The 57,671-nt window shown below is 65.1% G+C and carries 40 protein-coding genes (2 of these 40 cut by a window edge); 26 read left to right on the forward strand and 14 right to left on the reverse strand.

Translation table 11 applies throughout. From position 1 onward, the window contains the following. On the forward strand, positions 1-1,032 hold the end of the coding sequence (locus ACXJ16_RS20515; protein WP_463923200.1) for a beta-glucosidase family protein. It extends 1,182 nt beyond the left edge of the window; 1,032 of the gene's 2,214 nt are visible here — the last part of the coding sequence; its start codon lies off the left edge, out of view; it ends in the stop codon at positions 1,030-1,032. A 48-nt stretch (positions 1,033-1,080) separates the two neighbouring features. Here ACXJ16_RS20515 and ACXJ16_RS20520 read toward each other — a convergent pair whose 3' ends face one another. The 3 genes from ACXJ16_RS20520 to ACXJ16_RS20530 all read right to left on the reverse strand — a co-directional run bounded on the left by ACXJ16_RS20520 (position 1,081) and on the right by ACXJ16_RS20530 (position 4,199). Further along, positions 1,081-2,301: an alpha/beta hydrolase-fold protein gene (locus tag ACXJ16_RS20520; protein ID WP_454798245.1), complete on the reverse strand. Its 1,221-nt coding sequence runs from the start codon at positions 2,299-2,301 to the stop codon at positions 1,081-1,083. A 143-nt stretch (positions 2,302-2,444) separates the two neighbouring features. Continuing rightward, entirely contained in the window at positions 2,445-2,996 is a 552-nt protein-coding gene (locus ACXJ16_RS20525; RefSeq protein ID WP_054439036.1) for a cupin domain-containing protein, read from the reverse strand. A gap of 15 nt (positions 2,997-3,011) precedes the next feature. Further along, a complete protein-coding gene (locus tag ACXJ16_RS20530; protein WP_463923201.1) occupies positions 3,012-4,199 on the reverse strand; it encodes an LLM class flavin-dependent oxidoreductase in 1,188 nt (395 codons plus the stop codon). Between the two features lie 163 nt (positions 4,200-4,362). On the opposite strand from ACXJ16_RS20530, the gene ACXJ16_RS20535 reads away from it, so the two are divergent. From ACXJ16_RS20535 to ACXJ16_RS20555, 5 genes are all read left to right on the forward strand, one after another. Further along, entirely contained in the window at positions 4,363-5,328 is a 966-nt protein-coding gene (locus tag ACXJ16_RS20535) for a LysR family transcriptional regulator (protein ID WP_443478193.1), read from the forward strand. Between the two features lie 154 nt (positions 5,329-5,482). After that, entirely contained in the window at positions 5,483-6,349 is an 867-nt protein-coding gene (locus ACXJ16_RS20540; protein ID WP_054439039.1) for a phytanoyl-CoA dioxygenase family protein, read from the forward strand. Next, positions 6,346-6,927 (forward strand): cupin domain-containing protein, encoded by a 582-nt coding sequence (locus tag ACXJ16_RS20545; RefSeq protein WP_185999787.1) that lies wholly within the window; start codon positions 6,346-6,348, stop codon positions 6,925-6,927. The genes ACXJ16_RS20540 and ACXJ16_RS20545 overlap by 4 nt, the downstream gene beginning before the upstream one ends. 32 nt (positions 6,928-6,959) lie before the next feature. After that, positions 6,960-8,336: an MFS transporter gene (locus tag ACXJ16_RS20550; RefSeq protein ID WP_463923202.1), complete on the forward strand. Its 1,377-nt coding sequence runs from the start codon at positions 6,960-6,962 to the stop codon at positions 8,334-8,336. A gap of 177 nt (positions 8,337-8,513) precedes the next feature. Continuing rightward, positions 8,514-10,868, forward strand: a complete 2,355-nt coding sequence (locus ACXJ16_RS20555) for a TonB-dependent receptor (protein ID WP_463923203.1) — start codon at positions 8,514-8,516, stop codon at positions 10,866-10,868. Between the two features lie 72 nt (positions 10,869-10,940). On the opposite strand, the gene ACXJ16_RS20560 is transcribed toward ACXJ16_RS20555, so the two are convergent. After that, entirely contained in the window at positions 10,941-12,425 is a 1,485-nt protein-coding gene (locus ACXJ16_RS20560) for a flavin monoamine oxidase family protein (RefSeq protein ID WP_324699684.1), read from the reverse strand. Positions 12,426-12,506: 81 nt separating this feature from the next. Then, positions 12,507-14,933 carry a TonB-dependent receptor gene (locus tag ACXJ16_RS20565; RefSeq protein ID WP_463923204.1) on the reverse strand — a complete coding sequence of 809 codons (2,427 nt, stop codon included), beginning with the start codon at positions 14,931-14,933 and terminating at the stop codon, positions 12,507-12,509. Between the two features lie 635 nt (positions 14,934-15,568). Here ACXJ16_RS20565 and ACXJ16_RS20570 point away from each other — a divergent pair. From ACXJ16_RS20570 to ACXJ16_RS20580, 3 genes are all read left to right on the forward strand, one after another. Next, positions 15,569-17,707 (forward strand): TonB-dependent receptor, encoded by a 2,139-nt coding sequence (locus ACXJ16_RS20570; protein ID WP_463923205.1) that lies wholly within the window; start codon positions 15,569-15,571, stop codon positions 17,705-17,707. A gap of 80 nt (positions 17,708-17,787) precedes the next feature. Beyond that, a complete protein-coding gene (locus tag ACXJ16_RS20575) occupies positions 17,788-18,549 on the forward strand; it encodes an SDR family NAD(P)-dependent oxidoreductase (RefSeq protein WP_054439047.1) in 762 nt (253 codons plus the stop codon). 142 nt (positions 18,550-18,691) lie between these two features. Further along, positions 18,692-20,500 carry a diguanylate cyclase gene (locus ACXJ16_RS20580; protein ID WP_292636154.1) on the forward strand — a complete coding sequence of 603 codons (1,809 nt, stop codon included), beginning with the start codon at positions 18,692-18,694 and terminating at the stop codon, positions 20,498-20,500. Positions 20,501-20,527: 27 nt separating this feature from the next. Here the strand turns inward: ACXJ16_RS20580 and pncB are convergent, their stop codons facing one another. After that, a complete protein-coding gene (pncB, locus tag ACXJ16_RS20585) occupies positions 20,528-21,832 on the reverse strand; it encodes a nicotinate phosphoribosyltransferase (protein ID WP_463923206.1) in 1,305 nt (434 codons plus the stop codon). Between the two features lie 27 nt (positions 21,833-21,859). On the opposite strand from pncB, the gene ACXJ16_RS20590 reads away from it, so the two are divergent. Beyond that, positions 21,860-22,510: a cysteine hydrolase family protein gene (locus tag ACXJ16_RS20590; protein ID WP_463923207.1), complete on the forward strand. Its 651-nt coding sequence runs from the start codon at positions 21,860-21,862 to the stop codon at positions 22,508-22,510. Positions 22,511-22,531: 21 nt separating this feature from the next. On the opposite strand, the gene ACXJ16_RS20595 is transcribed toward ACXJ16_RS20590, so the two are convergent. Continuing rightward, positions 22,532-23,299, reverse strand: coding sequence for an energy transducer TonB (locus tag ACXJ16_RS20595; RefSeq protein WP_054439048.1), 768 nt, complete (start codon positions 23,297-23,299; stop codon positions 22,532-22,534). A gap of 359 nt (positions 23,300-23,658) precedes the next feature. On the opposite strand from ACXJ16_RS20595, the gene ACXJ16_RS20600 reads away from it, so the two are divergent. The 4 genes from ACXJ16_RS20600 to ACXJ16_RS20615 all read left to right on the forward strand — a co-directional run bounded on the left by ACXJ16_RS20600 (position 23,659) and on the right by ACXJ16_RS20615 (position 29,125). Continuing rightward, positions 23,659-24,582 (forward strand): LysR family transcriptional regulator, encoded by a 924-nt coding sequence (locus ACXJ16_RS20600; RefSeq protein WP_463923208.1) that lies wholly within the window; start codon positions 23,659-23,661, stop codon positions 24,580-24,582. A gap of 89 nt (positions 24,583-24,671) precedes the next feature. Then, positions 24,672-26,663 carry a TonB-dependent receptor domain-containing protein gene (locus ACXJ16_RS20605; RefSeq protein ID WP_463923209.1) on the forward strand — a complete coding sequence of 664 codons (1,992 nt, stop codon included), beginning with the start codon at positions 24,672-24,674 and terminating at the stop codon, positions 26,661-26,663. A 69-nt stretch (positions 26,664-26,732) separates the two neighbouring features. Next, positions 26,733-27,584 carry a DUF4198 domain-containing protein gene (locus ACXJ16_RS20610; protein WP_443478206.1) on the forward strand — a complete coding sequence of 284 codons (852 nt, stop codon included), beginning with the start codon at positions 26,733-26,735 and terminating at the stop codon, positions 27,582-27,584. A gap of 257 nt (positions 27,585-27,841) precedes the next feature. Next, positions 27,842-29,125 (forward strand): cystathionine gamma-synthase family protein, encoded by a 1,284-nt coding sequence (locus ACXJ16_RS20615; protein ID WP_443478207.1) that lies wholly within the window; start codon positions 27,842-27,844, stop codon positions 29,123-29,125. Between the two features lie 169 nt (positions 29,126-29,294). Here ACXJ16_RS20615 and ACXJ16_RS20620 read toward each other — a convergent pair whose 3' ends face one another. After that, positions 29,295-31,466: a TonB-dependent receptor gene (locus ACXJ16_RS20620; RefSeq protein WP_463923210.1), complete on the reverse strand. Its 2,172-nt coding sequence runs from the start codon at positions 31,464-31,466 to the stop codon at positions 29,295-29,297. A gap of 598 nt (positions 31,467-32,064) precedes the next feature. On the opposite strand from ACXJ16_RS20620, the gene ACXJ16_RS20625 reads away from it, so the two are divergent. Together ACXJ16_RS20625 and ACXJ16_RS20630 are read left to right on the forward strand one after the other, a co-directional pair. Further along, on the forward strand, positions 32,065-36,288 hold the full coding sequence (locus ACXJ16_RS20625) for a bifunctional nitrate reductase/sulfite reductase flavoprotein subunit alpha (protein ID WP_463923211.1): 4,224 nt from the start codon (positions 32,065-32,067) through the stop codon (positions 36,286-36,288). 219 nt (positions 36,289-36,507) lie between these two features. Continuing rightward, positions 36,508-38,952 carry a TonB-dependent receptor gene (locus ACXJ16_RS20630; RefSeq protein WP_463923212.1) on the forward strand — a complete coding sequence of 815 codons (2,445 nt, stop codon included), beginning with the start codon at positions 36,508-36,510 and terminating at the stop codon, positions 38,950-38,952. A 20-nt stretch (positions 38,953-38,972) separates the two neighbouring features. On the opposite strand, the gene ACXJ16_RS20635 is transcribed toward ACXJ16_RS20630, so the two are convergent. Then, on the reverse strand, positions 38,973-40,016 hold the full coding sequence (locus ACXJ16_RS20635) for a FecR family protein (RefSeq protein WP_185999804.1): 1,044 nt from the start codon (positions 40,014-40,016) through the stop codon (positions 38,973-38,975). Beyond that, positions 40,013-40,495, reverse strand: coding sequence for an RNA polymerase sigma factor (locus ACXJ16_RS20640; protein ID WP_054439062.1), 483 nt, complete (start codon positions 40,493-40,495; stop codon positions 40,013-40,015). Before ACXJ16_RS20640 ends, ACXJ16_RS20635 begins: the two co-directional genes overlap by 4 nt. A 202-nt stretch (positions 40,496-40,697) precedes the next feature. Between ACXJ16_RS20640 and ACXJ16_RS20645 the strand changes: the two genes are divergently transcribed. The 4 genes from ACXJ16_RS20645 to ACXJ16_RS20660 all read left to right on the forward strand — a co-directional run bounded on the left by ACXJ16_RS20645 (position 40,698) and on the right by ACXJ16_RS20660 (position 46,708). Continuing rightward, positions 40,698-43,031 carry a TonB-dependent receptor gene (locus tag ACXJ16_RS20645; protein ID WP_463923213.1) on the forward strand — a complete coding sequence of 778 codons (2,334 nt, stop codon included), beginning with the start codon at positions 40,698-40,700 and terminating at the stop codon, positions 43,029-43,031. 74 nt (positions 43,032-43,105) lie between these two features. Next, a complete protein-coding gene (locus ACXJ16_RS20650; RefSeq protein WP_463923214.1) occupies positions 43,106-44,566 on the forward strand; it encodes an amidohydrolase in 1,461 nt (486 codons plus the stop codon). An 87-nt stretch (positions 44,567-44,653) separates the two neighbouring features. Next, positions 44,654-45,949, forward strand: coding sequence for a dicarboxylate/amino acid:cation symporter (locus ACXJ16_RS20655; protein WP_463923215.1), 1,296 nt, complete (start codon positions 44,654-44,656; stop codon positions 45,947-45,949). Between the two features lie 72 nt (positions 45,950-46,021). After that, entirely contained in the window at positions 46,022-46,708 is a 687-nt protein-coding gene (locus tag ACXJ16_RS20660; RefSeq protein ID WP_185999809.1) for a GntR family transcriptional regulator, read from the forward strand. A gap of 58 nt (positions 46,709-46,766) precedes the next feature. Here ACXJ16_RS20660 and ACXJ16_RS20665 read toward each other — a convergent pair whose 3' ends face one another. Then, on the reverse strand, positions 46,767-47,690 hold the full coding sequence (locus ACXJ16_RS20665; protein WP_454798263.1) for an SMP-30/gluconolactonase/LRE family protein: 924 nt from the start codon (positions 47,688-47,690) through the stop codon (positions 46,767-46,769). Positions 47,691-47,850: 160 nt separating this feature from the next. Between ACXJ16_RS20665 and ACXJ16_RS20670 the strand changes: the two genes are divergently transcribed. The 4 genes from ACXJ16_RS20670 (at position 47,851) to ACXJ16_RS20685 (ending at position 52,171) form a co-directional block, all read left to right on the forward strand. Beyond that, complete coding sequence (locus tag ACXJ16_RS20670) at positions 47,851-48,807, forward strand: hydroxyacid dehydrogenase (protein WP_185999811.1); 957 nt, start codon at positions 47,851-47,853, stop codon at positions 48,805-48,807. Further along, positions 48,804-49,526, forward strand: a complete 723-nt coding sequence (locus tag ACXJ16_RS20675; RefSeq protein ID WP_054439070.1) for a 4-carboxy-4-hydroxy-2-oxoadipate aldolase/oxaloacetate decarboxylase — start codon at positions 48,804-48,806, stop codon at positions 49,524-49,526. Before ACXJ16_RS20670 ends, ACXJ16_RS20675 begins: the two co-directional genes overlap by 4 nt. Positions 49,527-49,688: 162 nt before the next feature. Then, positions 49,689-50,999, forward strand: a complete 1,311-nt coding sequence (locus ACXJ16_RS20680; protein ID WP_463923216.1) for an NtaA/DmoA family FMN-dependent monooxygenase — start codon at positions 49,689-49,691, stop codon at positions 50,997-50,999. Further along, on the forward strand, positions 50,999-52,171 hold the full coding sequence (locus ACXJ16_RS20685) for an alpha-hydroxy acid oxidase (protein WP_463923217.1): 1,173 nt from the start codon (positions 50,999-51,001) through the stop codon (positions 52,169-52,171). The genes ACXJ16_RS20680 and ACXJ16_RS20685 overlap by 1 nt, the downstream gene beginning before the upstream one ends. Positions 52,172-52,266: 95 nt before the next feature. On the opposite strand, the gene ACXJ16_RS20690 is transcribed toward ACXJ16_RS20685, so the two are convergent. Continuing rightward, positions 52,267-52,983 carry a hypothetical protein gene (locus ACXJ16_RS20690; RefSeq protein ID WP_463923218.1) on the reverse strand — a complete coding sequence of 239 codons (717 nt, stop codon included), beginning with the start codon at positions 52,981-52,983 and terminating at the stop codon, positions 52,267-52,269. A 136-nt stretch (positions 52,984-53,119) separates the two neighbouring features. Further along, positions 53,120-54,367 (reverse strand): S8 family serine peptidase, encoded by a 1,248-nt coding sequence (locus ACXJ16_RS20695; RefSeq protein ID WP_463923219.1) that lies wholly within the window; start codon positions 54,365-54,367, stop codon positions 53,120-53,122. An 83-nt stretch (positions 54,368-54,450) separates the two neighbouring features. Between ACXJ16_RS20695 and ACXJ16_RS20700 the strand changes: the two genes are divergently transcribed. Then, a complete protein-coding gene (locus ACXJ16_RS20700) occupies positions 54,451-54,948 on the forward strand; it encodes an RNA polymerase sigma factor (RefSeq protein WP_054439074.1) in 498 nt (165 codons plus the stop codon). Continuing rightward, complete coding sequence (locus tag ACXJ16_RS20705; protein WP_185999814.1) at positions 54,945-55,742, forward strand: anti-sigma factor family protein; 798 nt, start codon at positions 54,945-54,947, stop codon at positions 55,740-55,742. The genes ACXJ16_RS20700 and ACXJ16_RS20705 overlap by 4 nt, the downstream gene beginning before the upstream one ends. Positions 55,743-55,799: 57 nt before the next feature. Here the strand turns inward: ACXJ16_RS20705 and ACXJ16_RS20710 are convergent, their stop codons facing one another. Next, positions 55,800-57,671 carry the 3' portion of a TonB-dependent receptor domain-containing protein gene (locus tag ACXJ16_RS20710; protein WP_463923220.1) on the reverse strand. It continues 1,086 nt past the right edge of the window, so only the last 1,872 of its 2,958 coding nucleotides appear in the window; its start codon lies off the right edge, out of view — the gene reads right to left on this strand; it ends in the stop codon at positions 55,800-55,802.

Below are 57,671 nucleotides of genomic sequence, written 5' to 3' on the forward strand. Positions count from 1 at the left end.
GTACTTTCGGGCGCCGGGTCGAGCCAGGTCATGGGCGAAGGCGGGCCTGCGGTGAAGCTGCCTGTGGCAGGGTCGGGCGTATGGGCAGGGTTCATCTCGGAATCCTACCACCGTTCCAGCCCGATGGCGGCGATCAAGGCGCAGGCGCCGGGCGCCGCCGTGCTCTACCGCCAGGGTCAGTACATCAAGGACGCGGCCGAACTGGCCGCGCGTTCGGAAGTGGCCATCGTCTTCGCCACCCAGTGGATGACCGAAGGGCTGGACGTGCCGGACCTGTCGCTGCCGCGCGGACAGGATGCGCTGATCGAGGCAGTTGCCGCCGCCAATCCGAATACCATCGTCGTGCTCGAAACCGGAGGCCCGGTGAAGATGCCCTGGCTGGGCAAGGTCAGGGGCGTGATCGAGGCGTGGTATCCCGGCGCGCGCGGCGGCGAGGCAATCGCTTCGGTGCTGTTCGGCGAAACCAACCCCTCGGGCCGCCTGCCGATCACTTTCCCGGCCGACGAGAGCCAGCTTCCCCGCCCCCGCCTGGACGGGAGCGACTGGGTGGAGCCGGACTTCGGCGGCAATCCGAAGGGAGGCAAGGACAAGCTGCCCGCAGACTACGACATCGAAGGTTCGGACCTCGGCTATCGCTGGTTCGCCCGCACAGCGGTCCGGCCGCTGTTCCCCTTCGGCCACGGGCTCAGCTACACCGCGTTCGCGCAAGGCAAGCCGGTGATCAAGGGTTCCGCCGCGCGCGTCACCGTGACCAACACCGGCGCGCGGGCAGGTGCGGACGTGGTACAGCTCTACCTGACCGACCGGGCAGGAGAGACGAAACGCCGTCTCGTCGGCTTCGGCCGCGTGGAACTGGCGCCGGGCGCCTCGGGCGAAGTGGCGATGACGATCGACCCGCGCCTGCTGGCGGACTGGAAGGATGGAAGCTGGACGATCCCGGCGGGCCGTTACGCTTTCGCGGTGGGCACCGATGCCGAGCATCTGGGCGCGCCGGTGACCGTGACGATGAAAGCGCGCCGCTGGAAGGACTGAAGCCAGAAGGCAGGCCCGGGCGCGCAAAAGGCGCGCCCGGGCCTGCCTTCAGCGGAACAGGCGCGGCGCGAAATCGGCGAGATAGCGCCGCCAGTTCACCCATTCGTGGCCGCCGCCGGTTTCGTGATAGACGTGCGCGATGTGGTAGCGATCGAACAGCGCGCGCGTGGGCGCGACCGTCTCGTGAAGGAAATCCTCCCTGCCCATCGCGAAGTAGACGAGCTTCAGTTCCTTCGCGCTGCGCTTCAGTTCGGCATCGTATTTCGCGGCATACGTCTCCACGCCGTTGAAGGCGTTGCCCTTGCTCAGCCCCATCGAGAATATGCCGATCCAGCGGAACTGGTCCGGGTGCGTTAGCCCGTTTCGCAGGGTATGCGATCCGCCCATAGACAGCCCCGCCATGGCCCGTGCCTCTGGCCGGGCGTCGCTGCGGTAAGCGGCATCGACATAGGGGATCAGGTCGCCGATCAGGTCGGCGCCGAAATCGGGGTTGTCGAGCGTCATCACCCCTTCGCGCAGCGGGGTGTGGCCGTCCGGCATGACGACGATCATCGGCACGACTTTTCCGGCGGCGATCAGGTTGTCCAGGATGGCATTGGCCCGGCCCACGCTGGTCCAGCTGTCGTCACTGTCTCCCGCGCCGTGCACGAGATAGAGCACCGGATACTTGCGGCCGTCCTTCATATAGCCGGGCGGCGTATAGACATGGGCGCGGCGGGCGATGCCGAGCGATTTCGACCAGTATTCGATCGTCGATACCGCGCCATGCGCGACTTGCGGGTTCCACGTCTGGAAATCGCCTTCGGGGCCGCGCACCTCGAATGTCGAATTGATGCCCTTGAGCTCCTCGGAGAAGGTCTTGCCCAGCGGATCCACGGTCTTCACCCCGTCCACGCGGAAGGCGAAGCGGTAAGTGTCCGCTGGCACCGGCCGGGTGGTGGTGACGGTCCAGAGACCGGTCGCGTCCTTCGCCATGGCAAGGCCCTGCGGCGTACCGGCGGGGAAGCCCATGGGAATGACCGTGGCGATATCCGTGCTGGTCAGCAGCACTTCCGATGCATTCGGCGCGCAGAGGCGGAAGGTCACGCGCCGGTCGGGAAGCTGCTCCACCGACTTGTAGGGCGCGGGGCCGGAATAGAACGGGGGCATCACGCAAGTGGAGGGATCGAGCTTGGGCGACTGCATCTGCGCCGTCGCCGGCAGCGCCGCCGCGATGGCGGATACGGCCGCCAGCAGCGCGGCGGAGGAGACTATCTTGCGGCGAACCATGCAAAAAACCTTTCGCGAACGCAGCGAGCGCTGCTGCCGCGAAAGGTCGCTTCTGCCGGTGCCGGAACGAACGGCGCCATCGCGTCTATCCGACTGGCGGACCCGCCCGCTCCGCACACCCCGCCATCACCGTGGGTGGCGGTTCACTTGCGCGCTTCGCCCTGCTTTCCCAGCCGCGCCGCCACGCACTGGTCGGCGGGCATGCCATCGGGGCAACTCTCGGCCTTGGGCACGAGCGCGCTGTCCTTCGGCAGACGGACGGTGAGGATGCGCACGGGCTCGGTGCCGATCATGCGCGAGGTATGGCCGCGTCCGGTCACGTCGTCCGCCAGGACGATGTCGCCCTTGGAAAGGATGTGCTTCGAACCGTCACCCAGCCCCACTTCGAGCTGGCCTGACAGGACGATCAGGAAACGCGGGGTGGAAACGCCGTGAAAATCGATGAAACCGCCGGGCAGCGTATCGCCGATCTCGACATCGGTGGCGCGCAGGCGCGACTGCACCGAACGCCCGTCGCCCCCGCCGGTCAGCGGCAGGTCGATGATCTCGAGATGGGATTCGCCGTCCTCCCCGCCGTACATGTGCATCATGCGCATGGCCTTGCCGGTGGGAGAAAGCGGGGTGACGGGCGCCGGATCGGCCAGCGCGGGCGCCGCAAGGGCCAGCACGGCGGCGAACGGAACGAGCAGTTTCATGCGCCTTGTTCTCCTTCAGGCACTGACGCGGGAACCGGCGGCGGCGAGGTCGGCGCCGGACTTCTCGTCATGGCGGGCGGCCAGTTCGCGCAGGCGCGGGATCAGTTCGCGCCCGTGGACCGCGATATCGCCCAGCAGGTCGAATCCGCGCAGCAGGAAGCCGCCGATGCCCATGGCATAATAGTCCATCAAGGCATCCGCCACCTGCTCGGCCGTGCCCACCAGCGCGGGCGGCAGCATCGGCGTCGAGAAATCGATCGAGGCGCGGGTGATCCCGGTCCAGAGGCGCTTGTCGATCAGTTCGCTGCCACCGGCGAGCGCCTCCAGTTCCTCACGCCCGGATCCGCCGCGCGTCGTGGCCAGCCTGGGGTCGAGCCGCATGGCGGTGCCGGTCGCCTCGCCCTTTCCGGCATCGGCTTCGGAGATTTTCGCCTGCTGCATCGCGGCAGTGTCGCGAAGCTGCTCGATCACCGCGCGCGCGGCCTGCCATGCCTGTTCCTCGGTCTCGCCAAGGATGACCCGCGCCGATGTCTGGAGCCGCAGGGGACGGCCGGTTGCCGCCCAGGCCGCCTTGACCTGCGCCGCCGCCTCTTCCATCTGCGCCAGCGGCTTGAGACCGCCGATCGCGTAGACATCCGCCACTTGCGCGCCCACTTCCAGCGCCAGCGGAGAAGCTCCGCCCCAGTAGACCGGGATGGCGCCGCCCTCCGGCCGGATTTCCGCCAGCGCCCGGTCGAACCGGTACCAGTCGCCCGCATGGCTCACCGGCTCGCGCGCGCCCCAGACCCGGCGCATGATCTCAACATATTCGCCGCTGCGCCGGTAGCGTTCGTCCTTGGTGTGGTAATCCCCGTCGCAGGCCAGTTCCAGGTCGTTGGCGCCGGTGATGACATGGACCCCGGCACGCCCGCCGCTCAGCCGGTCAAGCGTGGCGAACATGCGCGCGGCCATGGTCGGCGCGATGAAGCCGGGCCGATGCGCCACCATGAAGGATAGCCGCCGGGTGATCGCGGCCGCGTAACTGGCGATGGCGAAAGGGTCCGGCGCGTAGGAGTTCTGGAGGATCAGCACGCGGTCGAAGCCGTTTTCGTCAAACGCGCGGGCCAGCGTGCCGATCGTCTCCACATCGAAGCTCGGCCCGCCCGGTGGCGACACTTCCGAGGCATTGCGGTGGAGCAGGACTCCCAGGATTTCAAGCGACATGACGGCCCTCCCCAAGGCCGGGCCACGATGCGTGCCGGCTTCAATTCTGACCCCGAAAAACTGGCAGGTGACCGAGAGGCGAATAATCCAAGAAATCTATTACCCTGCGAGAGAAGCTTGATCGAACCTCCCCGGGCAACGGCAACCAGGAGGCCCCCCGCCGATGAACATCGTCAAGCTCGAACGCATGATCGCCGTCTACGAGGCAGGCAGTTTCCGCAAGGCAGCGCGCCGTTTCGGCATGTCGCAGCCCGCGCTCACCTGGAGCATCCGGCAATTGGAGGAAAGCCTCGGCCTCTCGCTGTTCGTGCGCGGTCCCTCCGGCATCCGCCCGACGGAAGCCTGCGAGACGCTGATCGTGCGCGCGCGCCTGATCGTCAGCGAACATGCCCGCCTGCTCGCCGAAGTGGAGCGCAAGAACCGCCAGCAGGTGATCGTGATCGGCGTCCACCCGGTGCTGCTCAACAGCCAGTTCGCCCACACCATCGCCGCTTTTCGCGAACGCGAGCCCGCCGTTACCCTGCGCGTGGTGGAAGCCTATAGCGCCGACCTCATCGCCCGCCTGCAACGCGGCGAACTGGACCTGGCCTTCTCCGCCGCCCCGCCCGAGGACGAGGACGCCGACGAAATCGCTTTCGAGCCGCTGCTGCGCCAGTATTACTCGATCTTCGCCCGCCCCGATCACGCGATCTTCGAACAGATCGAAAGCGGCGGCCCGATCACCGAACATGCCTGGGCGCAGGCAGACGCCCCCAATGTCGGCGCGCGGCAGGTGACCGCCAGCAGTGGCGATCGCAACAATACCAACATGGTGCTGGAACTGCTCGCACGCTTCGGGATGACCGAGAACATGGTGGCGATCCGCTCCGCCTCGATGCACCTGATCCGCCGGATGGTCATGGACGGCGGCCTGCTGGGCATGGTGCCGGAAAGCCAGTTCGCCACCGAACTGCAGGGCGGCACCGTGCGCCAGGTGCCCGGCTCCAACATCGAGGGGCCGCCGCTCGGCCTGTTGTGGATCGACGGCTGCTACGAGACGCTGGCGGTGCGGCGGCTGAAGTCGCTGCTGCGCACGATGCAGGTTCCCGACCATCCCAAGGCGCTGCCCGCCCCGAAGATCGCGGCATGATGGCCGCCGCTGCCCGGGTGATAGAGGCGCTCTATCACAGGTCAAAATTAGTTCTCTGTTCCGCCTCGCCAAGCCCAAGCAACATGCCGCCACTGGCTGCGCTGGGTTCCAGTCGCTCACCGTGGCCCCTTTTTTCCTCACAGCGAGTCCGGCGATGAACAAGCATCCCCTCAACCCCGTCACGCCCGAGCACATCGAGACCTATCGCCGCGACGGCGTGGTCTGCCTGCGCCAGATGTTCGACGCGGAATGGATCGAGCGTCTCCAGCAGGCCGCGCTCGAAGTATCCGCCGATCCCGCCGCACACGGCCTTACCGGCCCCTCGCACGGCGCCATGGTCTCGGTTTCGCACCTCTGGCACAAGCCGGGCATATTCCGCGACTTCGCCTTCAACTCACCCGCGGGCGAGATCGTCGGCCGCGTGATCGAGGCGGACAACGTGCAGATGTTCCACGATCACCTGTTCCGCAAGCCGCCGCAATCGCCCGCGATCATGCAGTGGCATGCCGATCACCTCTGGCCCTTCACCGGCACCATGATCCCCAACCTGTGGGTCGCGCTGTCGCCGGTGAACGAGGAGAACGGCCGGATCGAATTCGTCGCGGGCTATCACCGCTTCTGCATCGACACCGGCTCGCGCTTCGGCCCCGCCGGAGACGGCACCTTCCGCTTCCCCGACTTCGAAGCAGAGCGCGACAATCCGGATTTCCCGTTCCGCTTCGTCACCTGGGATCTCCAGCCGGGTGACGCCGTGCTGTTCCATGTCGATATCCCGCACTATTCCAAGGGCAACGATTCCGACACGCTCGCCCGCACCGGCCTTGCCATGCGGATGATCGGCGACGACTGCTACTGGTGCCCGCGCGAAGGGCTGATGCCGGTCCACGGCATGGACCTGATGAGCCAGCCCGACGGCGTTCACCCCGAACCCGGCGAACTGCTACCGCTGATCTGGCACCGCCCCGACGACGAACCGCGCGCCTTCGCCCCGCGCCCCGCGCAAGCGGCGCGGGCAGCATGACCTTCGATCCCGGCAAGCGGGAATTCCTTGGCGGCGCGGCGCTTCTCGCGATGCTGGGAATTTCCGGCCCGGCGGTGGCGGGCAGCGCTCCCGGCATCCGGGTAGAGCCGATCCAGGGCCCGAACCTGCCGATGGAATTTCCCGGCAGCGGCGGCACGGTTCCCTGGCTGAAGCGGGTCTTTCACCTCTATTCCGGACCAGACGGGCTGACCCGGGCCGAACAACTCGAAGTGGTCGAGCCGCGCGGCCAGGCCATCGCCACTCTGCTGCGCCGCACCGCCGCGCGCGTCACCCTGGGCGGATCGCAACCCGGCGCCGGTTTCGGCTTCCACGTCGCCAGCCAGCCGACCCTGCTGATCCCGATCTTCGGGTCGATGATGATTGGCCTTCATGACGGCACCGAATACGAACTGCGCCACGGCGACCTCGCCTATGCGGAGGACTGCACCGGCAAGGGCCACATCTCGAAAGCCGGGCCGGAAGGCTCGTTCATGGTCGCGGTGCAGCTTCCCGGCGAAGGCTGCCCCCTGTCCGGCAGTTCCGACATGACGAAGGTCTGGTCCGACCAAGCCCGCTGAGCCCATAGCCCCCCTCGCTGCAAGGAACACGCGTGAAGAAGACTGCATATCTCGGCTGGGCGATCGGCTCCTTCACGTCCTCGGCGCTGGTCAGCGCCGTGGGCCTGCTGCACTTGCGGTTCATGACGGATTCGCTCGGCCTTGCCATCGGGCTGGCCGGAATGCTGACCGTCCTTGCCAAGATATACGATGCCGCCTGCGACCCGCTGATGGGCCACATCGGCGACCGCACGCACACCCGTTTCGGCAAGTACCGCCCCTATCTGCTGGGCGGCGGGCTGATGGCCGGGCTTTCCATGGTCATGCTGTTCAACGTGCCTGGGGCGCTTTCGGGCACCGGCCTATGGGTCTGGGTGGGGATGACGCTGCTGTTCTTCTCCACCGCCTATACCTTGTTCCGCATTCCCTATCTGGCGCTGGGGCGGGCGATCACGTCGAACTTTCAGGAACGCTCGAAGCTGATGACCTTCAGCGTCTACGGCTCCTCACTCGGCAACATGGCCGCGACCGCCGCCGCTCCGTTCCTGCTTTCGCGCATCGGCAGCGACCGTGCCGGGCACGGCATGGTGGCGATCGTGCTGGGCGTGCTCATCGCCCTTGGCGGGGCGGCTTCCTTCGCACTGCTGCGCGAAGGCGAAGCGGCGGAAAGCGGGCCATCCGGCGATGGCTCCCTGCGCGAGGCGGTGGGTGCCCTGCGCCGCAACCGGCCGTTCCTCTGCCTGATCGGCTTCAAGCTCGTGCTGTTCTCGGGCCTTACCGTCCACATGGCGGCGATCCCCTTCTACACGCGCCACGTGCTGGGCGTGGCCGACAGCACGCTGGGCTCGATCTTCCTCGTGCAGACGCTGGCGATGATGGGCTCGCAGTACCTCTGGGTAAGGCTTGCCGCGCGCCACGGCCGCCGCAACGCGCTGCTGGGCGCCAGTGCGCTCTGCGCGCTCGCCTATTTCAGCTGGCTCTTCGTTCCCGCCGCCCGGCCCGAACCCTTCGTCCATCTCTGCGCGCTGGTTTCCGGCATCGCCACCGGCGGCATCTTCCTCGGTCTCTACACCGTGCTGACCGACACGATGGACTATTCGCGCCAGGTACAGGGAGACAGCCGCGCCGGGATGCTCGCAGGCGTCTTCGTCATGGTGGAGAAGGGCACGGCCGCCTTCGGAACCTTCGTGTTCAGCATGACCATGGCCTGGGTCGGGTTCGTGTCCTCCACCGGCAACGGCGCGGAAGCGCAGCCTCCCAGCGTGCGGCTCGGGATCATCGTGGCGCTCTCCGTCGTGCCCTCGCTCGCCGCGGTGGCCGCGGGCCTCATCATGCTGCGCTACCGGCTTCCGGGCCAGGCCGCGCCAGAACACGCTGTGCAGGCTTCTGAAACAGCCGAAGGAAATGCCCTGAACGCCACTGCCGCCTGACCGGAAAAAGCCAGTTCCAACCCCTGCAGGGCGGGCGCTTCCAGCGTCTCGCCCTGCAGCCATCTTCGCGATATTTTCTTTATCCGTCCATCGGATAGGGGAAATACTTCAGAAAAATACTCACCCGACTGCGACAGCATGTCCCCTCAAGAACAAATAACATGAGGGAAAGCGTCCATGACCGGTAAGTTGAAAAGAACAGCATTGACGACCAGCCTGATCGCCACCGCCGCCATGCTGGCGACGGCCCCGGCGCAGGCCCAGCAGGCCGGCGACGCGGAAGGCGGCAATACCATCGTCGTCACCGCCAAGAACCGCAAGGAAAGCCTTCAGGACGTGCCGCTGGCGATCACCGCGCTGAGTGACCAGGATCTCGCCGGTGCCCAGATCCGCGACGCGCGAGACCTCCAGAAGATCACGCCGAACCTCAGCCTTTTCGCCGGCTCGGGCCGCAACGATCCCTCGGCCTACTCGCTGCGCGGCCTGGCCCCCAATACTTCGGACGAACGCTACCAGGGCATCTCGATCTTCATCGACGGCGTGGCCCTGTCAGGGCAACTCGCCTCGCTCGATCTGGAGAACCTCCAGCGCGTGGAGATCATCAAGGGCCCGCAAAGCGCCACCTTCGGCCGCGCCACCTACAGCGGCGCGATCAACTACGTCACCGCCGATCCCTCGGGCGATGCCGTGACCGGCTTCGTCAAGGCGCGCGGCAGCCTCACCAACAAGGCGCCGGACGCCAGCTACTACTTCGGCGGCACCGTTACCGCGCCGATAGTGAAGGATGCGCTGTGGTTCTCTGTTTCCGGCTCGCTGATGCAGAACGGCGCCTTCGCGAAGTCGGTTGACGACGGCACCGCGATCGGGCGCGAACGCACGCAGGTCGTCTCGGGCACGCTGTTCTTCAAGCCGGACGAAAGCTTCTCGATCAAGCTGCGCGGCATGTACCAGCACGACCGCGATTCCCCGCCCGCACAAGTGGTGCAGCACCCGCGCGAATGGCTGGCAGCCGGCGTCGCGGTGGCGCCTTTCGCGCGCGGCAACGGCGCGTTCTTCCCCGCCTACCTGCCGGACGGCGACCTCGACACCATCGGCACGCAGGGCGCCACCGGCTACGGACGCGACCGCTACTTCGCCAGCGCCGTCGTCACCAAGACCTTCGGCGATTATGAACTGAGCTACCGCGGCGGCTATTTCCGGGAATCGCGCTGGGCCAATGTCGCCACCGTTCCCCGCGCGGTGCAGCCCGGACAGGACCCGGTGTTCGGCGACCTGATAACCGATGGCACGGTAACCGTGCGCAGTTCGGTGCTGGGCACCTTCCCCTCGACCGAGACTTTCGAGAACACCAGCCACCAGCTCATGCTGCTCTCCCCCGGAAGCAAACCGTTCCGCTGGCGGGCGGGGCTCTATTATTTCTGGGAGAACGATCTCTCCGCCTTCTCCGGCTACGGCACCACCGCCAATCCCAAGGGCGTGACGCGCAACGACCACCTCACCAACATGGCGGTGCTGGGCGGGTTCGACTGGGACGTCACCGACGCGCTGACGCTGAGCGGCGAAGGGCGCTACGCCCGCGAGAAGGTGTCCTCCCCCGCCTGCCCCACTTGCGTGTTCTACCCGACCTCTGTCGATTACAACAACGTCTCTGAGGACTTCAGCCCGCGTATCACCCTGAGCTACAAGGTGACGGGTGAGAGCATGATCTATGCACTGTTTTCCAAGGGTGTGAAAAGCGCACGGTACAGCTTCGTCAATGTCGCCGGAAACTATGTCGGGCTCGCCGCGGACCCGGAGAAGCTGTTCAACTACGAAATCGGCAGCAAGAACACCTTCTTCGGCGGCCGCCTGACCCTCAACCTCGCCGCGTTCTATGACGAAGTGAAGGACCAGCAGCTCGTCTCCACGCAGGAGCGCACGGTCAACGGCAACATCGTCAACATCGCCACGGTGGGCAACGTCGGCGCCTCGAAAATCCTTGGTTTCGAAGGCGAGGCGAACCTCCGGATAACCCCGTGCCTGACGCTGCGCGGCTCGGTCGGCTATGCCCACCAGGAGTTCACGACCAAGACCCCGCTCATCATCAGCACCAGCTCGACTTACGGGTTCCCCGCCAGCGCGGACAATTCGATCGTGCTCGACGGGCTCACCCAGGCCAATGTGCCGGACTGGAACGGCTTCATCGGCGGCGAATACAAGTTGCCGGAAATGGGCGGTTTTTCGCCCAGCTTCCGTCTGGACGGCGCCTATCGCGGCAGCTGGTACGCCAATCTCGCCAACACCGTGAAGGGCCGCTCGGCCTGGACCGTGGACGCGCGGATCAACTTCGCCAGCGATGCCATCGACTTCTCGCTCTTCGGCCGCAACATCCTCAACAACCAGCGCCCGACCGGCTCAGGCCTCGCCGGCGCCACCGCGACCTGCATCTTCGTGGAACGCGACACCGCCACTTATGGCTCCAACCAGCAGTGCCTCTACGCCTCGGTCCCCCGTCCGGCCGAATGGGGTATGGAAGCCACCCTGCGCTTCTGATCCCTCTGGCAAGCAAAAGGCCCGGCAGGCACAACGCCTGCCGGGCCTTTTCCCGTTCGTCACGCGCGAAAATCAGGCCCGCGCGCCGATCTCCACGGCAACGCGTTCACCGCTTTCCATCGCCGATTCCATGCCGAAATCGAGCCGCCGCGTATGCTCGCCCGCAAAGTGCATGACCTGCCAGGGATCGGTCATCGTCCGGGCAAAGCCGTTGACCTGGCCCGGTGCCAGGCTGAACCCGCAGCCGAGCTGGTTGGGATCGCGCATCCAGTCCTTGTAGGTGGCCAGCCGCAGAAGTCCTTTCGCAGCGGGGCGGAGGCGGACGATCTCGTTCTGGATGAAGGCTTCCGCCTCGGCATGTTCCATTTTCGCGATGGCCTGCGCGACAAGGCCGACCATGACCACCATCGCCCGGTGCCGGCCCTCGCCGGTATGATTGTCGATCGCCCAGAACATCCCGATCGGACCATCGGTGGAGAACGAGGGCGGCAGTCCGTCTTCCTTCCAGAACGGCTTCTCGGCCGTCAGGTACATGCGGGCGGTGTTGGCATAGGGCATCGCCGAAATCGCCTGCCTTTGCAGGGGATTGTCCCTGCCCGCGACGATTTCGACACGGCGCAGCACCGAGAAGGGAACGGCGGAAATCACGAACCTTGCCGAAACCGCGCTGCCGTCCGCACAAGTCACGGTGGCGCCGCTGTCCGTCATCTCGATCCGCGCCACCTTGCGTCCGAGGCGGATGGCGTCACCCAGCTTCGCCGCCATGGCCAGCGGCAGCTGCTGGCAGCCGCCGACGATGTTGTTGGTGGAGGCGAGGCCGTCGATCATGTTGTGGTCGTTGGCCTCGCCGAAAGGATGGTCCCGCGCGTGCTGGACCGGCGACTGGCCCGTCCGGCGATCGACGCCTCCGCGCGTCTCCTCCTGCCACATGCGCAGCATCGAGGTTTCGTCGATGCCGATACCGGGCGCCGAGAACGCCGCGAGTTCGATCGCCGCCTCGCTGTAGCCGTTGCGCTTCATCAGTTCGCGCAGGGAGATGTCGTACCCGGAAAAGCGCGGGTCCAGCCAGTCGTCCACTTCCTTGAGCGGGTTGAATTTCGCGGTGACGGCCTGCCCCATCAGGATCGGGTTGATCTTGCGCTCATCGCCGACGGTGCGGTTGAGCGGGTTCGATTCCCACGTCTTCGGGTCGATCCAGGTGTCCTTGATATGACCGCCGAACGAAAGCAGGTCGCGGTCTTCCGAAACGAGCTTGAGCCCGTAGCGCTGGCAGGCGTCCAGCACGCGGGCATAGCTGCGGCCGATCTGGCTGGCGCCGACGTCGATGGGGCCGTCCACGGTCTGAACGGTCTGCACGCGCCCGCCAACCCGGTCGGACGCTTCGAGGATGAGCACGCGCATCCCGAGATCGCGCAGGAGCTCGGCCGAATGCAGGCCGGAAAGGCCCGCGCCGATGATGACGACATCGGCCTTCTCCGCGGCGAAAGCCATGCGCGGCAGCGCGAAGGTGGCGGCGCCAAGCGCGCCCGCGCCCAGAATCTTGCGGCGAGTGAACATGAGAACTGTCTCCAGTCTGAAAAGGAAGCTTGGAACGGCCGTTCCCGGACGGGCCAGCCATCCGGGAACGGCCGCCTGTCATCAGAAGCCCAGCTTGAGCTGCACGCCTGCGGTGCGCAGGTCGGGCAGGCCGACGAGCACGGCGTTGTAGCGCGCCAGCGAATAGCCGGGCGCAATCGCCCAGTTATCGTCGATGCTGGTATAGGCCTTGTTGTTGAAGACGTTGTTCACGAACAGCTCTATCGAGGCCTTCCCGCGCGAAAGGCCGGTGCGCAGGTTCACCAGGTGGCGGTCCTGCGTCTTGATGAGGTTCGCCTGGTCGGACCAGACGCCCGACTTGAAGCTGTAATCCGCCCGCGCGAACCAGCCGGCATCGTCGATCCCGCGCAAGTCCCCGCCGAGTTGCACGCCCAGGTTCGCAGACCACTTGGAAGTACGCGCCATTTCCTTGCCGCTGAAGTCGGTGATCCCGGAATAGGCGGTTACGGAAGGATTGACGAAGCTGTTGATGTCCGTGCCCGTATAGGCGCCCGCCGCATCGATGGTGACGAGATCGCCCAGCCGCAGGTGCGTTTCCGCCTCAAGCCCGTAGAGATCGGTGGAGCCGGAGTTGGCAACGCCGGTGAACAGGGTGCCGTCATCCAGCAGGAACGAATAGGACGTGATCTGCTTGCGCCACTTCGCGTAATATCCGGCCGCCGTATACGTCAGCCGGCCGTTCAGCGCCTTGCCCTTTACCCCCAGTTCGTAGTTGGTCAGCTTCTCCGGCTGCACCGTAAGCGGTACGCCCTGTTGTGCCGCCAGTTCCCGATCTCCCGAATCCGTCGTCGAGGCCAGCAGGAAGGCGTTGAACTGCGACGGGTTCACCCCGCGCGAATAGGAGGCGTAGACCATAAGGTCCGGGTCGATCTGGAAGTTGGCGATCACGCGCGGCGTGAAGTTGCGGAACTTGTCCGAAGCCAGCTTGCTACCCGCCGCATAAGTGCCCGCCGGGACATAGATGGAATCGGCGATGGTCAGGTTGCTGTTGGCGTAGGTTGCGATCCGGTCGATCTGGTAGCGGCCTTCCGCGCTTACCGAGAAGCGATCGGTGATGTCGTAAGTGAGGCCCGCGAAGATGCCCAGGGTCTTGCTCTCGTTGCGCCCGGTGGTGCCGGGGCGGCCGCCGTAGATCGGCGTGCCGCTGCCCACCCGGTTCCACGCTTCGAGATAGCTGGCCCCGGCCACGCCGTGGACGGCGCCGAAATCGTAGTTCACCCGGCCCTCCGCCGAGTAATCGTGCATCTCCCGCTCGATCAGGTAGGGGAAGTCGTAATAGGCGGTGTTCCAGTAACTCGTGCCGGTGAAGGCCGAACTGTCGAACCCGTCTAGGTCGACCAGGGTGCTCCATTTCTCCTCGTTGTGCCCGGCCAGCAGCGAGAGCGAGAAATTGTCGTCGATCTCGTAGTCGGCGGTAAGGTGCGCGTGGATGGAATTGCGCAGCAGACCATAGTGATCGACCGTCTCGTCGCTTGAAAGCAGGCGCCCGGCAGGATTGTCGAGCCAGTTCTTGAGCTGGCTGGTGAAGCTGGTGTTGGCGCTCACCCGATTGACGAGGCCCGGCGCGGTGCCGCAGATGAAGGCATAGCCGCCCGGCGTCGTGCAATTGCTCTGGCTGCTCTGGATCACGGTGCCGCCCGGCGTCTTGATATCCGTGGCCACGAGCCGCGTCTGCGCCGAGGGTCCGTCCTCGTCACGCGTCCACATGCCGAACGCCTTGACGGTGAGCCGGTCGCTCGGCTTGGCGACGAGCAGGAGGCTGGCGCTGCGCGTCGATTCATCGCCCAGCGTGCCGCCGTCATAGCTGTTCTTCCACGATCCGCCCTTGTCGAACGCATCGCCGGTTATCCGGAACGTCAGCATGTCGCCGATGATCGGGCCTTCGACCGAGCCGCGCAGGCGCCAGTTGTCACGCGTGCCGATCATGCCGGTCAGTTGGCCGTGCCACTCGCCGCCCGGTTCCTTGTTCACGAAGTTGATCGCCCCGGCAAAAGTATTGCGGCCGAAATAGGCGCTCTGCGGCCCCTTGAGGATCTCGATCCGCTCGGGATCGCTGATCGAGGTGAACGGCGAAGGCGAGGCGACCGGAACGCCGTCGATGAACATCGAGGTCGTCGTCGCATTGGTCGTCACCGGCGTGAAGCCGCGCAGCGAGATCTGCTGGAAGGAACGGTCGGCATGGCCGGAAGAGCTGTTGTTGATGTTGATGCCCGGCGTCGAACTCGCCAGCGACTGCATCGAGACGATGCCCTTGGCCTCCAGCGTTTCCGAAGTCATCGCGGTCACCGTGACCGGCGTCTTCAGCAGGCTCTCCTCCCGTTTGCGGGCGGTGACGACGATATCGCCCGGCGCCATTTCAGTCGCCTGCGCCGGTGCGGACTGTCCCTGTGCGAAAGCCGGAGCGGCCCAGCATGCGAGCGCCGTTGAAAGCGCGGTGGTGAAACGTAGAATGTGACTGTTTCTGATCATGGTAGCCCCTCGATGTTGTCCGGACCGCGCGCTTTCACGGCGCGTACCCGGAGAAGTTCCCTGTCGAACATCGACATGCGGGAAGGGCTGACCCGAACAGGTCAGAAGTTTCGTTCCAGACGAGCTTCCATCGAAAAATGAACAGAACCGCTGGGAGGCAACCCTCCTTGGCATGTCCCAGTCTTTAAAGGTCGGAATACTTGCGCATCCGGTTGCGGGGTGAACCGCGTCGCAAGCTGCTTCGTCATGACGATCGAGCGCTTGTCCATGCCCATGAGATTTACTTTCCCGCCGCCGGATCGGCGCTGAATCTGGGCCCTGTTCGCCTGTCGGATGAGGGAGCGGAAAAAATCTGTCCCGCCATGAACCCGTGCGCGGATCGTCATGGACCTTGGCGATCAATCGCGACATTCAGGTTCCGCACCGCTTCATGTCCGACCATCGGTGATCCGCGTGGATCACGATCGCCGCAGGGCGTGCCTGCTGCATCTCCTCCCCGTCGGGACGTGCAGGAAGACATGGCAGGCAGGGGAAACCCCCGCCCGCAGCCCGGGAAGACAGGTGCCGCACCAAGCCGACGCAGAGCGGTCCGGTGACGAAAAAGCAAGGTTCAGGTTCAAATCGGAGTTTTTCAAATGAAGAAGTCTGTCATGCGGGTGCTGCTGGTCGCAACGGCACTCACCGCGCTTCCTGCCGTCGCCATGGCCCAGGAAACACCGCAAGCAGGGTCGGAACAGGACGCCCCGCAACAGGGCTTCGGAGACATCGTGGTCAGCGCCCAGCGCATCGACCAGCGGCTCCAGGACGTTCCGGTCTCGGTAACCGCCATCACCGCCGAGGAGATCGAGACCCGCCAGGTGCTCTCCCCCACCGATATCGGTCGCCTCGCTCCCAACGTGAACCTGAGTTCGGTGACCGGCGGCAGCGCCGGCCTCACCGCCTATATCCGCGGCGGCGGCGTGACGGACGGCGGCTACATCATGTCGGAGCCGGAAGTCGCGCTTTACGTGAACGACGTCTACAACGCCCGCATGCAGGCCGCCCTGCTGGACTTTGCCGAGATCGAGCGGATCGAGGTGCTGCGCGGCCCGCAAGGCGTGCTCTACGGCCGTAACGCGGCGGCGGGCGCGATCAACATCATCACCAAGCAGCCTGCCGACACGCTGACCGGCAACGTGCAGGTCGGCTACGGCACGTGGAACGAACGCCGCGTGAAGGGCTACCTTTCGGTTCCGCTCAGCAAGGACGGCAAGTGGGCCTTCTCGCTCAACGGCATCGTCCGCGCGCGAGACGGCGGCCGCCAGTACAATGCCACGCTGGACCGGAAGGTCGGCAAGGAAGACTTCCAGGGCGGCCAGTTCGATCTCGCCTACAAGGGCGACGCCGTTAAGGGGCGGCTCAACCTGTTCTATGTCCATCTCAACAGCGACGGCCAGTGGGCCAGCAACACCGTCACTGGCGACGACGGCAAGATCGTGCCGCTCTCCGGCTCCTACCGCACCGTGCTCTCGCCCTTCCCGTCCTATACCACCGTCACGCAGAAGGGCGGATCGCTGCGCCTTTCCGCCGATTATCCGGGCGGCACCATTACTTCGATCACCGCCTATTCGCGCCTGAAGGACCGCTGGGGCGAAGACTTCTCCGGCGGCGTCTACCCCTCGATGATCGAAAGCACCGGCGATACGCCGATCTCGCTGTTCGAACGCGAAAGCCGCTCGAAGTCATGGCAGGCCAGCCAGGAGACCCAGTTCGCCGGGTCGCTGGCGGACGATCTGGTGAACTATGTCGTCGGGCTCTACTACTTCCACGAGCAGGGCGATCAGGACATGAACTCCACGATCTTCTTCGCCCCCTCTACCACCCGGTTCCATGCCGAGACGAATGCCTGGGCGGGCTACGGCCAGTTCACCTTCAACGTGACCGACAAGCTCGCACTGGTAGCGGGCGGCCGATACACGCTGGAAGACAAGAGCCTGGACGCCACGCTGGCCGGCACGCCCGCGATCAGCCGGGACCACTACGAGAAGTTCACGCCCAAGCTCGGCGTCAACTTTAAGCCCTCGCGCGACATGCTGCTCTATGCCTCCTACACTGTCGGCTTCAAGTCGGGCGGCTACAACGGCCTCGCCTCCACCGCCGCGCAACTGGCCACCGCCTATCGCCCGGAGACCACGAAAGCCTGGGAGGCAGGCGTGAAGGCCGATATCGGCCGGACCGTTCGCGGCTCCATCGCCGGCTTCGTCAACAAGATCACGGACCGCCAGGAAACCGTGAACCTCAATGACGGCGGCTTCCTTGTCGAAAACTACAACGTCAGGATTTCCGGAATCGAGGCAGAGCTGGCCTGGCGCCCGCTCACCGGGCTCCAGATCTGGGGCAACGGCTCGATCAACCGGGGCAAATACCTCTCCACCGACTCTGCCGTCGGTTCGCTGATCGGCAAGAACCCGCCCTCGTTGCCCAAGTGCCAGGGCACCATCGGCGTGGACTACTCGCTGCCGGTCGGTCCAGGCACAGCCAAGCTCGGCGCCGACGCCGCCTTCCGCGACCAGTACTTCTCGACGCCGGACAATCTGGAGGTCGGCCACGTCAAGGCGACACAGCTGTTCAACGCCTATGCCGGATACGACGTGGGCCCATGGAACTTCCAGATCGCCGGCAAGAACCTGTTCAACCAGACCTACTGGACGACCGGCTTCGGCTTTTCGGTGATCAACCCGCGCATCATGGCCAATCCGCGCACGGTGCTGGGCACGGTGAAGTACAGCTTCTAGCAACGTCCCGGCGGGCTCCCCTCGGCCGGGAGCCCGCCTCCCGCGATCGGCGGCCGCAGGCGTCATGGAGTGCAAAGGAAATGAACAGCGCGCGGTTTTCCGGCCTCAACGTCGTCGTCACCGGGGGACGCGGCGGCATCGGCGCTGCCATCGTCTCGGCCTTTGCCGCCGAAGGAGCCCGCGTGGTGAGCGCGGATCTCGCCTGCGAGGATGAGGATGGCGGCACCGGCAAGGCCCTTGTCCTCGAACGCCGCCTGGACGTCACCAGCGAAGCGTCCTGGTCCGGCCTGCTCGATTTCGTGGATACCCACCTCGGCGGACTGGATGTCCTGGTGAACAACGCCGGGTTCTATCTGCCCGACATCGCTTTCGAGGACATGCCGCTGGACCTGTGGCAGCGCCATTTCGCCATCAATTCCGACGGCACTTTCCTTGGCTGCAAACATGCGATCCGGCATATGAAGGGGCGTGGCGGCGGCTCCGTGGTCAACCTGGGGTCGGGCATGTCGATCACCGCCAACCCGAACGGCGCGGCCTACTGCGCCTCAAAGGCCGCTGCGCTCATGACCACCAGGGCGGCGGCGCGGGCGGCAGGCCGCCACGGTATCAGGGTCAACGCCGTGCTGCCCGGCGCCGTCCCCACCCCGATGCTCATGGGCAACATGCACGGCGGCGAGACCGAGAGCGAGTTCCTCGCCCGCATGGAGAGTTTCAGCCCGCTCGGCCTGCTTGCCACGCCCGAGGATATCGCCCGCGCCGTGCTGTTCCTCGCAGATCCCGCCAACCGCGCCATTTCCGGCATCCATGTCCCGGTGGACGGCGGGAACATCCCCGGCGCCTGACTTAAGCAAACCTACGATAACCTGCCACAACCTCATCAAGACAATCGATTTCTGTTGCATCGTCGCCCCGATTGACCAAAGGCGAAACATTGCGGATCTACGGAGTTTCCCCTTGGTCGGATCATTGTCCAATCGCATCGTGATGCTGTGCAGCATCCTGTGCCTGATGTTGGCCGTCCTGGCGGGGCTCCTGCTCGACGGTTCTTCGCAGATGCACGGCAGCCTCACATGGGTGACGCATTCCTCGCAGGTTCTCAAGACCGCTAATCGTGCTCTCAGCCATCTCCAGCAGGCCGAGTCCGGCCAGCGCGGGTTCGTGCTCACGCATAATCCCGAATTCGGCCAGACCGTCGCCACGGAAATCGCGGCCTCCAAGCGGGACGCGGCGGCGCTTGTCACCCTCACCGCTGACAACCCGTCGCAGAACGAACGCGCCCGCCAGATCCGCTCGCTGATCGAGGAACGCTCAGCAAACCTGGAAAAGTCCGCCGAACTTACCCGCAACGGCGATTTCGCCGCCGCACAGGCCCTGGCCGCCACCGGGCGCGGGCGCTACATCATGCTGCTGGTGGACGCCCGAGTCGGCGACCTGCTCAGCGAGGAGCGCGCCCTTTCGATCTCGCGGATGGGCGCGGTGGAGCACAGGCTCAACTACATCCGCTGGCTGGTACTCATCGGCACGCCGCTTGCCATCGTCATCATCGCCCTGATGGGCACCGCACTGATCCGCCGCATCCGCCGCCCGGTCGACGCCATGATGACCGTGATGGGTCAACTTGGCGCGGGCGATCGCAGTGCCCGCATCGACGCGACCATGGATTCGAGCGAATTCGAACGCCTCGCCAGCGGCTACAACGCCATGGCCGAGGAGCTCGAGGCCGCCGTCGCCGATCAGGTGGACAGCGAGGAAAGGCTGCGCGTCGCCAATCTCGAACTGAGCGGAAACGCCGATGTCCTGCGCGAACGCGGCGAGGTCATCGAACTGCTGGGCGGCATGGCGCACCGGATGCAGGCCGCCCGCACGGACGAGGAACTGGCCTCGATCATCCGCGTCTTCGTGCCGCGCGTCCTGCCCGAAATCCCCGGCGCGCTCTACGCTCACAACAATTCGCGCAACCTGCTGGTGCCGATCGCGGCGTGGGCGGGGCTCGAAGTCGAGACCGCCGGGTTCGCACCGGACCAGTGCTGGGCGCTGCGGCGCGGCCAGAGCCATTTCGTGGTCGAACCCGGCTCCGATATCGTCTGCGCCCATGTCGGGGCCGAAACCGACCACTATCACTGCGAGCCGCTGCTGGCCGGCGGCGAAGTCATCGGCGTGCTTTATCTCAAGGGCGTGGTCGGGGCCGAGAACCGCTTCCGCCTGACCGTGCTGACCGAGAACATCGCCTCGGCCCTCGTCAACCACAGGCTGCAGCGCGGCCTGCGCGAACAGACGATCCGCGACCCGCTCACCAGCCTGTTCAACCGCCGCTACATGGAAGAGACGCTCGCGCTGGAAATCGCCCGCGCCTCGCGCACCGGCAGCCCGCTCAGCCTCGTCATGTGCGATGTTGACCACTTCAAGCGCTTCAACGACGAATTCGGCCACGAGGCAGGCGATGCCGTGCTCCAGGCCGTTGCGGCCGAGATGCGCAGCCGCTTCCGCGACGGCGACGTGGTCTGCCGCTTCGGCGGCGAGGAATTCACGATCATCGCGCCCGGCACTTCGGCTGCCGTACTGGCGGGCCGCGTAGAAATCGTGCGCCAGGCGATCAGCGAACTGATGGTCAACCAGGGCGGCCGCACGCTCGGCTCCACCACCATGTCCTTCGGCATCGCCACCTGGGAAGAGAACATGGAGCGTGACGGCTCCACTCTCATCAAGTCCGCCGACGCCGCGCTCTACCGCGCCAAGCGCGACGGGCGGAACCGGGTCGTGCTGGATGCCCGTGCGGAAGCACTGGCGGCCTGATCCTGTCCCGAACGCAGGGTTGCGGCGCTAGACGCTGACCTTTGCCGCAACCCGCCCGCCGTCGCCGAATACGCGCAGGTAACGTTCGATCTCGGCGGGCCTGCCGGTCGCCTTGGCCGGATTGTCCGACAGCTTCACGGCGGGCCGGCCGTTGGCCGAAACCACCTTGCAGACCAGCGAGATCGGATCGAGCCCATCGGTTTCGAAAGGCGCGCAGCCCCGGAAGTCGTTCGTGAGGTTGGTACCCCAGCCGAAGCTCATCCGCACCCGGCCGTGGAAATGGCAATAGGTCGCCTCGATGCTGTCGACATCCATGCCGTCGGAAAAGATCAGCAGCTTGGTCCGGGGATCCCGGCCCTTTTCACGCCACCAGCGGATGATCTGCTCACCGCCCTCGATCGGCGGCGCGCTGTCGGGGCGGAAGCCGGTCCAGTCGGCCACCCAGTCAGGCGCGCGTTCGAGGAACGACGTCGTACCGAAGGCATCCGGCAGCGCCACCAGCAGGTTGCCGGCATAATGATCGCTCCAGTCCTTGAGCACGCGATAGGGGGCCTGCCGCAGCTCCTCGTCGCCGTCTGCCAGCGCGGCAAGCACCATCGGCAATTCGTGCGCATTGGTGCCGATCGCCTCAAGGTCCGCATCCATCGCCAGCAGGACGTTGGATGACCCGATGAAGCGCTTGCCCAGCCCTTCCTTCAACGCTTCCACGCACCAGCGCTGCCAGAGGAAGCCGTGCCGCCGCCGCGTGCCGAAATCCGAAAGCACGAGGTCGGGAAGCTGGGCGAGCCGCTCGACCTTCTCCCACAGCTTCGCCTTGGCGCGCGCATAGAGCACGTCGAGCTCAAAGCGGCCGCGATCCTTCATCGCCGTGCGCGAACGCAGCTCGTTCACGATGGCGAGCGCGGGAATTTCCCACATCATGGTATGCGTCCACGGTCCTTCGAACCGCAGTTCGTACTGGCCGTCCATTTTGCGAAGCTCATACTCCGGCAAGCGGAAATCCGCGAGCCAGGCGATGAAATCCGGGCTGAACATCTGCGCCTTGCCGTAGAAGCTGTTGCCCGCCAGCCAGATCAGCTCCTTCTTGCCGAACCGCAGCGAACGCGCATGGTCGAGCTGGGCGCGCAGTTCGGCCTCGTCGATCACATCGGCCAGACGGACCGACTTCGTGCGATTGATGAGCTCGAACGTCGCCTGCACATCCGGGTAGAGATGCCGGACCATCTGAAGCATCAGCAGCTTGTAGAAGTCCGTATCCAGCAGGCTGCGCACGATCGGGTCGAGGCGCCAGTTGTGATTGTATGTACGCGTTGCGATATCGGTGTAGACCATGACAAACTCTTAGGACGATATCCCGCAATGACAAACCCTGGGGCACTCAACCTTACGGCAACTCCGGTTTCATATTCCGGCAGCCGCCGGTTCGTCATCGTCGTGGACATGCAGGGGGACTTCGTACATGCCGACGGCGCGCTGCCCGTCCCCGGCGCGCAAGCCATCGTGGCGCCGATGCAGGATTGGCTCAACGCGCTCGATCCCGCGCTGACCGCCGGTGTCCTGCTTACTTTCGACACGCATCAGCCTGAAATCTATTCCGGATCTCCGGAAAGCGAGGAGTTCCCCATTCATTGCATGAAGGGAACGGCGGGCTGGGAAAGCGTGCTCGATGCAAGCACCATCGATTCCCTCATTCCGATCTATACGCTGGAAAAGGGCATGTTCGATATGTGGGCCGAACCCGGACTGGCGATGGAACCTGCACGCGGCGCGCAAGGTGAGCCGACAGGCCGCGACAGTTTCTTCTCCGATCTGGCCGGGTCGGGCGTGGAAACCGTGACCGTAGTGGGCGTGGCGGCAGACTACTGCGTGCGCTGGGCCATGGAAGGCCTGCTCGCTCGCGGCTTCAGGGTCGATCTACCCGCATCCCTGACGCGCGGCATCGTCAAGGATGCCGGGGAAGTCATCGCCGAACTGGGCGAAGAACACCGCCTGGCTGCGCTGGCTCCGTAAGCCCTGCCCCCGCCGGGCGGGTCAGGTCTGGAGGACGAAGGGAATCTCGACCAGCCCGCGCACCATGACCGCGGCACCATCGCGCCGCGTGGGCGACCACTTCCAGCGCCTCACCGCGGACAGCGCGGCCTTGTCGAGACGCTCGAACCCGCTGCTTTTCGACACCGAGATATCCGCGACCGAACCGTCCGCGCCAAGGATGACCATGAGCACGACCGTGCCCTGCTCTCGCTTGCGGCGCGATTCCACCGGATAGCGCGGCGGATCCGCAGCGATCATCTTGGAAGAAAGGTCCCCTGCGTTCTCGATCCGAGGCGCCGGGGCCACAGCCACTGTCTGCGTCTGGGGCGCTGGCGGGCCCGGAATCGCCACCTGCACGACCGGCGGCTCCGGCGAGGTGGAGATCGTGGCGGGCGCCGAGGTCAGCACGATCGGCGGCGGCGGCGCCACGACCGGGGAGACCGGCTGCACCACCTGCTTCACGGGTTGCGGCTGGGATTTGGGCGGCGGCGGAGGCGGCGGCGTGGGCTGTTCTAGATCGGCGACCACCAGCCGCTTGCGTGCTTCCTGATGGCCGTTGACGATATTGAGTGCCAGCATCGAGGCGATCATCCCGCCGACGATCGCGGTGGCGCCCAGCATCGCGCCGATGTTCGGGCGGCGTTGTTCGCCATAACGCGAAACCGCCCAGGCTCCGGGAAGAGCGACGACCTCGCCCTGGGGCTGGGCCCTCGGACGCTCCGGCAGGACGACGTCGTCCGTCTGCTGAATTGTGGCGTATTTCGTCAAGTTACCGAACCCCCGCCAAAAGCCATTTTGGCCTGGCTAATGCGAGTCATTCGCATAGCTGAACCTTGATTTGCAGTCGAGACACAATCCGCACCGCATGGGCGGTTCCCGCCACAACCGCGCGTAAGGCCGGACGATTCGCAGCCTTGCCTTCCACGATGCATTGCCACTCGATTGCCATGTATTTCGCTATTGCGAATGAAACGCGATAAAGCAATATCCGCAATTGCAAGATGCGAAGCATTCCTTGCAACTTTCGTCAGACAATCACTTAAAGATTTGTATTAGAAGGATTTTTTCTGATTCCATCGTCAGGCGGAAAAATTGCGACTGCGAAGTAATTGCAATAATCGCCGGAAATGTCGCTCCCGATCGCACCCAACCTGCTGCTGATCCTCGCGCTCCTGCTCAAGACTAAAAGCGTGAGCGGGACGGCACTCGCCCTGGGCGTAAGCCAGCCCAGCGTAAGCCGAGCGCTCTCGCAGCTTCGAACCGCACTGAAGGACCCGCTGCTGGTCCGCTCCGGCGCCGGCATGGCAAGGACGCGCCGGGGTGAGGAACTTGTCGGCAAACTGGCGGACTGGGTGACGACGACGTCCTCCCTGCTCATGGAGGACAGCTTCGCGCCCGCCGAAGTGGAACGGCGCTTTCGCATCGCCTCAACCGATTTCGGGGTGATGTCGGTGCTTCTGCCTGCCATCGCGATGCTTCGAGAACTCGCGCCCGCTATCTCGATCGACATCGTGCCGCTCAGCCATGCCACGCATCGCTCGCTGGCGGAGGGCGATATCGACTTCGCGATTTCCGGGCTCGACCATGACCCGGCGCAGCTTCATCGAATGCTGCTCTTCAGGGACAGCTTCCGCTGCGTCACGCGACGCGATCATCCCCTGGCCGTAAGTGATGGCACGCCGATCACGGTGGAAACCTTTCTGGAGCACCCCCATCTCGGCCTCACTGTAAGCGAGGCGGAACTGGACCGGGTGACAATGACGCTCGGGCCGCTCGCCGCCACGCGCAAGGTCGCCGCCAGCCTGCCTTACTTCGGCCTCGCGCCGGACATGCTGGCGGCCGGCGATCTCGTGATGGTGCTGCCCGCACGGGCGGCAAACCATTTCAGCCAGACTCACGAACTGGCTTCGCGCCCAGCGCCGGAGCAACTGGGAGAACTGGAATACTGGCTGCTCTGGCACGAGCGCAGCCACCGCGACCGAGCAGCCGAATGGCTGCGGGACCGGCTTCAGGAGATCTGCTCCGCAAGCCTGACCGGCAAACCTGAATAGTCGATATCCGATCTTGATTGTTGGCCTTGGCCGGCTTCCGTCCCATTGTGCTAATGCAATCTATTCGCATTAGCACAATGGGGGTTTCCGTGTTCAAAAAATCCGGGCTGCGCGCGAGCGCGGCCACCCTGGCGCTTGTCGTGGCACCTGCCGTGTCGATCAGCGCCGTCCCGGCGCGCGCCGACGAGGTAGACGGCACGACCAACGGCTCGACGATCGTCGTCACCGCGACCAGCCGCGAGCAGGAAGTGAAGGATGCGCCCGCCTCGATCAGCGTCCTCACCCGCGCGGATCTGGAACGCCTGCCCTATCGCGAAATAACCGATGCGCTGATGGAAATTCCGGGCGTCACCGTAACCCCGGGCGAAGGCAACAGCCGCGACATCTCGATCCGCGGCATGTCTCCGCAGTACACGCTGATCCTGGTCGACGGGAAACGCCTCAGTTCGCGCGAATCCCGCACGAACGGGGGCAGCATCTCCGAAGGCGGCATGTTGCCCCCGCTGGAGGCCATCGAACGCATCGAAGTGGTGCGCGGCCCGATGTCATCGCTCTACGGCTCGGACGCGATGGGCGGCGTCGTCAACGTCATCACCCGCCGCATCGCCGACAGCTGGCGCGGCAGCGTCCGAGTGAACGGCACGATGCAACTCGGCAGCGATTATGGCAATTTCGCGGACGGCAGCTTCTATCTTTCCGGTCCGGTCACCAAGGGCATCGGCCTCCAGGTGCAGGGCTCGATCAACCGCCGCACCGAGGACAACGTGATCGGTGGCACCCCCGACCGCAAGGACGAGAGCCTCTCGGGCAAGCTGGGCTTCTCGGCCGGGCCGGACCACGACCTCCTGATCGAGGGCGGGTACTACCGCCAGAAGACCGTATCGACCGCAGGAAAGACCGTGGAAGTGACCGCCACCGTGCCTGAAGGCACCGTGGATTCGCAGACCCAGGAACGCTACGTCGCCGCGCTCAGCCACCAGGGACGCTGGGGCTTCGCCAGTTCCGAAAGCTACGTCCAGTACGAGGACGCCAGGAACATCGAGAGCGACAAGCGGATCAAGAACACGGTCGCACAGTCGATCTGGTCGGTGCCGCTGCCGTCGAACATGCTCAGTCTCGGCGGGTTCTTCCGCAACGAGGACCTGAGCGACACCACCGGCAACTTGCTCTCCGGCTCCACCCGCGCAGGTGCCTCGCGTACCAACTGGGCGCTGTTCGCCGAGAACGAGCTCACCATCCTCGACAACCTGCGCCTCACCGGCGGCATCCGCCTCGACAAGGACGAGCAGTACGGCTCGCACTGGACGCCGCGCATCTACGCGGTGTGGAATGCGGCCAGCAACTTCACGCTGAAAGGCGGCTATTCACAGGGTTTCCGCGCGCCCAACCTGCGCCAGACATTGCCGGACTGGGGACAGAGCAGCCGCGGCGGCACGATCTATGGCAACCCTGACCTCGAAGCCGAGACCTCGCGCACCGTAGAGGCGGTGGCGATGTACGAAGGCAAGGGCTTCGAAGCCAGCCTCACCGTCTACGACACCCGCTTCAACGACAAGATCACCCGCGTGACCTGCGAAGTGGCCGGCGCGTGGTGCATCGACGAGCCGCTGAGCTCGATCGGCCGCCCGCCAACGACGTACGTGAATGTCGACAAGGCGAAAGTGCGCGGCATCGAGGCCACCATCGATATCGCCCTCACCGGCACGCTGCGCCTGAACGCCACCGGCACGCTGACGGATTCGGAACAGCTGACCGGCGCCAACATCGGCTCCGCGCTGAACGACACGCCCAAGCAGCAGGCCAGCGGTTCGCTCAACTGGCGGCCCGACGACCACCTGACCGTTTATGCACGCGCCGTGTTCCGCGGCGAGGAAGCCGTGACGGAAGCCCAGATCAGCGGCAACAACATCGTCGCCTCGTCCTATACAACCGTGGACGTCGGCGGTTCGTACAAGGTCTCGCCGGCCTTCACTTTCCATGCCGGCGTACAGAACCTGCTCGACAAGCGGATCGACTACGACAACTACGGCTATGTCATCGATCCGGCCCGCATCTGGATGGGCGCCACCGCCCGCTTCTGACGACCACGAACTGGCGCTTCGGGGCATCATTCCCGGAGCGCCTTTCGGCTTTTAAATCGAGGACATACCATGCTTTTCCGCTCCCTGCTTCTCGCCGGTTTCGCGGCCGCCGCATTTGCCGCCCCCGCTCATGCACACCGTGCCTGGCTGCTGCCGTCAACCGCCTCCCTGTCCGGCACCGGGCAAGTCGTCTCGGTGGACGCCGCCGTATCGAACGACCTGTTCCACCCCGATCACGTCGCACTGAACACCGACCAGATCACGGTCAATGCTCCCGACGGCAGCGACGGCCTGGTTGAGAACGCCGCCAAGGGCCGCCACCGTTCGACCTTCGACGTGAAGATCGACAAGCCCGGAACCTGGAGGATCGGCACCCAGCGCACGGCCTATGCCGGAAGTTTCAAGCTGAACGGCGAGGAATGGCGCGTCGGCGGCCGTCCGCCGCGTCCGGTTGCGCCGGGCGCTGCTCCCGCCCCGGTGCGCCGCGTCGCGGGTCTGGCGGATATTCCCGCCGGGGCAACCGACATCAAGCTGGCCGAAGTCATCGCGGCCAATGCGATATTCGTAACCGCCGATGCCCCCACCAAGACCGTCTTCGTCACCGGCAAGGGGCTGGAGTTCGATCCCGTCACTCATCCCTCCGCGCTCGTTTCGGACGAGGAAGCCCGGTTCCGGTTCCTGGTCGACGGCAGGCCCGCCGCAGGCGTGAAAGTCAACGTGGTTCCCGGCGCCAAGAAGTTCCGCGAAGCCGAAATGGCGCAGGAACTCGTGACCGACGCGCAAGGCGTGCTCACGGTGAAGTGGCCGGTCGCCGGGGTTTACTGGCTCAACGCCGCTACCGCCGATGCCAGGCCCGACGAACGCCGGGCCAGCGAACGGCGCATGAGCTTCACCACCACGCTGGAAGTGCTTGCCCCCTGATCGTGCCGGAGTTGCCGGACCTCGTTCGGCAACTCCGCGTCGGGGCGGCCGGGTTTCCACCGGGCGCCGCGAGATGAACCGATCGACGATCCCAGCATCCCGTCCTTAGGCGGGCTCGGTATGCCCGCCCACCCAGAGCGGTATCCGTCCGTGCGGACGGGGGTGACACTTGGCACTTTCAATGTGCGAACACAGAACACGCATTGGATGCTATGTTGCGCCGGCCCGTCGCCCGGGCCATCAGCAAGGAGGATGAGATGACCGCACCTCGCGAAAGCAAGACAGCCATCGGTGGACACAAGCTTCACCCGGACACTCTGATGCTGAACTATGGCTACGATCCGTCTCTCTCGGAAGGGGCGGTCAAGCCTCCGGTTTTCCTGACATCGACGTTCGTTTTCCCGACAGCCGAGGAAGGCCGGGACTTCTTCGATTATGTTGCCGGCCGGAAGGAGCCGCCTGCAGGTCAGGGGCGCGGGCTGGTCTATTCCCGCTTCAACCACCCCAACAGCGAAATCGTCGAGGACCGGCTGGCGGTCTATGAAGGCGCCGAAGCAGGCGTCGTGTTCTCCTCCGGCATGGGCGCGATCACGACCACTGTATTGGCGTTTGCCCGGCCCGGTGACGTGATCCTCCATTCGCAGCCGCTTTACGGCGGAACAGAGACGCTTTTGGCGAAGACTTTCGCCAATCTGGGCATCAAGGCGCTCGGCTTTGCAGATGGACTGGACGAAGCCGCCGTGATGGCAGCCGCAAGTGAGGCGGCAGCACTGGGACGGATTTCGATGGTGCTGATCGAGACCCCGGCCAACCCGACCAACAGTCTCGTCGACATATCGCTGCTCGAACGCGTTTGTGCCAGAATGGGCGACCTGCAGGGGCACCGCCCGCTACTGGTATGCGACAATACTCTTCTTGGCCCGGTGTTCCAGCATCCCCTGGCACATGGCGCCGACATTTCGCTCTATTCCCTGACCAAGTATGTGGGCGGGCATTCCGACCTCGTGGCAGGCGCTGCGCTCGGCTCGGCGGCACTCATGCGCGAAGTTCGCCTCCTGCGCAGCGCAATCGGGACCCAGTTGGACCCTCACAGCTGCTGGATGCTGAGCCGGTCGCTGGAAACACTGGGTCTTCGCATGGAGCGCGCGAATGCCAACGCCGCCGTGGCCGCCACATTCCTGAAGGATCATCCGAAGGTTATCGGCGTGGCCTACCCCCCATTCTATCCCGCAGGTTCCCGGCAGGCCGAAGTCTTCGCCGCCCAGTGCAGCGGCGCGGGCTCTACCTTTGCCTTCGATATTGCCGGAGGCCAGCCCGCCGCGTTCCGGTTCCTGAACGCATTGCAGATCTTCAAACTGGCGGTCAGCCTCGGAGGCACGGAATCGCTGGCGAGCCACCCGGCGACCACGACCCATTCGGGCGTCCCTCTGGAAGTGCGCGATCGTATCGGCGTACTGGAAACGACTGTGCGGCTTTCCATTGGCATCGAACATGCCGAGGATATTGTCGCCGATCTCGCGCAGGCGCTCGACCTCGCCTGACCTTGCGCCGCGGCAGACCGACCTTTCGAAAGCGCAAGGTCGGTCTGCCGCCAAGCAGCGTCGCGCTGCCATTCTCCATCCACCGGTGCTGGATATCGGGCGCGCCAACGGCCGCACCGGAAGATGTTTCTTTGAGAATGCCTGTTTAGGGTTTCGTAAAAACGCCGGATCAATAAGTAAATCGAAGCGTCGCGCCATAAGTGCGCGGCGCCGCCCGCGCCGTGGTGGCACCGAGCCCGGTCGATATCTTTTGCTGGAAATACTTTGTGTCCGAGATGTTCTTCATCCAGAACTCCAGCCCCCATTTCTCCGTCGGACGGTATTCGATCGAGCCGTTAAGCAGCATGTATTCGTCCTGCTTCAGGACCCCGTCCGTCTCGAAAGGAAAGCCGCTGTTGTAGCTGCCCATCATGTTTACGCGCAGTTGCTGCACCTCACCCAGCGGGATGGTCGCGCTGGCGCCGAGACTGGCGGAAAAGTCCGGCGCCGTCGGGGTCTGGAACCCTGAAGCATCGCCGAAGCAGGTCTTGAACCCGCCGGCCTGCGGCCCGGTGGTCATCCCCGGCGCGCGGGTTCCGGTGGCGTCGCAGATAGCCGGGTTGGGGTAGATGAACGGAGCGCCTGCCAGCGTGTCGGTCGGGCCGAAGTAGTGGAAGCGGGAATCGAGCCAGGTAAAGCCCCCGAAGATGCGCAGACCGTCGGTCGGCGCGGCCTCGAAATCCACGTCGAGACCATCCACCTTGACCGAAGCCGCATTCAGCAGGGCCGCCGTTCCGATCGTGCCCACCGCCGCCGAGCGCACCTGATAGTTGGTGATGTCATAGTGGAATACCGAGGCATTCAGGCGCAACGCACGGTCGAACAGTTCCGACTTCACGCCGATTTCGTAGGCGTTGATATACTGCGGCTGGACGGGCGGAAGCTGCGGGTTCTGCAACGAATAGGTGCCTGCCTTGAAGCCGCGGTTATAGGAGGCATAGACGCTCACGTCGTCGGAAAGCTCCTGCCGGATCGCGGCGCGCCAGGTGAATTTGCCATAGCTTATCTTGTCGTCGGTCGGGATGAGAACACCCACGACATCGTTGGCGAGCGGGGCATAGCCACCGCCGAGGCGGCGCTGGTCCTTTGTATAACGGACGCCGCCGGTCAGCTTGGTCGTGGATGTCAGCGCATAGGTCACTTCGCCGAACGCCGCGTAGGAATCGGTATCGAGCGTGGCATCGATGTACTGGCCGCTGGTGAGCCCGCCCAGCGCCAATCCGGTGAACCTGGCCCGGTTGAAAACCTCTGAACGCAGGTAGAACGCCCCGATTTGCCAGCTGAGCGGTTCCGTGTCGCTCGATGCCAGCCGCAATTCCTGCTGATAGGCGCGCGAGCCCGATGTGAACGCGATCCGCATGTAGGGAACCTGCGTGGCATCAACGTCGAAGTCCGATCTGTTCTTGCTGTCGCGCAAGGAACTGATGCTGGTCAACGTCGCGAAGCCGAGATCCGCCTCGCCCGTCAGGCTAACTCCCCAGTTGGTCAGCTGGGTGAGCGAATAATCGTTCGATGCCGTGTCCATGCTGCCGATCGAACGGATGCCCCCGACTACGAGATAGTCCTCATCCACGCTCCAGCCGACCGCGGTATTGTCATCCGTATCGTAGTAATCGCCTGACAGCACGAATTTCACATCGTCGCTGGCGCGAAGCACGATCTTGGATCGGGCGCCCCAGTACCGCATCTTCTTGATATCGCGGTCCAGCGTGACGTTTCGGCCCCAACCGTCGCGCTGGTCGTAGCCGGTCAGGGCGATGTCCGCGCTGATCCGGTCCGTGATCGGCCCGCCCAGATAGGCCTGCCCCTGTATCGTGTCGTAGTTCGCATAGCCCACCTGCCCGGACGCTTCGAGATGGTCCCCCGGCTCCCGGGTGATGACATGGATGAGCCCGCCGAATGCATTGCGGCCGAACAGCGTACCCTGCGGCCCCTTCAGCACCTCTATACGCTCTATGTTATTGAATTGCATGACGGTGCTGGACAAGTCCGGCATATAGACCCCATCGACGTAGAAGGCATTCGAGCCTTCGTCCCCGATCGAGGCATTGGTGGTGCCCACCCCCCGCACGAAGAACAGGCCGCTGGCACCCGAACGGGAGAACTGCACCGCCGGAACGGCCTGGGTCAGCGTATTGGTCTCGGAAATGCCGGAGGACTGAAGCGCTTCCGATCCGACTGCGGTGATCGCGATCGGCACTTCCTGGAGGTTCTCCGCCCGGCGCTGCGCGGTCACGATGATTTCCTGAAGGCCGTGCGCCTCATCCTGCGCCCTTGCCGGCCGCACCTCGCACAAGGCCATGACGGCGATGGCAGCGCAGCCCCAATACGCAGGTAAAGAGCTGGAAAACCGACGATTTCCTGACATTGCACACCCTCCAGATTCGTGCAGGGGCGCCGGTCCCGGCGCTCCTCCCATTGCGAAGCCATGCTTCGCCTGTCCTGCCGAGGCGCTCGATTGTATTTGAAATTGCCGCCCCGGATCGCTCCCAAGGGTGATCGGCACGAATAGGAGGGTCAATCGATCAGGAACCGCCAAGGCCGCAAATTTCCGCCACAAGCATAAGAAATTGGCGGATTTTACATCAAGGGAACATAGTTCTCCTGCACGTTCCGTCCTCATGGCGGGCCGTTTTTGCCTCGAACCTCGATCATTGCCGCCCGGGAGTTCACGCCGGGGAGATCGGCGGAACGAAAGCCCCCGCCGGATGCTGCAGCGCGAAACAAATTCTTGCAGCCGGTCCCTCGATTAGGCAAGATAGGGCCACGAATTCGGATTCTGCCCGCAATGACGCAGGCGTGATCCAGCGGTCCTTCGGAACCGCATATAGAGGCAACGACGCCATCGACTGGCCCTGCAAGGGGCCCGGTCGGTGGCGTTTTTTCGTTTTGGGGACCATGTGAGCAACAGGACGGTCAAGAGCGTATGTCCCTACTGCGGCGTCGGCTGCGGTATCGTCATGGAAGTGGCGGACAACCGGATCGTCAAGGTCTCCGGCGACAAGAGCCATCCCACCAATTTCGGCCGGCTCTGCACCAAGGGCAACACCTGCCACGAACCGGTGGCGGCGGCGGGCCGTGCCGTCACGGCCTATGCCCGGATCGCCGGGGGCAATGACCAGGGCGCTATCCCCATGGAAGAGGCGATCGGCCGCACTGCACGGGGCCTGCGCGCGATCATCGATCGCGACGGGCCGGATGCCGTCTCGCTCTATGTATCGGGCCAGATGTCGCTGGAGGCGCAATATCTGGCCAACAAGCTCTGCAAGGGCTTCATCGGCACGAACAACATAGAGAGCAATTCGCGCCTTTGCATGGCGAGCGCGGCGAGCGGCTACAAACTGTCGATCGGGGCAGACGGCCCGCCCGGCTCCTATCAGGATTTCGACAAGGCGGACCTGTTCTTCGTGATCGGCGCCAACATGGCCGATTGCCACCCCATCCTGTTCCTGCGGATGATGGACCGGGTGAAGGCCGGGGCACGGCTGATCGTCGTCGATCCGCGCAGCAACGGCACGGCGGACAAGGCCGACCTGTTCCTCCAGATCCGCCCCGGCACCGATCTCGCGCTGCTGAACGGCCTGCTCCACCTGCTGGCGCAGGAGGGCCGGATCGACGAGGATTTCATCGCCGCCCACACCGAGGGCTGGGACCCGATGCCCGAGTTCCTGGCGGATTACACCCCCGCCCGCGTGGCCGAACTGACCGGCATTCCCGAGGCCGACATCAGGCAGGCCGCCCGATGGATCGGCGATGCGGGCGAGTGGATGTCATGCTGGACCATGGGGCTGAACCAGAGCACGCACGGCACCTGGAACACGAATGCGATCTGCAACCTGCACCTCGCCACGGGGGCGATCTGCCGACCGGGAAGCGGCCCCTTCTCGCTTACCGGCCAGCCCAACGCGATGGGCGGCCGCGAAATGGGCTACATGGGTCCGGGCCTGCCGGGCCAGCGCGCGACGCCCAGCGATGAGGACCGCCGTTTCGTGGAGGACGCCTGGGGCATTGCGCCTGGCAGCCTTCGCGTGGATGCCGGGGCGGGGACGATATCGCTGTTCGAGGAGATGGCCGCAGGACGGATCAAGGCCTGCTGGATCATCTGCACCAACCCGGTGGCCAGCGTGGCGAACCGCAAGACCGTGATTGCAGGGCTGGAAGCCGCCGAACTGGTGATCGCGCAGGACGTCTACATTGATACCGAAACCAACCGCTACGCCGACCTGATCCTGCCCGGCGCCCTGTGGGCCGAGGCGGAAGGCGTCATGATAAATTCCGAACGCAACCTCACGTTGATGCAGAAAGCCGTCGATCCGCCGGGAGAGGCGATGGCGGACTGGCAGATCATCGCCCGCGTCGCCTGCGAAATGGGTTATGGTCATGCGTTCACTTATGCGTCGGCCGCGGAAGTCTTCGAGGAAATCCGCGGATTCTGGAACCCGCGCACCGGATATGACATCCGCGGCGCCAGCCATGACCGGCTCCGCGAGGCTCCGCTGCAATGGCCCTGCCCGCCGGGTGACGATCATGGCCGGAACCCCATCCGATACCTCAACGACGGCGTGAGCCAGACGGGCCGGATTAACGAGGACGGCAGCCGTCCGGCGATCTCCTTTCCCACCGAAAGCGGAAAGGCGCACTTCCTGCCCCGGCCGCACCTGTCCCCCGCCGAGATGCCGGATGCCGATTATCCGCTCGTGCTCAATACCGGCCGCCTCCAGCACCAGTGGCACACGCTGACGAAGACGGCGAAAGTGGGGAAGCTCAACAAGCTCAATCCGGGACCGTTCGTGGAAATCCACCCCGAGGACGCCGCGGCGCTAGGCATCGGCGAGGGTGACAGGGTGGAAGTCCGCTCGCGGCGGGGCCGGGCTGTCCTCCCCGCGATGCTTACAGAGCGGGTCCGTCCCGGCAACTGTTTCGCCCCGTTCCACTGGAACGACGTGTTCGGCGAGGATCTGGCCGTCAATGCGCTCACCAGCGACGCGGTCGATCCGCTTTCGCTGCAACCCGAATTCAAGTTCTCCGCCATTGCCCTCGCCCGGCTGTCAGGGCCGGTGGAAGACGATCCCATCACAGCCGCGCCGGAAGACATGACACCGCCATTCGCAGACCCCCTGCCCGGCCCGGCCGGACTGCTCCCGTTCCAGACGGCCGCGATCGACGCATTCCTGCAGGTCATGGGCCTGAGCCCCGGCACGCCGCCGGCGCTATCCGGAAGCGAGGAACGCTACCTTTCGGGCTTCATGACCGGCCTGCGTTCGGGCAACCTGCCTGAAGACGCCGGTGTGCCCGTGCTGCCCGGCGGATCACCGGTCGATGAAGACAAGCGGACCTACATGAACGGCCTCCTGGCCGGCCTCTTCTCCCGCTCGCCTGCAATTCCGGGCGGCGATCGGAGAGAGGCGGTATCCCTGCCCGCCGCCGCGCCGTCCAGGGAAAGCCTGGCCGAAGTGCTGGTGCTCTGGGCGTCGCAGACGGGAACGGCGGAAAGTTTCGCCGAACAATGCGCCAGCCGGCTTGCCGAACAGTCCTGCAAAGTGAGGCTTGCGCCGCTGGGCAGCGTGAAACCTGCGGACCTGGCCGCGGCAGGCCGGGCGCTGTTCATCGCCAGTACCTTCGGCGACGGCGATGCCCCCGACGACGCGGGCGCATTCTGGTCCGCGCTGGCATCGGAAGCGCCTTCAGGGATCGAAGCCCTGCGCTATTCGGTGCTGGCCTTTGGCGATTCCAGCTACGACCAGTTCTGCGGTTTCGGGCGAAAACTCGACGCCCGGCTGGAGGAACTTGGCGCCAACCGCCTCGCGCCCCGCGCCGATTGCGAACCCGACTTCGAAGTGGAAGCCGCGCGATGGCTGGATGCGGTATCGGCGGCCCTGCTCCCCGGCACGATGGATGTGCCCGCCGAAGCGGCAATGGAAGGTGCCGCCGCCGTGCTCACCGCCGCTCCGGTATCCCCCGCACTGCGCTCCGCCCAGGCCCCGGCGCAAGTCTCCTACACCCGCAAGGCCCCGCTCAGGACGGCGCTGGTTCGAAACACCCTGCTCAGCGGGCTGGGCGCACAGAAGGAAGTGCGCCAGTTCGGTTTCGATCTCGCCGGGCACGATTTCGCCTACCGCGCCGGCGATGCGCTGGGGGTATGGCCGATCAACTGCCCGGCGCTCGTGGCGGAGATCGTGGACCTGCTTGCGCTCGATCCCGATGCTCCCGTAACTATCAAGGGCCTTGGCGAAGTGCCGCTCCACGAAGCGCTGCTCCGCCACTGGGACATTGCCAAACCCACGCGCAACATTCTCGAACTCATTGCCGAGCGCATGCCGCAAGCCGCGTTCGTCCCGCTGCTCGATCCGGACCGCAAGCCGGAGTATGACCGGCTCCTGCGCGAAAACCAGATCGCCGATATCCTGCACGAAACCGGCGCCCAGCTCGACACGGCAGACCTGATGCAGGTCATGCGGCCATTGCAACCGCGCTTCTACTCGATCGCCTCCAGCCCGCTTGCGCAGGCGAACGAGGTGCAACTTACCGTCTCGGTCCTGCGCTACAGCAACCGGGGGCGGCGACGCTCGGGCGTCTGCTCGGCCTTCATGGCGGACCGCGCAGCCGAGTACGAGGCGGAGCGCGGAACCGGCCTGTTCCTGCAACCATCCTCGCATTTCCGGCCGCCCGCCGATCCGGCCCGCGCCGCGATCATGGTAGGCCCGGGCACCGGCATCGCACCTTTCCGGGGCTTCCTCCATGACCGCGAGGCGAGCGGCGCGGCGGGAAGCAACTGGCTGTTCTTCGGCGAGCAGCACGAGGCCACCGACTTCTACTACCGCGAAGAGATCGACCAGTGGCGCCGTTCAGGCCACCTCGACCGGCTCAGCCTCGCCTTTTCCCGCGATCAGGCGGAGAAGGTCTATGTGCAAAACCGCATGATCGAGGAAGGCGCAGAACTGTGGCGCTGGATCGACGGGGGCGCGCATTTCTACGTCTGCGGCGATGCCAGCCGCATGGCCAGGGACGTGGACAAGGCGCTCAGACAGGTGATCGCGGTACACGGAGGCATGACGGCCGAGGCGGCCGACGATTACGTCGCCCAGATGCGGGAGGACAAGCGCTACGCCCGCGATGTCTATTAAGTGGCGTAAGAATTGTTCATAACATCCCCGCCCACGCGCCATTTTGTTGAACTTGCGCGGCGCAATCGATAGCCGGTTCGTTCCTCCTCTCACTGGGTGCCCCGCAACAGGACCGCAGGGCCGGGAACCGTCGGATTGCGTTTTCGCGTCGCTCATTCCGTTTGCACTCTGGCCGCAATCCTGTGGCCCGCAACCGGCGTTCTGGCGCAATCCGCCGAAGTGAATGTTCCCTCCCAGCCACTCTCCCGCGCCATCGCGCAACTGGGGCAGCAGGCCGGCGTGGAGATCCTGCTCAACACGCCCGGTCAGGAGCGCCGCCTTTCCAGAACCGTGAAAGGGCACCTTTCAGCGCGGGAAGCGCTACAGCGCATGATCCGCGGCATGGATCTGGAAACGAGGCAGGTCTCGCCGGGCGTCTACCTGGTGCTGGCTTCGCCCCGTGCCGAACGCCGCAAGGCCGAACGCCGCCCACCCACACCCGATCCCTCGCCCGATATCCTGGTCTCGGCACGGCGCAGGCCGGAACGGGAAATCGAAGTGCCGCTACAGGTGGTCCAGCGGGACGCCGAAACGCTCGACCGGGCCTCCATCCGAACTCTGGCCGATCTCGCCCGCATCACGCCCGGTTTCGTCGCGACGGGACAGACGTCTAGCGCCACGCCGCTCCTCGTCATGCGCGGCCAGCGCCGCTCGATCAGCGATGAGAACCGCCTGCCGCTGGTCGTCTATCAGGACGAGGTGCCGCTTCCCAACCAGGCCGCCGTCGCACCGCTTTACGACATGGCCTCGATCGAGGTGCTGCGCGGGCCGCAAGGCACCCTGTTCGGCCGCAACACCACCAGTGGCGCGGTGCAGCTCCATTCGGTCCTGCCGGGAAGCGGGGTGCCCGGCTATCTCGAAGCGGAGACTGGCACATATGGCCTGAGCCGGCTCGAAGGCGCCCTCGAACTGCCGCGGGAGGGGCCGTGGTCCTTGCGCGTATCCGGCCAGCGGATGCGGCGAAACGGCTATACGCACATGGCCTCGGGCGGACGGGCAGACACGGCCCACAGCGATGCCATGCGCGCGATGGTCCGCTTCGAACCCGAAAGTCCACTGCGATCGACCCTCAGCTTCGACATGCTGGACGCCGAAGAGATGGGCGCAGCGCTGATTCTTGCCGGGGTCTATGAAACCGGGAGCGCCCGCAATCCTGAAAACGTGCCCTATTTCGACTGCGGAAGCGGCGCATGCGACATCGACAGCTACTTCTCGATCCAGAAATCGCTCGGCCGGCGCACCTCGCAATCCGGAATCGCGCCGATCTATCGGCGGCGGTTCCGGGGGCTCGGCAACATCACCGAGTACGGTGACGAAGACCTGATGGTCCGCAATATTGTCGGCTGGCGATCCACCCGTGTTTTCTATGCGCTCGACGGGGACGGCACCCCGCTGGAAATCAACGATTCCACCACCCGTTCCGCCCATCATCAGTGGACGGAAGAATTCCAGCTTCAGGGCCGGCTGGGAAAGGTCCGCTACATCGCGGGCCTGTTCTATCTGGACAGCGCACCGTCCAGCGCGGTGCTGCAGGACGTCTCCCGGTTCGTCCGCCCGGACAATCCGCCCTTTCACGTCGCCAACTACCAGACCTTCCGCAGCGCCGCCGTTTTCGGGCAGGCGACTGTCCCGATCGGCGATGAACTGACCGCTGACCTCGGCCTGCGCTATACCGCCGAGCAGGTCAGCGGCTGCACGTTGCGCTCGCTGACGGCCCGGCCCGCGACCCGCGAGGCCTGCCTCGATGACGGCGGTTCCGCCGCGAAAGCCGCCTCGCAGCGACTGACATGGACTTTCGCCCTGACCCGCAAGCTCGGCGATCACAGTTTCTATCTCACCAGCAGACGGGCGTTCCGGTCCGGTGGATACAATACACCGCGCCTTGCCGGCACGCTGGCCCCCTACCAGACCTTCAAGCCGGAAACCCTGACCGATCTTGAAATTGGCGCCAAGGGGCGCTGGTCGGCCGGAAATCTTGGAGGATATTATTCGGCGGCGGCCTATGCCGGGCTTTACACCAATGTCCAGCGCGCGCTTTTCCCCGATCTCGACTTCGACGGCGATGGCGATATCACGACGGACCCGATCACGCTTTACATCAACAGCGCAAAAGCCCGCGTTGCCGGTTTCGATGGCGAATTTTCGGCCAACCTGGACACGCGCACCCATGTAACGCTCAGCGCCTCCTGGATCCACGCACGCTATACGGAAGTGGTCGCTCCGGCAGCCCTGATCTCGCTGCTGGGAACAGACCCGCTCAACAACCGCTTCACGTATACGCCCAGCTTCAGCGGAACTATGTCGCTTTCTCGCGAGGTGCCCCTGCCTCATCGGCTGGGCGAATTGAGCCTCGCTGCGGATTACAGCTACGTCAGCGCCGTCCGCTTCACCGAGCGGCCGAGCGAGACTTTCGGAACCCAGCCGGCTTACGGCCTGCTTGGCGCATCGATCACATGGCAGCGGATCGGCGGGATGCCGTGGGACCTGGAGATATGGGGCCGCAACCTGACCGACCGTTTCTACGCCAGCGGCGGCGGCACGCTCAATCCGGCTTATGCCGCCGCGACCATCATTCCCGGTCCGCCCAGGACCATGGGCCTGCGGCTGCGCTACACTTTCGAATAGCGCAGCCGCAGGCCCGTCGCTCAGGGCTGGACGAGTTCGGCCCGGGTCGCGCTTTCATTCTCGACGCGGGCAATGCCGGCCAGTTCCAGGCTCTGGAGGAAACCGCGCGTTACCCCGATGCGGAACGTGCCGCTGATCGGATGACGGGCCAGTGCCGGGCTGGCGACGATGATTTCCTGCGGACTGTAGCGGTTGATCTCCGCCACGGCATCCTTCAGTGGAACCTGGTCGAAACTGACAACACCCTTGCGCCAGGCAAGCTGCCGGTCGACATCGATGCTGCCGGTGCGGAACCTGCCGGAACTCCAGACAAGCTCCTGCCCGGGGGCAAGGATCGCCGATTGCGCAGGCTGTCCAGCGCTCGCGGGCATATCGACACGGACCTTTCCGTGCGCAAGCGTAACGCCGATGGTACCGCCGAAGTCCCGAACCGCAAAAGCGGTGCCCAGCGCAGTGACCTTCACCCCGCCCGCCTCGACCACGAACGGCTTGCGCGGGTTCTTCGCCACCTCGAAGAAGGCTTCGCCATTCCTGATGGAGGTGCTGCGCCGCGTATCGGTTTCGTTGACCGCAAGGGTGGAAGAGGTATTCGCCGTGATCGTCGACCCGTCCGTCATGCGGAAGGTCAACTGCTGGCCGATGCCGGTTGAAATGATCCGGCTGTCCGCCCCCGCAATCGCCGTGGCCGTCGCCGCAACTTCGGCGCTTTGTTGCCGCTGGTAGACGACACCGGCGGTCAGCACCGCGACAGCTGCAACCGCGGCCGCCAGCGGACGCTGCCACCGGCCACGTGAGCGGCGGTTGGCCAGCGCGCGTTCGCGGATCGCCAGGATGCGCGCATCCGTTCGCATCGCGGCGGTCTCTTCCCATGCGCGCTCGACGCGCGCCCAGGCCACGCGATTGCCCTCGTCACGGGCGTGCCAGCGCTCGAAATCATCGTAATCCTGCGCGGTCGCCCGAGGCGAACGGAACAGGCTGAAATAGGCGGCCGCCGTCGCTTCGGGGGAATCGATCTGTTCCAGAGCGCGGGCATCGAAGGGCCGGGGATCGATGGACTTGCTCATGGCAGATCCCTCGCAGCCAGGAAGCGAACGGCCTTCATCAGGTGCCGCCCGACTGCACTGTTAGAAAGGCCGAGATGCTCTCCGATCGCATCGTAGGACATCTCCTCGAAGCGGTGGAGGACGAAGACGTCGCGCGTCAGTCCGGGCATTTCCTCAAGCGCATTGACCAGCCGGTCCACGTCCTCGCGCCCACGCAAGACACGCTCGGGCGTCAGTTCCTCTACCGGGTGGAACGTCTCGGTCAGTTCGAAATGCGCGCTACGGTGGCGGACCTGATCGCGGCGCGCGCGGTCGGTCAGCACACTGGCCGCGACCTGGAACAGGTAACCCTCGACATTGGCGATCGGATCGGTCTGCCCGCGCACGTGCATGCGCACCAGCACGTCCTGCACGAGATCGTCCACATCGCCGGGCACCGCCCGCTTGGCGATGTACCGCCGCAAGGCCGGGACGTGCGCCGAGAGATCCGGCGCCTCCACGCGTTCGTTCGGCGATGTCCTGCGCAGCGAGAAAATGACGTCGATCCTTCGATCCGGAAACCGCCTCTCCTTAGCCGCGCAGCCGGCGAAACGTCACCCGGAATATTTTTTCATCGAAAGCGAATGATCCGCGCTGGACTGCGTCTTGCGACTATCGGCCTGCGATCAGGGACAGGCCGGATAGATAAGGAAATAGAACAATATGTCCTGTCGTAGCCTTTCCGCATTGCTGCTTGCCTCTTCGTTCCTGGCCATTTCGGCCCCGGTCGCCCAGGCCCAGGAAACCGCCTCGCGCGTATCCGACGAGCCCGGCGGCGAAATCTTCGTCACCGCCCGCCGCCGCGAGGAAAGCGCCCAGACCGTTCCCGTCTCGGTGACCGCCTTCAACGAGGAAATGCTGCGCGAAAAGGCGATCGTCAGCACGCAGGACCTCACTTACACGACGCCGGGTCTCAACGTCGCTCCGCAGACCTCGCGCGATACGCCCAGCATCGTCATCCGCGGCCAGCGCCGCGCGACGGCAGGCGCGGCCGCGCCTTCGGTCGTCACCTACTTCGCCGACGTGCCGCTGCCCAATGAAGGCTCCATCGTGCCGACGTTCGACGTCGGCTCGATCCAGGTCCTCAAGGGCCCGCAGGGCACTCTGTTCGGCCGCAACACCACCGGCGGCGCACTGCTGCTCTATCCTACCGCGCCGGATTACGACTTCGGCGGCTACGGGCAGGTCACGCTCGGCTCCTACAACGAGCGGACCTTCGAAGGCGCGGTCAATGTGCCGATCATGGACGAACACGTCGCCCTGCGTCTGGCCGGACAGGTCGCGCGCCGCGACGGCTACACCAAGAACCACGGCATCGGCGGCAACCTTGACGACCGCAACAACAACGCCTTCCGTGCCTCGCTGCTGGTGGAACCGGTCGAGGGCCTCAAGAACGTGACGGTGTTCGACTGGTACCGCGCGCGGGAGAACGGCACCGGCCTCGTGCTCAACGGCGTTTACCCTAACCCCGCCGTCTCCGGTGGCGGCACCGCGCGCACGGCGGCCAACGCGCCTTACTTCGACTGCGGCGTCGCCGGCTGCGACATCGACATCGCCCTGTCCGAGCAACAGGCCGCCGGCGTGCGCGACGTGTCGACCAGCATCGATCCTTATTCGAACCGCACGTTCTGGGGCCTTGCCAATACCACCACGCTCGATGTCGGCACGGTCACCTTCAAGAACATCTTCGGCTACCGCAGCAGCAAGGTAGACGGTGCTCGCGACATGGACGGCACTTACCTTGCCCTCTACGACGGCGTGTCCAACACCAATGTCCAGCAGTACTCGAACGAGTTCCAGGCCATGGGCAAGCTGTTCGCAGACAAGCTCGACTGGATCGTCGGTGCATTCTACCTGAAGAGCGACCCGAACGGCGTGAACGGCAGCGTCACCTATTCTGCCGTGATCCCGGGCAAGACCTTCACCTATAACGAGAACTACAACACCTCGACCAGCAAGGCGCTGTTCGGCCAGATCGGCTATGCCTTCGGCGGATTTGCGGAAGGCCTGCGCTTCAACGGCGGGTTCCGCTACACCTGGGACAAGTCCTCGGGCTGCTCGGTGGCGGCGCTGGATACGGCGGCACGTATCGGGCCGGACGCCTGCGAGGATCGCGGCGGCAAGACCGGCTCCGAAAGCTCCAAGGCGCCGACCTGGACACTGGGCTTCGACTACAAGGTCAACGACGACCTGTTCCTCTACGTCACCAACCGCCGGGGCTACCGTTCGGCTGGTTACAACCAGAGCGGGCTGTCCTCCTACTTCGACGGTTTCGAGACCTTCAAGCCCGAGAAGGTCACCGACTATGAAGCCGGCATCAAGTCGAGCTGGCAGCTCGGCGACGTGAAGGGCCGCTTCAACATCGCCGCCTACACCAGCAAGTACAACAACATCCAGCGCTCGATCTTCCCCGGCGCGGATTTCGACGGCGACGGCAACTCCGCCAACGACCCCAGCAGCCTGATCATCAACGCCGCCAAGGCGACGATCCAGGGCACCGAGTTCGACTTCTCGGTCACGCCGGTTCACGGCTTCACCCTCTCGGGCTTCGGCGCCTATACCGACGCCAAGTACGACGAGTACGATGCCCCGGCCGCCTTCATCCCGCTGCTGGGCAACAATCCGGTCAACAACAAGTTCTCCTACACCCCCAAGTGGACCGTGGGCGGCGGCGCGCGTTACGCGCATGACCTGGGCGAGTTCGCGGAACTGGTGTTCAACGCCAACTGGTTCCACAGCACCAAGGTCTGGTACGTCGAGCGCCCGCTGGATACCAACGGCATCCAGAAGGCCTACGACACCGTCAACCTGAAGCTTGACCTCAACGACATCGAGGGCCGGGGCATCGATATCGGCTTCTTCATCCGCAACCTGTTCGACGTGACTTACGCGGCGGCCGGCGGCGTGGTGACCCCCTCGATCACTTCGACCACGCTGGTCTACAACGAACCGCGCGTGTTCGGCGCCCAGCTTCGCGTCTCGTTCGGGAAGCGCTGATTTACTGCCTGTCCCGCGCGGTTCGCCGATCCGCGCGGGACAATTTCGATACGACCTTCAATGAGGATGTGCTCATGAAATCCCTCGTTCGTACCGCCCTGTTCCTGCTCGCCGCCAGCGCCAGCGTTCCCGCTCTGGCCGGGCCGCTTGCCGATGCCGACCGCACCACGATCCTGGCCGACGTCGATCGCGGCTCTGCCGCCATGTCACGCAATGCGCTTCAGATCTGGTCCTGGGCCGAAGTCGGCTTCCAGGAAACCAAAAGTTCCGGGCTGCTTCAGAAGGAGCTGAAGACCGCCGGCTTCCAGGTCACGCCCGGCGCCGCCGGAATGCCCACCGCCTTCGTCGCCAGCTTCAGGACCGGTGACGGACCCGTCATCGGCATCCTTGCCGAATTCGATGCCCTGCCCGGCCTCGCCCAGGCTGCCGAGCCGGAGCGCCATGCGCTTGACGGCATTGCCGGCCATGCCTGCGGCCACAACCTGTTCGGCGCCGCCTCCATCGCCGCTGCCATCGCCACCAAGAACTGGATGGTCGCCCACGGCATCAAGGGCGAACTGCGTGTCTATGGCGCGCCTGCCGAAGAGGGCGGTTCGGGCAAGGTCTTCCTCGTCCGTTCGGGCCTGACCAAGGACGTCTCCGCCATGCTGCACTGGCATGCGGGTGACGGCTACAGCGCCATGCAGGGCCATGCCCTTGCCAATGTCAGCGCCAAGTTCCGCTTCCACGGGATCGCCTCGCACGCGGCCGCCGCGCCCGAACGCGGCCGCTCCGCGCTGGATGCGGTCGAGGCGATGGACAACATGGTCAACATGATGCGCGAGCACGTCCCGCAGGAAACCCGCATTCATTACGTCATCACCGATGGCGGCAAGGCACCCAACGTCGTGCCCGACACGGCCGAAGTCTACTACTACGTCCGCCACCCCGACCAGCAGCAGGTGGCCGAGATCATGGAGCGCGTGAAGAAGGCCGCAGAAGGCGCCGCGCTCGGCACCGGCACAACGTTGGAGTACAACCAGATCGGCGGCACTTTCGACCTGCTGCCGAACGACACGCTCGGCCATGTGATGTACGAGAACCTCAAGCAGGTGCCGCTGCCCGCCTACACGGCGCAGGAACAGGCCTTCATCGACAAGATCAGCGCCACCCTGCCCAAGGGCGGCCGCAAGAGCACACCGGGCGTCGCCCCCTATAGCAGCGGCGAGATCATGTCGGCCTCCACCGACGTCGGCGACGTCAGCTACACGACCCCCACCGCCGGGCTGTCCGCGGGCACCTGGGCGCCGGGCACCCCGCCGCACAGCTGGCAGGCTGTTGCGGCCAGCGGCAACAGCGTCGGCACCAAGGGCGCCGAAGTGGCCGCCAAGGCGCTTGCCCTCACCGCCGCGCAACTGTTCCAGAGCCCCGATACGCTGGCCGCCGCCAAGGCCGAACTCGACGAGCGCCGCGGTCCGAACTTTGTCTACCGCTCGCTGCTCGGCGACAAGGCCCCTTCGCTGGATTACCGCAAGGGGTCTGCCACCAAGGATTGACCGGACCCATCCTGACCCCGGTTCCGCCCATCCCGGCGGAACCGGGTCCTTTTTTGGGCCCCGCCCCTCTTCCAAAGAGTACTGCCTATGTCACGTCGCCTGACGACCCTGATCGTCGCCGGGATGGTATCCGGCGTCTGCGCCGGATTTGCCGCCAACCAGATCGTCGGCGGATCGGCCGAAACCGCCGGGCAAGTGGCGGGCTACTTCCACCTCCTTGCCGACATTTTCCTGCACCTCATAAAGATGATCATCGCGCCGCTGGTGTTTTCCACGCTGGTCGCGGGGGTTGCGCATATGGGAGACAGCGGCGCATTGGGCCGGATCGGCGGGCGAGCCATGGCCTGGTTCGTGATCGCAAGCCTGATCTCGCTGACGCTGGGCCTGGTATTCGTGAACCTCTTCACCCCCGGCGAGGGGCTGGACCTCGTGCGCTCTGCCACGAACGTCGACGCGCCCGTCAATGGCAGTGCCCTGAATTTGCGTGACTTCGTGCTGCACGTGTTCCCGACATCGATGGTCGGCGCGATGGCAGACAATTCGGTGCTCCAGATCGTGGTCTTCTCGCTCTTCATCGGCGTGGGCCTCACGGCGCTGGGCGATGTCGGCAAGCCGGTGGTGGTGCTGATAGAGACCATGGCCCAACTCATGCTGAAAGTGACCGGCTACGTCATGCGGGTCGCGCCGCTGGCCGTGTTCGGCGCGCTGGCGGCGGCCGTGACGACCGAGGGGCTCGGCGTGCTCAGGACCTTCGGCACGCTGGTGGGCGAATTCTACCTTGCGCTCATGGCGCTCTGGGTTCTCCTGCTGGCCGCGGGCGCGCTATTCCTCGGCAAGCGCATCTTCTCGCTGATCCGCCATGTGCGCGAACCGGTGCTGCTCGCCTTTTCGACCGCCTCTTCCGAGGCGGCCTATCCCAAGATGCTGGAACAACTGGACCGTTTCGGCGTGCCCCGGCGCATCTACAGCTTCATCCTGCCACTGGGCTACAGCTTCAACCTAGACGGCTCGATGATGTACGCCACTTTCGCGACGATGTTCATCGCGCAAGCTTACGGCATAGACCTGCCGCTCATGACGCAGATCACGATCCTGCTGGTGCTGATGGTGACGAGCAAGGGCATCGCGGCGGTCCCCCGCGCCTCGCTGGTGGTGGTCGCCGCCACGCTGGCGCAGTTCGACTTGCCGGTCGAAGGCGTGGCCTTCATCCTTGCTGTCGATCACTTCATGGACATGGGCCGCACCGCCACCAACGTCCTGGGCAACGCCATCGCCACCTCGGTCATCACCCAATGGGAAGGTCTGCTGGCGCCCGAGAGCGAGGGCGAGCGTCCTGTTCCCGCCGTGGCCGAAGCGGACATTGCGAAGATCGCCCTGCCGTAACCTGCCTCGCAAACCGCCGGAGCCGCGTTCACACCTCGACCCACGGGCAGAATCGCCTATCAGGGGAACATCATGAGTTCCCAACCATCCTCCGTTGCCAGCCAGCGCATCGCCGATATCCTCGCAGAGCGTATCCTCTCGGGCGATCTGCGGCCGGGAACCCGGATCAAGCAGGACGAACTGGCGGCGGAGCTGGAAACCAGCCGCATCCCGGTGCGCGATGCCCTGCGGATGCTGGAAGCACGCGGCCTCGTCACCATGCGCCCCAACACCGGGGCCCGGGTGACGAGCCTGACGATGCGCGATCTCGAAGTCTCGTTCGAGATACGCGCCAGGGTGGAGCCGCTGCTGCTGGCGGAAAGCGTGCCCAACCTGACAGAACAGGACCTGGCCGACCTCAAGGAGGTGATGGAGCGGATCGAGCAGGTTTCCGACCTTGACGAGACGATCGCGCTGGGCCGCGAGTTTCACTGGATCACCTATCGCCGCCACGATACGCCGCTGCTCGCGCAGATCGTCGAGCGCGTCTGGGATACAACGCAGAGCTATCGCCGGGCCTACATGAAGCTGTCGCTCGGCAGCGGCAATCGCACGCACGACGTGGAACACCGGCTGCTCTATGACGCGATAAGCCGCCGCGAAGTGGAAACCGCACAGGCCGTCCTCGTCATGCATATCGGCCGCACGCGGATCGGGCTGGAGCGCTATGCCCACCTGTTGAGCCAGTCCGACGCAAAGACCAAGCCCCCCCGCGCCTGACGCCAATCGGATTGGCGCGGGACGCATTTTTCGCGCGCGCGAAGGGGATAGAAACTCCTCAGATGCTAGCCGAACAGATCGGACGTCCCGGCACCGGCATCTCCACCCGGTAAACGGTGCCGGTGCTCGATTCCGTGAAGTAGAGCCATTTGTTGCCCGGTCCGCCATATGCCGCATTGGTGGTATAGCGCCCCTCCGGCACATCGATCCGCAGCATCGGCTCGCCCCGGTTGCTGAACAGCCAGACCGCGCCGAAACCGACATGGCAGACGACGAGATTGTCATCCTCGTCGATCGTCAGTCCGTCCGGCCCGGAGCCGCCGGACATCTGGATATAGGTCCCCACCTTGCTGATCACCGCACCGTCGTTGACCAGTGGGCACCGCCATACGGCATTGGCGCGGGTAACCGCCAGGAACAGCGCCGTCTCGGCCTTGTTCAGCACGAGCCCGTTGGGACTGGGAATCCGGTCCAGCAGCAATTCGGGCTGCCCCGTCCCGGCGCGCACGCGGAACAACCGGCCATTGGGGTTCTGCCAGCCCGACTGGCCCTGGTCGGTGAAGTAGATATCGCCATTGCGCGCGATCGTCAGGTCGTTGCAGCCAAGGAAAGGTTCGAGCAGGTAGCGGTCGAACCATGTTTCCGCCTTTCCGCTCTGCAAGTCGCAAACGACCATGCCCTTGTGATGGTCCGCCACCAGCAGCCGTCCATCGGCGAGGAACTTCATGCCGTTCGGCTGCCCATCGTATTCGAAACCCAGTTCGCAGGTTCCGTCGGGCGCGATCCGGAACAGCCGTCCCCAGGGAATATCGGTAACCCACAGGTTCCCCTGCGCATCGAACACCGGTCCTTCGAGAAACACCGGCGCTGCCGCACCGTGAAGCTGGACCCTGGCCCATTCGGTCGTCTCGCCGTGCCGGCGGAATTTCTCGGGAATACGGCAGAAGGGTTCCGCCATGACGGCGGGCGGGGCAGCGAACATCGCATTCTCCTCTCAGCCGATCGCCCGGACGAAAAACGGACAGATCGGATACATCTCTTTGCGGAAAGACCTAATAGGAGTTGACCGCGCGGGAAAGAGCTTTCACGAGACACTCAAGCCACAAACGTATACATAATCGTCGTGGAGAGGAGATTCAGCCGTGAGTTCCCGCGAACTCGTATGCATTATCGATCCTATCCACCCTATCGGCGTGGAAAGGCTGAGCGCCCGCCATGACATTATCGCTCCGGCGAACTGGCGCGAGGACGCAAGGCTTCGCGAAACCAGCGTGATCGTCATCCGCACCAGCCCGTTGGGGCCGGAGATTTTCGGTGCGATGCCCCGCCTCAAGGCCATCGTGAAACACGGTGCGGGCGTAGACAACATCGCCATTCCGGCAGCCAGCGCGCAGGGCGTGATGGTGGCCAACACGCCGGGCGGCAACAACTCCACCGCCGTGGCCGAAGGCGCGGTCTCGATGATGCTCTCGTTGCTGCGCCAGTCCCGCGAGATGGACGCACTGGTGCGCGGCAATCGCTGGGACGAGCGCTGGCAAATCCGCCTCGGAGACCTGACCGGCGCGAAAGTCGGACTGATCGGCTTCGGCCGCATCGCCCGCTGCGTCGCACGCATATGCAGCGCCGGTTTCGGAGCCGAAGTTGCGGCGTTCGATCCGATGGTGCCGGATGAGGACATGCGCGCCGCCGGGGTCGAACCCCTGCCCCTCGAACGGATTCTCCAGCGCGACATCGTCTCGATCCACACTCCGCTCAGCGAAGGCACGCGCAACCTGATCGACACTGTCGAACTCGGCCTGATGGCACCGCATGCGATCCTGGTGAACTGCTCGCGCGGGGGCATCGTCAATGAGGCCGCGCTCGCCGAGGCGCTCAGATCCGGCCAGATCGCGGGAGCCGGGATCGACGTTTTCGAAGCCGAACCGCCGTCCCCGGACAACCCCTTGTTCGGCCTGACCAACTGCATGCTCTCACCGCATGTCGCCGGCGTCACCGAGGCGGGCATGAAGGACATGGCGCTCCACGTCGCCAGCGTCGTCGACTGCGTAAGCCGCGGAGAACGACCCGCGACCCTCCTCAATCCGGAGATTTCCGAATGACCGCTCCGCTCAAGTCCGTGATCTACAAGCGTATCCCCCGGCCCGATCCCGAGCTTGTAGCCCGCGCAGCCCGGTTCGGCGTGGCCGATCTCCACGAAGGCCTTGGCGAGATCGCCGGCCGCATGTGCCTGATGAGCCCGGCGATGGCCCCCATCTCCCCCGGCCAGAAGCTCTGCGGCCCCGCCGTCACGGCGTGGAATTTTCCCGGCGACAATCTTGCCATTCACGCAGCTCTCTACGTGGCGGAAGCCGGCGACGTGCTGGTGCTGACGAATGGCGGCGGCCATCAAGGGGCGCTTTGGGGTGACGTGGCCTGCACTTACGCTCGCCGCAAAGGCCTTGCCGGCACTGTCGTCCATGGCGCCATGCGGGACGTCGATGCCATTCGCGAGCTCGACTACCCGGTCTGGTCCACGGCCGTTTCCGTCGAGCACCCGAAGAAACGCGGCCCGGTTGCGGTCAACGTGCCGTTGGTGGCGGACGGCGTACTGGTCGAACCGGGCGACGTCGTGGTCGGCGATTCCGATGGAGTGCTCGTCATCCCGCGCGCCCACCTTCTGCAAACGGTTGAAAGCGCTGAGAAACGCGCGGCTGCCGAAGTCGAGTTCCGCCGCCGCATCGGCGAGGGCGAAGTGTTGTTCGAGGTGCTCGGCATGGACAAGGTCATCGCCGATCTCGGCATCGAAATTCACGACTGCACCTGGGGAGGGGACCTCTAGGAGGTCCGGCAGGGGCGGCCGGGGCCGGCTTGCGCCGGTTCCGGCCGCATCCCCCGCCTACGGGATGCAGGCGCGAAAACTTGTATACATTAAAAAAGGTCCAGACATGCCTTTCGGCCCGCCGGACCTGCACTTCAGATTGCGAGAGAGGGAACCGGCGCCATGACGAGCAAGCAGATTCATCTGGTCAGCTTCCAGATCCATTCGCCGATCAATCATACCGTGCTGAGCTGGGCCGCGCCCGGCGATACCCGGCTCTCCGCGATGAGCGACCTCAAGGCCTGGCAAAGCCTCGTTCGCACGCTTGAGCGCGGGAAGTTCGACGGGCTGTTCTTCGCCGACACGCCCGGCGTGTTCGACCGCTATAGAGACAGCCACGAGGACGCGGTGAAGTACGGCGTGTGCTGGCCCAGCCACGATCCTGTCGTACTGCTTTCCGCCCTTGCCGCCGCCACCGAGCATCTCGGTCTGGCAACCACGATGTCGACAAGTTCCTATCGCCCCTGGTCGATCGTGCGCCAGCTCTCGACGCTGGACTACCTGTCCGGCGGACGTGTCGGCTGGAATATCGTCACCGGCCACTTGCGCGGCGAACATCGCGCGCTGGGCCTCGAACAGCTCGAACATGACCGCCGATACGATGCTGCCGACGAATATATGGAGATCTGCTACCGGCTCTGGGATTCCATCGGCGAAGGCGCGATCCTGGCCGACCGCGAACGCGGCATCTATGCCGATCCCGACAAGGTGAATTTCGTCGACTTCAACGGTGAATTCCACAAGTGCCACACGGTCGGCCCGGTCCTGCCTTCGCCGCAGCGTCGCCCGGTGCTGTTCCAGGCCGGAACCTCCGGGCGGGGGCTGCGCTTCGGCATCGAGCACGGCGACGTGGTGTTCGCGATCCAGCCGAATCTGCCGGGAATGCAGCGCTACATGCGGCAACTCGAAGAAGCCGCTTCCGGTCTTGGCCGCAAAACCCCGGGCGTGCTGTTTGGCGTGCAGCCGATCCTCGGCGGCACCGAGGAGGAAGCCCAGCGCCATCTCGACGACCTGATCGAACGCTTGCCACTCGACGGTTGCCTTGCCCGCCTTTCCGGCACGATGGGCGTGGACTTCTCCGGCATCGAACTGGACCAGCCGATGCAGGAACAGGCGACCCAGGCTTCGCAGGGGCTGATGAAGGCCTTTACCTCGGTTCTGGGCGACAGGCCCTTCACCTTGCGCGAAGTGGCGATCAAGTGGGGCCTCGCCGTCGGCATGCCGCAGCTCGTGGGCACGCCCGATCAAGTCGCGGACAAACTGGAGAACATCTGGCGTGAGACCGGCTGCCACGGCTTCAACCTCACGCCTACGGTCATGGCTTCCTCAGTGGAAGGTTTTGTCGACGAGGTGGTGCCGATCCTGCAGAGGCGCGGGATCTATCGCACGGAATACGAAGGCACGACGTTCGCCAGAAATCTCGGGCTGAACTGATGGCCGCCATCGCCGAACGCGCGCACAATATACCCCAGCTTCGCGACCTCGCCCGCCGCCGCCTGCCACGCGCGATATGGGAGTTCGTGGAGCGGGGAACCGAAGACGATCTCCTGATCGGGCGGAACCCCGATGCCCTGCGCGCCGTGCAACTCCTGCCGCGCACCCTGCGCGACGTCTCCGCGCGTTCCGCAGAAATTACGCTGTTCGGGCGCCGCCAGCCGCTCCCACTGGTGATCGCGCCCACTGGGGTAGCGGATCTCATGTGGCACCGCGGCGAACGCGCCATCGCGAAAGCCGCGGCAACAGCGGGCATTCCCTTCACGCAGACCACCAGTTCCACCACCAGCTTCGCCGAGATCGCCAAAGTGGCCTCGTGCGGGCACTGGATGCAGATGTACCTCTGGGAAAGGCGCGACCTGTCATGGCAGGTCGTCGATGCCGCACGGGAAAACGGCGCGGAAGTCCTGGTGCTGACAGTGGATACGCCGCTCTGGCCGCTGCGCGAATTCAACCGCAGGGCCGGCATGTCGAACCCGGTGCGCCCGAACGCCCGCCTCGTCGGCGATTTCCTGCGCCGACCGCGCTGGCTCGCCTCGGTCATGGGCCGCTACATGCTGGAGGGCGGCTTGCCGCAGTTCGCCAATTATCCGGCGGAAGTCGGCGGACGGATCACCGGCAAGGTCTCACGCGTCGCCAATTCCGCCTCGGTCGACTGGAAGGACGTGGCCGAACTGCGCCGCCGCTGGCCGGGGAAGCTCGTGCTCAAGGGCCTGCTCCATCCCGACGATGCGCGGATGGCAGTGGATCACGGCGTGGACGGTATCGCCGTATCCAACCATGGCGGGCGCAATTTCAATTCCTCGCCGCCCGCTATCACCGCACTCGGCGATATCGTCGATGCCGTGGCAGGGCGCGCAGCAGTCCTGTTCGACAGTGGCATCCGGCGCGGCGCAGACGTGCTGAAAGCCATGGCGATCGGCGCGGACGCGGTGATGGTAGGCCGTGCGACGCTCTATGGCTGCGCCGCCGCTGGCGAGGCAGGAGCCCGACATGCGCTGGCGTTGCTCGCGAACGAGATAGACGTGGGCATGGCCATGCTGGGCGTGAACCGGCTGAACCAGCTTGACCGCAGCTTCCTGATGCCCGGAACCGCCGGGTTGCTGCGCTGAAACGAAAACCCCCGGCGGCATTTCTGCCAACCGGGGGCCCGCACCGTCATGAGCCGATCATCGGCCCCGTCGGTGCGCGGGGGGTATTGTCAGGTTCAATTGCCGCTAGCGCTCGCGCCAAGGTTGACCGAGGCGCCGGAGGCCGAGCCCGAGGCTCCTGCCGAACCCGAGGCGGCAGCATTGTGTCCGGCTGCACCGGCATTGGCGGAACCATTGCCCGATCCCTGGGCCTGCGCACTCTGAACTGCCGAGGCAGTTTCGCCGGCACGGTCACGCGCGCCGGATGCGGCGGAAGAAAGCTGTTGTCCGGCTGCGCTTCGGGCATTGCCGAGCGTCGATGCCGCATCACCCGGCAGCGTTCCCGCTGACAGCGCGCCATCGGCCGCGCCACTGCCGGAAAGCATGGCGCCCGAGGCGGTGCGGCTTGCTGTTCCGCTCGCGGTGCCGCTTCCCGTGGCGCCGAGCGATCCCGCCGAACCGGCCAGATTGCCTGCCGCGCCCGATGCCGTATCGCGGACCGCCGAAGTGTCCGGCGCGGAGATCGATGGCGCGTTCACCGACTTGCGGGCTCGTCCCTCGCCGCTGCCCCTGGCCGAAGACGTGACCGAACGCGTGGTTCGCGACACACCGATGTCGCCCGCGCCGCTACCCGCGCCGCCGATCGAACTCCCGACTGAACCAATGCTGCCGCCGAGCGAACCACCCAGCGAGCCGCCCAGTCCGCCGCCGCCCAGCAATTGGGCATTGGCAGTGCCGCTAACGGCTACGATGGCGAAAACGGTGATGGCCGTACCGAAAGAGAGCTTCTTCATGATGTCGTTCCTTCCTCTTGTCGTACCTGCCGCCAGGGCATCTCGCCTTGCCGGGGTGTCTGTGAGAGGAACGGATGGCCATTGCGCTTTCATCCGTGAGGAGGGCGTTTTTTTTATAAAAAAAACGCGCGGCCTCTTATGTACCCGAACGGCAGATCATGCAGAGCACGCCCCGTCCAGTCTGGCGCGATGCGCCGAATGCCTCGGAATTCGCGGCTTCAAGAGCCGAAGCGGCACTCCTGCCCTGCGCCATGCGAGCCGCGATGCGGGACGCCGCTAGAGGAGCGGCGAAGGACGTGCCCCGCAAACCGATGCGTCCCTTGCCAGGAACGATTGCCGACATGTCCGCGCCGGGAGCAGCATAATCCAGGTGGGATGCCCGTCCGGCCTCGATCAGCACCCGGCCCCGACCGTCCACTCCGGTCACCGCGACAACACCGGGATAGGACGCCGGGTAGGCAGGAGGCGCAGCGGCGCCGTCATTGCCCACGGCGGCGACCACCGCCATCCCTTTCGCGCGGGCAGCCGCCACCGCCCGCGCCAGCAACGGATTGGCAGGCCCGACCAGACTGATCGACACGACTGGCACCCCCTGCCCCGCCATCCAGCCAAGCGCGCGCGCGATAGCAAGGGCATTGCCGCCAGCCGGGTCCGAACCGTAGACATCGGCACCATAGATCCGCGCCGATCCTGCACTCTTGAGCAGCGAGGCGATCGCAGAAGCATGCTCACTGCCTTTGGGGGCGCCGCTGGCGAAACCGCGCTGAGCGACAAGCCGATCCGAGCCCGCAATCGCACCATCGATAACGCCGACCGTTCCCCCTCGTGGCAGCGCCGGCGTAGCAGGCTTCGCATTGGTCCCACCGGCGCCCACGCCTGACGGGAAATGAATCTGGTCAGCCGTGATCTCGCGGCCTGGCAGCGCCCGGCGCAAGATCTTGAGCCCGCGGGCGAGCGATTGCCCGGCGGGGACGGAAAGCCGCGCATAAGCGATGCCGAGATCCTCGATCACACCTTGCTCGATCGGCAGGAATCCCCGGTCCCGCGCGAGGGCAAGGCTGGCAGGGTCGGGATCGAGCAACAGTACCTCTCCGGCGCGGGCCGGTTCATGGCGATCATCCCAGTCCACCGCTCCCCGGCTTGCCATGACCAAGCCTTCCAGACGCGCGATACGCGCCTGCGCAAGTTGGCGCGCGCTGCGCTCGATTGTCGAGGTTGGCGCCAGTGCTCGATCCGTCAATTCCTGCGCGGCATCGCCAACCCGCCCCAAAGTGCCGAGCGGATCAATCCCGCCGGGAAGCGAAAGCTGTGCCTGCGCCGGCCCCGTCAGGGCCAGGAGCAGCGAGGCCAGCAATGCGTATGGTGTCTTCCCGCGCGGTATCATCAGTGGTCCGATAGCAAAAATAAATGGCGTCAGGGGATGAAACGGTGGCATCGGGACGTTTCATCCCGGGACATGGCAATTCGATGAGCAACAACGGCTTCTGCAACGAACTGACGGCACTGCTGCCACGCTTGCGGCGGTTCGCACGCGGGCTTGCGCAGAATGCCGCCGATGCCGACGACCTTTGCCAGTCGACCGTCGAGCGTGCGCTCAGGGCCCGCCAGCAGTGGCAGGAAGGGACGCGTCTTGACGCGTGGGTTTACAGGATCATGCGGAACCAGTGGATCGACGAGACCAGAGCAAGAGCGCGCCGGGCACAGACTTTCGCTCACGAGGACGAAGGCGCGAACATCGGCATGGCCGGGGACCGCGACGCGGAGAACCGCGTCGAGCTGAGCAATGTTGACCGCGCGCTGGCGCGGCTGCCGGAAGAACAGCGCGAGGCCGTCGTGCTGGTGCTGGTCGAAGGCTTCGCTTACCGCGAGGCCGCCGAGATGATCGGCATTCCGCAGGGAACACTGACCTCCCGGCTAGGTCGCGGCCGGGAAGCACTGATGAAGGAATTGGGAGAAGTGGCATGAGCGTGACGGCGGAAGAACTGATGGCGCTCGTCGACGGCGAGCTTTCGCCCGAAGATGCTGCGCGCGTCGAAGCCGCCATTGCGGCGGACCCGGAACTGGCCCGGCGGCTCGATGCCGAGCGCGGCCTTCGCGAAACCCTGCGCGGACATTTCGCACCGGTGGCCAGGGAACCCGTGCCCGATGCGCTCACCGACATGATCGCCCGCGCCGCCGCCGAGGAGGCGGAAGAGCAGATGACCGACAGCAACCACGCCGCACCGGCGCAGGTGCTGGACTTCGCGAGCGCACGCAGCCGCCGCGAGGAAGCCGAAAAGGCGCGCCGCAAGGCCGAAAGAAGATCACGCGCTCCGATCTTCGCGGATCGGCGCATGGCCTTCGCCATCGCCGCTTCACTGGTGCTCGGGCTGATGCTGGGCACCCGGCTTCACAGCGAAGGGCCGATCACGTCGAATGGCGACAGGCTGGTGGCCTCGGGTACGCTGGCAAAGGGGCTCGACCGCACGCTGGCATCGGCGGGAGGAGATGGCGACTTGCGTATCCTCACCAGCTTCCGGCGCAGCGACGGCGGCTATTGCCGCGTGTTCGAAGCCCGCGCGGCAACGGGCATCGCCTGCAAGGATGACCGCGACTGGGTTCTCGAGCGGACGATGAAGCCGGGCGACAGGGCAGCTGGTACTTACCGGCAGGCCGGGTCCGCCGGTGCCGCTTTGCTGGCGGCCGCGCAGGAGATGGCCGCGGGCGAGCCACTTGACGCCGCACAGGAAAGTGCCGCTCGCGAGAGAAACTGGCGCTGAACGAACAGCCACCAAATGAGCGCGCCCGGCTTCCCAAGGAAACCGGGCGCGCCTGTATCATCGGTGGAACCTCAGGCTGAGGAAGAAGGTGCGTCCGATCACATCGTAGACACCGGACTGTTCGCTCAGTTCGAAGTTCGCGCCGCCCGCCTCGGCACCGGGGATGCGCGGCGGCTTGCGGTCGAAGGCGTTGTTGAGCCCGCCTGACAGTTCGATATTGTCAGTGAGCGCGAAGAAGGCCGAGAAATCGTTGTAGAATACGTTCGGCGTCCAGATCTTGCTGTACTTCTCCTTGGTGATCGTGGTGCTGGCCTTCATCGGCGAGACGTGGCGCAGGCTCCAGGTGAAGCCCAAGCCGTCACGCGAATAGGTCGTGCGCACAACACCCTTCCACTTCGGAGAACCGAAGATTCCGGCATATTCGGTGATCGAATTGGGATCGGACGGATCGAGCGTGTAGCGACGATTGAGCAGGCGCGTGTAGTTGGCGTCGATCGAAAGCTTGCCCTCGTCGTCCGGCAGGCCGAGCCGTGCCAGCGGAACCGAATAGTTCAGGCCGAAATCGATACCCCGCGTCAGATACTGCGCAAGGTTCAGCTTCTGCGTCATCACCGCTTCGAGATTGCCGTTGGCGTCGCGCTTGATGAGGGGGCAGAAGATATTGTCGAGCGTCGGCTGATCCACGCACTTGTCGATCAGGGTCTGCGCACCGAACGCATCGATCGCATTGCGCAGGTCGATGTTGTAGTAATCGACCGTCAGCGACAGGCCCGGCAAGAAGCGCGGCTGCATCACCGCGCCGACCGTCAGCGTCTTGGCGGTTTCCGGCTTCAGGTCGAGATTGCCGCTCGAGATGATGTCACGGTAGAGCCAGTAGCTGGCGGTATCCGCAGGGCTGATCGCCGCGCAGTTCGCCGCCGTGTACTGCGTGCGGGTGGCCCGGTTGGCGAGGTTGTAGGTGTTGCACGGGTCCGTGATCCAGAGACCCGAAATGCTGTCCGCTGTGTAAAGCTCGCCTATGTTCGGCGCGCGCACCGCCTGACCGTAAGTCGCGCGGAAGCGGATGTCACGGATCGGCGCCCATTCGCCGCCGATCTTCCAGGTCGTGGTCGAACCGGCGGTGCTGTAGTCCGAAAGGCGCACCGCGCCGTCCAGCGAAAGCGTCTCGAAGAACGGCGTCTTCGCCAGCAGCGGGACGTGGACTTCGCCGTAGACTTCCTTGACCGAATACTTTCCTACCAGCGTTCCGGCGGTCGTGCCGATGGTGGGATCGTAAAGCGGGCTGTCCGGATTGTACTCGGGGATCGCACCGATATCGTTGCGCTCCTTGCGGTACTCTCCGCCCAGCACAACCTGCACCGCGCCGCCGGGAAGGTCGAACAGGCCGCCGCTAACGTAGCCGGACAGAACCTGCTGCGTCAGCGTCGATTTCGACCAGTGCGAGGTATAGGTGATGTAGTCGATCATCTCCGGCGTGAGCTTCACCAGGGGATTGATCGCCACGCAGCCGTTGCCGGGATCGTCGAGCGTGCTGCGGCAGATCGCCTTGCCGTCCGGCCCCGTCGTGCTGTCGAGGCCCAGATACCAGCGATCGTATGCAGTCGAATTGACGTCGCGCACGCGTTCGGTGGTCTTGCCGTAGGAGTAATAGGTCGAATAGTTCCACGGCTTGGAGAAGAGCGTGAAATCACCCTCGGCACCGGTCACGGCCTGGAACAGCGTGCGGTCATACTCGGTGCGCGGAGCGGCCAGTTCCATGAAACGCCGCGCGAACTGCACGCCGCCTGCCGGCACCGCACCGCCGTTGGCGACGCGCATCTCGTCCGTGATGTAGGGGCTGTCCGCCGGAACGACGTCGGTGCCGAAGGCGGTCATCTGGAGATAGCCGGCCTTGGACGTATTGTGCGCGAAAGTGGCGTTGGCGAAGAG

It is taken from the genome of Novosphingobium sp. TK71 (genome assembly GCF_055361505.1).

Excerpts from the sequence above, each read along its gene's own strand:
- ACXJ16_RS20620 (WP_463923210.1), bottom strand. The coding sequence starts at position 31,466 with ATGGCCTTGTGCGAGGTGCGGCCGGCAAGGGCGCAGGATGAGGCGCAC.
- ACXJ16_RS20525 (WP_054439036.1), bottom strand. The coding sequence starts at position 2,996 with ATGAAACTGCTCGTTCCGTTCGCCGCCGTGCTGGCCCTTGCGGCGCCC.
- ACXJ16_RS20540 (WP_054439039.1), top strand. The coding sequence starts at position 5,483 with ATGAACAAGCATCCCCTCAACCCCGTCACGCCCGAGCACATCGAGACC.
- ACXJ16_RS20695 (WP_463923219.1), bottom strand. The coding sequence starts at position 54,367 with ATGATACCGCGCGGGAAGACACCATACGCATTGCTGGCCTCGCTGCTC.
- ACXJ16_RS20610 (WP_443478206.1), top strand. The coding sequence starts at position 26,733 with ATGCTTTTCCGCTCCCTGCTTCTCGCCGGTTTCGCGGCCGCCGCATTT.
- ACXJ16_RS20535 (WP_443478193.1), top strand. The coding sequence starts at position 4,363 with ATGAACATCGTCAAGCTCGAACGCATGATCGCCGTCTACGAGGCAGGC.
- ACXJ16_RS20520 (WP_454798245.1), bottom strand. The coding sequence starts at position 2,301 with ATGGTTCGCCGCAAGATAGTCTCCTCCGCCGCGCTGCTGGCGGCCGTA.
- ACXJ16_RS20615 (WP_443478207.1), top strand. The coding sequence starts at position 27,842 with ATGACCGCACCTCGCGAAAGCAAGACAGCCATCGGTGGACACAAGCTT.
- ACXJ16_RS20690 (WP_463923218.1), bottom strand. The coding sequence starts at position 52,983 with ATGAAGAAGCTCTCTTTCGGTACGGCCATCACCGTTTTCGCCATCGTA.
- ACXJ16_RS20675 (WP_054439070.1), top strand. The coding sequence starts at position 48,804 with ATGACCGCTCCGCTCAAGTCCGTGATCTACAAGCGTATCCCCCGGCCC.
- ACXJ16_RS20655 (WP_463923215.1), top strand. The coding sequence starts at position 44,654 with ATGTCACGTCGCCTGACGACCCTGATCGTCGCCGGGATGGTATCCGGC.
- ACXJ16_RS20645 (WP_463923213.1), top strand. The coding sequence starts at position 40,698 with ATGTCCTGTCGTAGCCTTTCCGCATTGCTGCTTGCCTCTTCGTTCCTG.
- ACXJ16_RS20665 (WP_454798263.1), bottom strand. The coding sequence starts at position 47,690 with ATGTTCGCTGCCCCGCCCGCCGTCATGGCGGAACCCTTCTGCCGTATT.
- ACXJ16_RS20660 (WP_185999809.1), top strand. The coding sequence starts at position 46,022 with ATGAGTTCCCAACCATCCTCCGTTGCCAGCCAGCGCATCGCCGATATC.
- ACXJ16_RS20545 (WP_185999787.1), top strand. The coding sequence starts at position 6,346 with ATGACCTTCGATCCCGGCAAGCGGGAATTCCTTGGCGGCGCGGCGCTT.
- ACXJ16_RS20580 (WP_292636154.1), top strand. The coding sequence starts at position 18,692 with ATGCTGTGCAGCATCCTGTGCCTGATGTTGGCCGTCCTGGCGGGGCTC.
- ACXJ16_RS20705 (WP_185999814.1), top strand. The coding sequence starts at position 54,945 with ATGAGCGTGACGGCGGAAGAACTGATGGCGCTCGTCGACGGCGAGCTT.
- ACXJ16_RS20565 (WP_463923204.1), bottom strand. The coding sequence starts at position 14,933 with ATGATCAGAAACAGTCACATTCTACGTTTCACCACCGCGCTTTCAACG.
- ACXJ16_RS20590 (WP_463923207.1), top strand. The coding sequence starts at position 21,860 with ATGACAAACCCTGGGGCACTCAACCTTACGGCAACTCCGGTTTCATAT.
- ACXJ16_RS20575 (WP_054439047.1), top strand. The coding sequence starts at position 17,788 with ATGAACAGCGCGCGGTTTTCCGGCCTCAACGTCGTCGTCACCGGGGGA.
- ACXJ16_RS20530 (WP_463923201.1), bottom strand. The coding sequence starts at position 4,199 with ATGTCGCTTGAAATCCTGGGAGTCCTGCTCCACCGCAATGCCTCGGAA.
- ACXJ16_RS20680 (WP_463923216.1), top strand. The coding sequence starts at position 49,689 with ATGACGAGCAAGCAGATTCATCTGGTCAGCTTCCAGATCCATTCGCCG.
- ACXJ16_RS20700 (WP_054439074.1), top strand. The coding sequence starts at position 54,451 with ATGAGCAACAACGGCTTCTGCAACGAACTGACGGCACTGCTGCCACGC.
- ACXJ16_RS20600 (WP_463923208.1), top strand. The coding sequence starts at position 23,659 with ATGTCGCTCCCGATCGCACCCAACCTGCTGCTGATCCTCGCGCTCCTG.
- ACXJ16_RS20570 (WP_463923205.1), top strand. The coding sequence starts at position 15,569 with ATGAAGAAGTCTGTCATGCGGGTGCTGCTGGTCGCAACGGCACTCACC.
- ACXJ16_RS20685 (WP_463923217.1), top strand. The coding sequence starts at position 50,999 with ATGGCCGCCATCGCCGAACGCGCGCACAATATACCCCAGCTTCGCGAC.
- ACXJ16_RS20555 (WP_463923203.1), top strand. The coding sequence starts at position 8,514 with ATGACCGGTAAGTTGAAAAGAACAGCATTGACGACCAGCCTGATCGCC.
- ACXJ16_RS20635 (WP_185999804.1), bottom strand. The coding sequence starts at position 40,016 with ATGAGCAAGTCCATCGATCCCCGGCCCTTCGATGCCCGCGCTCTGGAA.
- pncB (WP_463923206.1), bottom strand. The coding sequence starts at position 21,832 with ATGGTCTACACCGATATCGCAACGCGTACATACAATCACAACTGGCGC.
- ACXJ16_RS20650 (WP_463923214.1), top strand. The coding sequence starts at position 43,106 with ATGAAATCCCTCGTTCGTACCGCCCTGTTCCTGCTCGCCGCCAGCGCC.
- ACXJ16_RS20560 (WP_324699684.1), bottom strand. The coding sequence starts at position 12,425 with ATGTTCACTCGCCGCAAGATTCTGGGCGCGGGCGCGCTTGGCGCCGCC.